The organism is Bacillus seohaeanensis (genome assembly GCF_042684945.1).
GTDB classification, from domain to species: domain Bacteria; phylum Bacillota; class Bacilli; order Bacillales; family Bacillaceae_B; genus Rossellomorea; species Rossellomorea seohaeanensis.
The window spans coordinates 1-57671 of sequence record NZ_JBHUMF010000034.1; the positions used below are offsets into that span (position 1 = coordinate 1).

General features: G+C 38.2%; 49 protein-coding genes and 1 riboswitch (1 of these 50 running past the window's edge). Of the genes, 41 read left to right on the plus strand and 8 right to left on the minus strand.

The window, feature by feature from the left end:
- Window positions 1-196 precede the first annotated feature (196 nt).
- Window positions 197-1210, plus strand: coding sequence for a S66 family peptidase (locus tag ACFSUL_RS20110; RefSeq protein WP_377937969.1), 1014 nt, complete (start codon window positions 197-199; stop codon window positions 1208-1210).
- 204 nt (window positions 1211-1414) lie between these two features.
- Here the strand turns inward: ACFSUL_RS20110 and ACFSUL_RS20115 are convergent, their stop codons facing one another.
- On the minus strand, window positions 1415-1612 hold the full coding sequence (locus ACFSUL_RS20115; protein ID WP_377937971.1) for a YozQ family protein: 198 nt from the start codon (window positions 1610-1612) through the stop codon (window positions 1415-1417).
- A gap of 16 nt (window positions 1613-1628) precedes the next feature.
- Window positions 1629-2384 carry a TraR/DksA C4-type zinc finger protein gene (locus ACFSUL_RS20120; RefSeq protein ID WP_377937973.1) on the minus strand — a complete coding sequence of 252 codons (756 nt, stop codon included), beginning with the start codon at window positions 2382-2384 and terminating at the stop codon, window positions 1629-1631.
- 362 nt (window positions 2385-2746) lie between these two features.
- On the opposite strand from ACFSUL_RS20120, the gene ACFSUL_RS20125 reads away from it, so the two are divergent.
- The 14 genes from ACFSUL_RS20125 to purD all read left to right on the plus strand — a co-directional run bounded on the left by ACFSUL_RS20125 (window position 2747) and on the right by purD (window position 16877).
- Window positions 2747-3277, plus strand: coding sequence for a DUF2179 domain-containing protein (locus ACFSUL_RS20125; RefSeq protein WP_377938094.1), 531 nt, complete (start codon window positions 2747-2749; stop codon window positions 3275-3277).
- Window positions 3274-3474 (plus strand): NETI motif-containing protein, encoded by a 201-nt coding sequence (locus ACFSUL_RS20130; protein ID WP_377937975.1) that lies wholly within the window; start codon window positions 3274-3276, stop codon window positions 3472-3474. Before ACFSUL_RS20125 ends, ACFSUL_RS20130 begins: the two co-directional genes overlap by 4 nt.
- A gap of 87 nt (window positions 3475-3561) precedes the next feature.
- Window positions 3562-3663, plus strand: a riboswitch (purine riboswitch).
- A 159-nt stretch (window positions 3664-3822) separates the two neighbouring features.
- Window positions 3823-4311, plus strand: coding sequence for a 5-(carboxyamino)imidazole ribonucleotide mutase (gene purE, locus ACFSUL_RS20135; RefSeq protein ID WP_071414096.1), 489 nt, complete (start codon window positions 3823-3825; stop codon window positions 4309-4311).
- Window positions 4298-5458, plus strand: coding sequence for a 5-(carboxyamino)imidazole ribonucleotide synthase (gene purK, locus ACFSUL_RS20140; protein WP_071414097.1), 1161 nt, complete (start codon window positions 4298-4300; stop codon window positions 5456-5458). Before purE ends, purK begins: the two co-directional genes overlap by 14 nt.
- Window positions 5455-6747, plus strand: a complete 1293-nt coding sequence (gene purB, locus ACFSUL_RS20145) for an adenylosuccinate lyase (RefSeq protein ID WP_071414098.1) — start codon at window positions 5455-5457, stop codon at window positions 6745-6747. Before purK ends, purB begins: the two co-directional genes overlap by 4 nt.
- A 154-nt stretch (window positions 6748-6901) precedes the next feature.
- The gene (purC, locus tag ACFSUL_RS20150; protein ID WP_071414099.1) at window positions 6902-7627 is read left to right on the plus strand and encodes a phosphoribosylaminoimidazolesuccinocarboxamide synthase; all 726 of its coding nucleotides are present in this window, start codon (window positions 6902-6904) and stop codon (window positions 7625-7627) included.
- Window positions 7615-7869, plus strand: coding sequence for a phosphoribosylformylglycinamidine synthase subunit PurS (gene purS / locus ACFSUL_RS20155; RefSeq protein WP_377937977.1), 255 nt, complete (start codon window positions 7615-7617; stop codon window positions 7867-7869). The genes purC and purS overlap by 13 nt, the downstream gene beginning before the upstream one ends.
- Window positions 7866-8552, plus strand: a complete 687-nt coding sequence (gene purQ, locus ACFSUL_RS20160) for a phosphoribosylformylglycinamidine synthase subunit PurQ (protein ID WP_377937979.1) — start codon at window positions 7866-7868, stop codon at window positions 8550-8552. The genes purS and purQ overlap by 4 nt, the downstream gene beginning before the upstream one ends.
- A complete protein-coding gene (gene purL, locus ACFSUL_RS20165) occupies window positions 8536-10761 on the plus strand; it encodes a phosphoribosylformylglycinamidine synthase subunit PurL (RefSeq protein ID WP_377937981.1) in 2226 nt (741 codons plus the stop codon). The genes purQ and purL overlap by 17 nt, the downstream gene beginning before the upstream one ends.
- Window positions 10746-12167 carry an amidophosphoribosyltransferase gene (purF, locus tag ACFSUL_RS20170; protein ID WP_071414103.1) on the plus strand — a complete coding sequence of 474 codons (1422 nt, stop codon included), beginning with the start codon at window positions 10746-10748 and terminating at the stop codon, window positions 12165-12167. The genes purL and purF overlap by 16 nt, the downstream gene beginning before the upstream one ends.
- Before the next feature lie 11 nt (window positions 12168-12178).
- Window positions 12179-13207 (plus strand): phosphoribosylformylglycinamidine cyclo-ligase, encoded by a 1029-nt coding sequence (purM, locus tag ACFSUL_RS20175; protein WP_377937984.1) that lies wholly within the window; start codon window positions 12179-12181, stop codon window positions 13205-13207.
- 28 nt (window positions 13208-13235) lie between these two features.
- A complete protein-coding gene (purN, locus tag ACFSUL_RS20180) occupies window positions 13236-13820 on the plus strand; it encodes a phosphoribosylglycinamide formyltransferase (protein ID WP_377937986.1) in 585 nt (194 codons plus the stop codon).
- A 117-nt stretch (window positions 13821-13937) separates the two neighbouring features.
- Window positions 13938-15473, plus strand: coding sequence for a bifunctional phosphoribosylaminoimidazolecarboxamide formyltransferase/IMP cyclohydrolase (purH, locus tag ACFSUL_RS20185; RefSeq protein ID WP_377937988.1), 1536 nt, complete (start codon window positions 13938-13940; stop codon window positions 15471-15473).
- A 132-nt stretch (window positions 15474-15605) separates the two neighbouring features.
- Window positions 15606-16877, plus strand: coding sequence for a phosphoribosylamine--glycine ligase (gene purD / locus ACFSUL_RS20190; protein ID WP_377937990.1), 1272 nt, complete (start codon window positions 15606-15608; stop codon window positions 16875-16877).
- Here purD and ACFSUL_RS20195 read toward each other — a convergent pair.
- Together ACFSUL_RS20195 and ACFSUL_RS20200 are read right to left on the minus strand one after the other, a co-directional pair.
- Window positions 16855-16968 (minus strand): EYxxD motif small membrane protein, encoded by a 114-nt coding sequence (locus ACFSUL_RS20195; protein WP_377937992.1) that lies wholly within the window; start codon window positions 16966-16968, stop codon window positions 16855-16857. The genes purD and ACFSUL_RS20195 overlap by 23 nt on opposite strands.
- A gap of 98 nt (window positions 16969-17066) precedes the next feature.
- Complete coding sequence (locus ACFSUL_RS20200; protein ID WP_377937994.1) at window positions 17067-17522, minus strand: YgaP family membrane protein; 456 nt, start codon at window positions 17520-17522, stop codon at window positions 17067-17069.
- Window positions 17523-17749: 227 nt separating this feature from the next.
- Between ACFSUL_RS20200 and ACFSUL_RS20205 the strand changes: the two genes are divergently transcribed.
- From ACFSUL_RS20205 to putP, 8 genes are all read left to right on the plus strand, one after another.
- Window positions 17750-19489, plus strand: a complete 1740-nt coding sequence (locus ACFSUL_RS20205) for an adenine deaminase C-terminal domain-containing protein (RefSeq protein ID WP_377937996.1) — start codon at window positions 17750-17752, stop codon at window positions 19487-19489.
- 173 nt (window positions 19490-19662) lie between these two features.
- Entirely contained in the window at window positions 19663-20691 is a 1029-nt protein-coding gene (locus tag ACFSUL_RS20210; protein ID WP_377937999.1) for a DUF3048 domain-containing protein, read from the plus strand.
- A gap of 29 nt (window positions 20692-20720) precedes the next feature.
- Window positions 20721-21017: a YerC/YecD family TrpR-related protein gene (locus ACFSUL_RS20215; RefSeq protein ID WP_071414110.1), complete on the plus strand. Its 297-nt coding sequence runs from the start codon at window positions 20721-20723 to the stop codon at window positions 21015-21017.
- Window positions 21018-21347: 330 nt separating this feature from the next.
- Window positions 21348-22031 carry a heptaprenylglyceryl phosphate synthase gene (locus tag ACFSUL_RS20220; protein ID WP_377938096.1) on the plus strand — a complete coding sequence of 228 codons (684 nt, stop codon included), beginning with the start codon at window positions 21348-21350 and terminating at the stop codon, window positions 22029-22031.
- A 121-nt stretch (window positions 22032-22152) separates the two neighbouring features.
- Window positions 22153-24390 (plus strand): DNA helicase PcrA, encoded by a 2238-nt coding sequence (gene pcrA, locus ACFSUL_RS20225; RefSeq protein WP_377938002.1) that lies wholly within the window; start codon window positions 22153-22155, stop codon window positions 24388-24390.
- Between the two features lie 71 nt (window positions 24391-24461).
- Window positions 24462-26468, plus strand: a complete 2007-nt coding sequence (gene ligA / locus ACFSUL_RS20230) for an NAD-dependent DNA ligase LigA (protein ID WP_377938004.1) — start codon at window positions 24462-24464, stop codon at window positions 26466-26468.
- Between the two features lie 17 nt (window positions 26469-26485).
- Window positions 26486-27634 carry a CamS family sex pheromone protein gene (locus ACFSUL_RS20235; protein WP_377938006.1) on the plus strand — a complete coding sequence of 383 codons (1149 nt, stop codon included), beginning with the start codon at window positions 26486-26488 and terminating at the stop codon, window positions 27632-27634.
- A 660-nt stretch (window positions 27635-28294) separates the two neighbouring features.
- Complete coding sequence (gene putP, locus ACFSUL_RS20240; RefSeq protein ID WP_377938008.1) at window positions 28295-29803, plus strand: sodium/proline symporter PutP; 1509 nt, start codon at window positions 28295-28297, stop codon at window positions 29801-29803.
- A 57-nt stretch (window positions 29804-29860) separates the two neighbouring features.
- Here the strand turns inward: putP and ACFSUL_RS20245 are convergent, their stop codons facing one another.
- Window positions 29861-30793, minus strand: coding sequence for a VanW family protein (locus ACFSUL_RS20245; RefSeq protein ID WP_377938010.1), 933 nt, complete (start codon window positions 30791-30793; stop codon window positions 29861-29863).
- 137 nt (window positions 30794-30930) lie between these two features.
- On the opposite strand from ACFSUL_RS20245, the gene ACFSUL_RS20250 reads away from it, so the two are divergent.
- From ACFSUL_RS20250 to ACFSUL_RS20300, 11 genes are all read left to right on the plus strand, one after another.
- Window positions 30931-31785: a hypothetical protein gene (locus tag ACFSUL_RS20250; protein WP_377938012.1), complete on the plus strand. Its 855-nt coding sequence runs from the start codon at window positions 30931-30933 to the stop codon at window positions 31783-31785.
- Between the two features lie 307 nt (window positions 31786-32092).
- A complete protein-coding gene (argC, locus tag ACFSUL_RS20255) occupies window positions 32093-33130 on the plus strand; it encodes an N-acetyl-gamma-glutamyl-phosphate reductase (RefSeq protein ID WP_377938014.1) in 1038 nt (345 codons plus the stop codon).
- 55 nt (window positions 33131-33185) lie between these two features.
- Entirely contained in the window at window positions 33186-34415 is a 1230-nt protein-coding gene (gene argJ / locus ACFSUL_RS20260; protein WP_377938016.1) for a bifunctional ornithine acetyltransferase/N-acetylglutamate synthase, read from the plus strand.
- The gene (gene argB / locus ACFSUL_RS20265; protein WP_377938018.1) at window positions 34378-35196 is read left to right on the plus strand and encodes an acetylglutamate kinase; all 819 of its coding nucleotides are present in this window, start codon (window positions 34378-34380) and stop codon (window positions 35194-35196) included. Before argJ ends, argB begins: the two co-directional genes overlap by 38 nt.
- Complete coding sequence (locus tag ACFSUL_RS20270; protein WP_377938020.1) at window positions 35193-36356, plus strand: acetylornithine transaminase; 1164 nt, start codon at window positions 35193-35195, stop codon at window positions 36354-36356. The genes argB and ACFSUL_RS20270 overlap by 4 nt, the downstream gene beginning before the upstream one ends.
- A gap of 227 nt (window positions 36357-36583) precedes the next feature.
- Window positions 36584-37651: a carbamoyl phosphate synthase small subunit gene (locus ACFSUL_RS20275; RefSeq protein WP_377938022.1), complete on the plus strand. Its 1068-nt coding sequence runs from the start codon at window positions 36584-36586 to the stop codon at window positions 37649-37651.
- A complete protein-coding gene (locus ACFSUL_RS20280; RefSeq protein ID WP_377938024.1) occupies window positions 37644-40727 on the plus strand; it encodes a carbamoyl phosphate synthase large subunit in 3084 nt (1027 codons plus the stop codon). Before ACFSUL_RS20275 ends, ACFSUL_RS20280 begins: the two co-directional genes overlap by 8 nt.
- A gap of 2 nt (window positions 40728-40729) precedes the next feature.
- A complete protein-coding gene (gene argF / locus ACFSUL_RS20285) occupies window positions 40730-41683 on the plus strand; it encodes an ornithine carbamoyltransferase (RefSeq protein WP_377938027.1) in 954 nt (317 codons plus the stop codon).
- A 228-nt stretch (window positions 41684-41911) separates the two neighbouring features.
- Complete coding sequence (gene aceB, locus ACFSUL_RS20290) at window positions 41912-43510, plus strand: malate synthase A (protein ID WP_377938029.1); 1599 nt, start codon at window positions 41912-41914, stop codon at window positions 43508-43510.
- A gap of 97 nt (window positions 43511-43607) precedes the next feature.
- Window positions 43608-44897, plus strand: a complete 1290-nt coding sequence (gene aceA, locus ACFSUL_RS20295) for an isocitrate lyase (protein ID WP_377938031.1) — start codon at window positions 43608-43610, stop codon at window positions 44895-44897.
- 179 nt (window positions 44898-45076) lie between these two features.
- Window positions 45077-45247, plus strand: coding sequence for a hypothetical protein (locus tag ACFSUL_RS20300; protein ID WP_377938033.1), 171 nt, complete (start codon window positions 45077-45079; stop codon window positions 45245-45247).
- Window positions 45248-45303: 56 nt separating this feature from the next.
- Here ACFSUL_RS20300 and nagE read toward each other — a convergent pair whose 3' ends face one another.
- A complete protein-coding gene (nagE, locus tag ACFSUL_RS20305; protein ID WP_377938035.1) occupies window positions 45304-47205 on the minus strand; it encodes an N-acetylglucosamine-specific PTS transporter subunit IIBC in 1902 nt (633 codons plus the stop codon).
- A 369-nt stretch (window positions 47206-47574) separates the two neighbouring features.
- Between nagE and nagA the strand changes: the two genes are divergently transcribed.
- The 6 genes from nagA (at window position 47575) to ACFSUL_RS20335 (ending at window position 55117) form a co-directional block, all read left to right on the plus strand.
- On the plus strand, window positions 47575-48768 hold the full coding sequence (nagA, locus tag ACFSUL_RS20310; RefSeq protein WP_377938037.1) for an N-acetylglucosamine-6-phosphate deacetylase: 1194 nt from the start codon (window positions 47575-47577) through the stop codon (window positions 48766-48768).
- 1 nt (window position 48769) lies between these two features.
- Complete coding sequence (gene nagB / locus ACFSUL_RS20315) at window positions 48770-49507, plus strand: glucosamine-6-phosphate deaminase (protein ID WP_377938039.1); 738 nt, start codon at window positions 48770-48772, stop codon at window positions 49505-49507.
- A 160-nt stretch (window positions 49508-49667) separates the two neighbouring features.
- On the plus strand, window positions 49668-50399 hold the full coding sequence (locus ACFSUL_RS20320) for a GntR family transcriptional regulator (protein ID WP_377938041.1): 732 nt from the start codon (window positions 49668-49670) through the stop codon (window positions 50397-50399).
- Window positions 50400-50415: 16 nt separating this feature from the next.
- On the plus strand, window positions 50416-51153 hold the full coding sequence (locus ACFSUL_RS20325; protein WP_377938044.1) for an SIS domain-containing protein: 738 nt from the start codon (window positions 50416-50418) through the stop codon (window positions 51151-51153).
- A gap of 467 nt (window positions 51154-51620) precedes the next feature.
- The gene (locus ACFSUL_RS20330; protein ID WP_377938046.1) at window positions 51621-52988 is read left to right on the plus strand and encodes a sodium-dependent transporter; all 1368 of its coding nucleotides are present in this window, start codon (window positions 51621-51623) and stop codon (window positions 52986-52988) included.
- A gap of 470 nt (window positions 52989-53458) precedes the next feature.
- Window positions 53459-55117, plus strand: a complete 1659-nt coding sequence (locus tag ACFSUL_RS20335) for a methyl-accepting chemotaxis protein (protein WP_377938098.1) — start codon at window positions 53459-53461, stop codon at window positions 55115-55117.
- A gap of 336 nt (window positions 55118-55453) precedes the next feature.
- On the opposite strand, the gene ACFSUL_RS20340 is transcribed toward ACFSUL_RS20335, so the two are convergent.
- Both ACFSUL_RS20340 and ACFSUL_RS20345 read right to left on the minus strand, forming a co-directional pair.
- Window positions 55454-56395: a nucleoside hydrolase gene (locus ACFSUL_RS20340; protein WP_377938048.1), complete on the minus strand. Its 942-nt coding sequence runs from the start codon at window positions 56393-56395 to the stop codon at window positions 55454-55456.
- A 119-nt stretch (window positions 56396-56514) separates the two neighbouring features.
- Window positions 56515-57273: a TrmB family transcriptional regulator gene (locus ACFSUL_RS20345; protein ID WP_377938050.1), complete on the minus strand. Its 759-nt coding sequence runs from the start codon at window positions 57271-57273 to the stop codon at window positions 56515-56517.
- Window positions 57274-57396: 123 nt separating this feature from the next.
- On the opposite strand from ACFSUL_RS20345, the gene ACFSUL_RS20350 reads away from it, so the two are divergent.
- Window positions 57397-57671, plus strand: the 5' end (the start) of a protein-coding gene (locus tag ACFSUL_RS20350; protein ID WP_377938052.1) for an MFS transporter. 892 nt of this gene lie beyond the right edge of the window; 275 of the gene's 1167 nt are visible here — the first part of the coding sequence; its start codon is at window positions 57397-57399; its stop codon lies beyond the right edge, outside the window.

Consider the following 57671-nt stretch of genomic DNA (forward strand, 5'->3'; position numbering starts at 1 on the left):
CGAGAGTAGGACGTTGCCAGGCAAAATGAGAAAAACAGCCCTTAATGGAGCTGTTTTTTTGTTATGGAAAAAATGATACAATGCGACTTATTCCATTAGAGTCGTAGGTTAGTTGAATGATAATTTCAAAAAGTTGTTGTTGAGTTAACGTAAAACTGGTAAAATCATGTAAAGTATTTTTCAGAGGAGGTAAAAAATGATTAAATACCCATTCTTAGAAAAAGGGGCAACCATAGGAGTAACAGCACCTTCATCTGGAGTACAAGTTGAATTACATGATATGTTTAAACTTGCATGTAGCCGCATGGAGAAAAAGGGGTTTAAGGTTATTTGTGGAGATACTGTTTGGACTCAAAACAAGGCCAAATCATCTTCTGCTAAAAAGCGTGCAGATGAGTTTAATGAAATGATGCAAAACGATAAAGTTGATATCATTATTCCTCCTTGGGGTGGAGAGCTTTTGATTGAGATATTAGAATATATTGATTTTGAAAATATGGGTGAAAAGTGGATATTAGGTTATTCAGATACAAGTGCATTGTTACTGGCCATCACTTTAAAAACTGGAATAGCAACTGCTCATGGAACTAATATAGTTGATTTAAGGGGAGACTATTCGGATGATACGACAGCAATGTGGCAGTCTGTCTTATCAACGAATACTGGAGAATCAATTATCCAATATTCTTCAGCAAAATACCAAAAAGAATGGCAGCATAATACCCCTTCCCCTTGTGTGTTTCATCTCACAGAACCAACATATTGGAAAACTACGTCTAATAATAGTGTAAAGGTACAGGGGCGGTTGCTTGGTGGATGTATAGATGTAATAAGGCATTTGATTGGCACACCATTTGGGGATCTACAAGGTTTCCAAAAGCAATTTTTCAATGATGAGCCTGCGCTATGGTATTTTGAAAATTGCGGGTTAACTACAACGGATTTGCGTAGGTCATTAGTACAAATGAAGTTAGCAGGTTGGTTTGAAAAATGTTCAGGTATTATGTTTGGTCGAAGTTCTGCCAATCACCCTGTTGGAAATTATTCGGTTGAGGATGTCTATAAAGAACTTTCTTTTGAACTTCAAATACCAATTATTTATGATATTGATTGTGGGCACGTCCCTCCGCAAATCACATTCATTAATGGAGCTTATGCCGAAGTAAAAGTAGAAGACGGAAAAGGGACCATTTTGCAACATTTTAAGTAGTGAGTCAGACAGATTTTGTATATTATTTCTCTTTAACTACCGGAAGTAAGAGTAGATATTGTTGTTGATGCAACTAGATAAATTAAACAGGGAGCGATTGTTAAGTAAAAGACAATCGCTTTTTTATTAATGTGAAAATGAACTTTTTGAGTAGAAATTAAGCTAAAAAAACAGACTGGTCATTAAGCCAGTCTGTTTCATTTATTATTCTTTAAGAAGTTCAATATCTTCCCCATCAACATTGTCAATTTTTCCATCAATTGTTCCCTCGGTTAGGCTATCACTAGCTTGTTCATGGGTCATTGCTAATCCCAAGGAAAGCTCGTCTGTTTTGTTGTAGTCATCAGATTGATAATACCGTCCTGCGAGGTCGGTTGATTTTGCATTTCGTTTTTTAGCCATGGTAGTAAGTCACTCCTTAGTCATTTTCTGTGTATGGATCATGTTCATATGCAGGGAGATCCCCGAAGGTTGTCATGATTCCTTCATCATCTAGAGAGTTTTCATACTCTTCATGCTGGTTGTTTGGGTAAATAGTTATATTTTTTCCATCGATGTCATTACCGACAAAGTTCTCGTAATCCTCTACATAACCAACATTTTCTTCATAATCTAAATAGGTGTCATTGTAGTCGGCAGGAGGTACAGTAAAGTCAGAAGGAGTCTCTGAGGTTCCCCACTGAGCTACTGTTTGCCAGCTGTCTTCAGCATCAAAACTTACATTTTCGTCTTCTTCGTCTTTGTAGAATTTCCCAAATGGAGGCATAAGGACTCCTTCCTCTATTGGGCGATTATGAGAGACGGTTTGATCTAAGCTATGTTCCTTACAATATAATGTTGTTGGAATGGCTTCTAGCCTTTCCAGTGGTATTTCCTTATGACATTTCAAACATACCCCGTAAGTGCCATTTTCCATTGCTTGTAGAGCTTGCTGAACTTCTTCTAGTTCATAATCTAAATGTTGATGTAAGGCAATATCCTTTTCACGTTCATAAAGGGCTGAACCTTCATCTGCAGGGTGATTATCATAACTTGACAATTCCCCCATTGATTCGTGGTAATGTCCTCTATCTAAATCAAAGTAATCATTTTCTTCTTGTCTTTTATTAATACTCTTTTCAAGATTGATCAGTTTTGAACGGAAGGTAGATAATTGCTGTGAGTTTAAAGCCATAGTTAACAATCCTTCCTTAATAAAGTTTCTTCTCGCTTAGTATGAACCAGAACTAGTGAAAAATGATTGTTAAATCGTCTTTAAAGTGGGGTATTTATCCACTATGGAGTATATTTGGTATTAAATAAAAGTGAAAAGAACAACATACACTATAATTAAATTGATGAAAAATTTATAAGAGGTCCGTCCCTCATTACGGTGGTGTACCAAAGTATCTAGGGGACAGCCTGCAAAATTTGTTGGATTTTTTTTATGGATTTTTAGCAATAAAGTAGTTCGCAAACATAAAAATCTCTAGTAAAATAAAGACTTAATTTCAGTATCAATAAGGAGGATTTTTATTGTTAGATAATAGCTTGGTCATGGTCGCCATTATTTTAATTATTAATATTGTGTACGTTTCCTTTTTTACAATACGGATGATTTTAACGTTAAAAGGGTACCGTTATGTTGCCGCTTTTGTGAGTATGTTTGAAGTGGTTATCTATGTAGTTGGACTAGGCTTGGTGCTTGATAACCTTAATGAAATACAAAATTTAGTTGCGTATGCCGTAGGTTATGGTTTAGGTGTTATTGTTGGTATGAAGATTGAGGAGAAGCTTGCGCTTGGTTATATAACAGTTAATGTTATTACAAAAGAGTATGATAAATCTCTTCCACAGGAACTGCGTGCAAAAGGGTATGGTGTTACAAATTGGGAAGCAAATGGTTTGGAAGGTAGCCGAATGGCGTTGCAGATTCTTACACCTAGAAAGTATGAGATGAAGCTATATGATACGATTAAGGAGCTCGATCCTAAAGCGTTTATTATCGCCTATGAACCAAAAGCGATTCATGGCGGCTTCTGGGTAAAAGCAGTAAGAAATATACGTAAGAGAAAGGTTGAATCATGAGTAAAAAAAAGCAATTATTTGAAGTGGCAGAAAAGGAAACAATTAATCAGTGTCTTGATAGGATGAGCGAGGCCGGTTATATGCCAGTAAGAAGAATGGAAAAGCCGGTTTTTGAGGAGAAAATAGTAAATGGTAAAAAAGAGCATGTACCTGTTAAACAAACAATTGTATTCGAAGGAAGGAAAATAGAATCGTAATACTACGAAACACGAACATTAATTTTCAGACATTTATTATTGTTCGATTTTTACATTGACAGTTACTAGTTTCCGCGTTATGATGGAGTCAATTGAAACGAAACCCCTCATATAATAGTGGGAATATGGCCCACGAGTTTCTACCTGACCACCGTAAACGGTCGGACTATGAGGGAAAGTAGCTGTCGGGATACGACATGTTAGTGGACCCTTGCTATAGAAACGGTCACTTTCAAAAAATACCCGAATTAACTGCTTTCTCTCATAAAGAGAACAGTTAATTCGGGTATTTTTTTATAGATATGGATGAATTTAATAGATCCTAATCACTGTTTAGGAGGTTGACGAATGGAGCCGAACGTGGGAGTTATTATGGGAAGTACATCGGATTGGGAAACAATGAAATATGCTTGTGAAGTGTTGGATGAACTTGGCGTTAATTACGAGAAAAAAGTGGTTTCCGCGCATAGAACTCCAGATTATATGTTTGAGTATGCAGGTACTGCAAGAGAAAGAGGCATAAAGGTAATTATTGCAGGGGCTGGCGGTGCTGCCCATCTTCCAGGTATGGTAGCGGCTAAAACAACATTACCTGTTATAGGAGTCCCCGTTCAATCAAAAGCACTGAATGGACTTGATTCACTATTATCCATAGCTCAAATGCCAGGCGGTGTACCAGTTGCTACAGTAGCGATAGGAAAGGCAGGAGCTACAAATGCAGGGCTGCTTGCTTCTCAAATCTTATCAATAGAGGATTCTAATTTGGCCGGTTTACTTGATAATCGTCGTGAACAATTACGGGAAAAAGTGATGGAAAGCAGTGATGAGCTTGTTTAAAAAAACAATTTTACCAGGGCAAACAATTGGGATAATTGGTGGTGGCCAGTTAGGTAGGATGATGGCAATTTCTGCAAAGCAAGCGGGATTCAGAGTTGCTGTTCTTGATCCTTCCCCTAACTCTCCATGTGCACAAGTGGCGGATGTCATTATTACTGCACAGTATGACCATTATGATGCACTGTATCGATTAGCAGAAGAATGCGCGGTCATTACATATGAATTTGAAAATATTGATTACGAAGCATTAAAGTGGCTCAATGAACGTGCTTATATTCCACAAGGTGCGGAGTTAATAAGAATTACACAGGATCGGATCCAGGAAAAGGCTGCGCTAAGCCTTGCAGGAGTGGAGGTAGCTCCTTATGCAGTAATCAACCAATTCACAGACATCTATGATAATATAGAAAAGCTTGGGCTTCCTGCCGTTTTAAAAACGTCAAGGGGCGGTTACGATGGAAAAGGACAATATGTTATTAAGGAAGAGAAGGATATAGAAGAAGCATGTAAGTTGCTTGAAAGCGGTCCATGTGTTCTTGAAAAATGGATTCCTTTTGAAAAAGAAATATCAGTGATTGTTACGAGGAATGGTAGCGGGGAGCTAACCCATTTTCCTGTAGTTGAAAATATTCATATAGATAACATTTTACACCAGACTATTGCACCGGCAAGGGTTGATGATTCTGTTTTCTCTAAAGCGGTTAGTATGGCAAGAATGATAAGTGAAACATTGGATCTAGTTGGGACATTAGCCATTGAAATGTTTTTAACTAGTGACGGAACTATCTATATAAATGAGTTAGCTCCACGGCCACATAATTCAGGACATTATACGATTGAAGCATGCGACCATTCTCAATTTTCCCATCATATTCGGGCAATCTGTAATTGGCCATTGGAACAACCATCTTTATTAAAGAACGCTGTGATGGTTAACCTATTAGGGGAGCATTTGGAAGAGGCTATAAAAGAAATTCCTTCTAATCCGCAATGGTTCTTCCATCTATACGGAAAGGACGCAGCAAAGCACAAGCGGAAAATGGGACATATTACAGTCCTGACAGATAACTTGGATGATACGTTAGCAAGTTTGGATGATTCAAGTATATGGAAGGAAAAAGAAAAAATCGGAGGTAATGAGGAATGATTGAACGTTATACTCGTCCGGAAATGGGAGCGATTTGGACAGAAGAAAATCGTTTTCAGGCATGGTTAGAAGTAGAAATTTTAGCGTGTGAAGCGTGGGCGGAATTGGGGGACATTCCAAAAGAGGATGTAGCTAAGATCCGTGAAAAAGCTGGATTTGATGTGAATAGAATTAAAGAAATTGAAGAAGAAACACGACATGATGTCGTAGCTTTTACAAGAGCAGTTTCGGAAACATTAGGCGAAGAAAGAAAATGGGTTCATTACGGATTAACTTCCACTGACGTAGTGGATACTGCACTTTCTTATATTATTAAGCAAGCAAATGAAATTTTGCTAAAAGATCTAGAGAATTTTGTTGAGATCTTAAGAAATAAAGCAATTGAACATAAGCACACTGTCATGATGGGAAGAACGCATGGTGTTCATGCAGAGCCGACAACTTTCGGCTTGAAGCTGGCACTTTGGTATGAAGAAATGAAGCGAAACTTAGACCGTTTTAAGGATGCAGCACGCGGAGTAGAGTTCGGAAAAATTTCAGGTGCTGTTGGTACATATGCAAATATTGATCCATTCGTGGAGAAATATGTTTGCGAAAAGCTTGGAATTACACCGGCGCCTGTTTCCACGCAAACATTACAGCGAGATCGCCATGCACATTATATGAGTACAATCGCTTTAATTGCAACGTCGATTGAAAAGTTTGCTGTGGAAATTCGTGGTTTGCAAAAGAGTGAAACACGAGAAGTGGAAGAGTTCTTCGCAAAAGGACAAAAGGGTTCATCTGCAATGCCTCATAAACGTAATCCAATTGGTTCCGAGAATATGACTGGGATGGCACGTGTTATTAGAGGCTATATGATGACTGCTTACGAGAATGTGCCATTATGGCACGAACGCGACATTTCTCACTCTTCAGCAGAACGTGTCATTTTACCTGATGCAACGATTGCATTGAACTATATGTTAAACCGTTTTGGTAACATCGTTAAGAACTTAACGGTATTCCCGGAAAACATGAAACGTAACATGGACCGTACATTAGGTCTAATCTATTCACAACGCGTTTTATTGGCACTAATTGATAAAGGGATGGCACGTGAGGCTGCATATGACACGGTGCAGCCAAAAGCGATGGAAGCGTGGGAAAAACAAGTCCCATTCCGTTCACTGGTAGAAGCAGACGAAACAATCTCGTCCAAACTATCACCGGCGGAAATTGACGACTGCTTCGACTACAACTATCACTTAAAGCACGTAGACACCATTTTCGAACGCTGCGGCTTATAAGTTAGAGGTCCGTCCCTCATCGCGTTAAAGCGTTAGTTCATTCGGGGACGGACCTCCACAATTGGATAGAGAGGGATTTTTGGGGGTCCTTCTCTTTTTTTAATAATTCGTAGACAGAACATTCCTAATTTTATGAATTAAGGGGGCTTTTAGGATGGAGAAGGGGTCCATACTTTATGAGGGAAAGGCAAAGCGAATTTATACAACGGTGGAGGAAGAGGTAGTTTGGGTAGAGTATAAAAACTCTGCAACTGCTTTTAATGGGGAGAAGAAAACGGATATTGAAGGCAAAGGAGCTTTAAATAACAAGATTACGAGTTTACTATTTTCAAAGCTTCAGGAGCAGGGGATTGAAAGTCACTTCATGGAAAAGATTTCGGATCATGAGCAGCTTGTCAAACGGGTAGCTATTATTCCGCTCGAAGTGGTTGTCCGTAATGTAGCGGCAGGTAGTCTTTCAAAGCGAATTGGCTTAGAGGAAGGTACACCTCTAAAGCAGACAATTGTTGAGTTTTACTATAAAAATGATGAGCTTGGAGATCCGCTTTTAACGGATGAACATATCGATTTATTACAGCTCGCCACTCAGGATGAGCGTCAGGAGTTAAAACAAAAAGCTCTTCAAGTGAACGATTTCCTAAAAACGTTATTCGATGATATCGGTGTTCGCTTAATAGATTTCAAGCTGGAATTTGGAAAAGATGCAGAGGGACATATACTTCTTGCTGATGAAATTTCACCAGATACATGCCGGCTATGGGATAAAGAAACGAATCAAAAGCTGGATAAAGATGTGTTCAGAAGAGATTTAGGAAGCTTAACGGATGTTTACCAAATAATATTAGAACGATTGGGAGGAAGTAAACTATGTACAAAGTAAAGGTTTATATCACATTAAGAGAAAGTGTTCTAGATCCACAAGGAAGTGCAGTTAAGCAAGCACTTCACAGCATGAGTTTTAATGAAGTAGAGGATGTCCGTATCGGAAAATATATGGAGCTAACTATTCCATCTACAGTGAAAAATGTGGAAGAGACGGTTGAAGAAATGTGTCATAAACTACTGGCTAACCCAGTTATTGAGGACTACCGTTATGAGATAGAGGAGAGTGTCGCTCAATGAAATTTGCTGTCATAGTATTTCCTGGTTCTAACTGTGATATTGATATGTACCACGCAATTAAGGATGAAATTGGTGAGGAAGTAGACTACGTTTGGCACGATGCTGATAATCTAGAAAACTATGATGCAATTCTTTTGCCTGGGGGATTCTCTTACGGAGATTACCTTCGTTCAGGTTCGATTGCCCGCTTTTCCAATGTAATGAAGGAAGTAATAAAAGTAGCAAATGCAGGTAAGCCTGTTCTTGGTGTATGCAATGGATTCCAAATTTTACTAGAAGCAGGGTTGCTACCAGGTGCAATGAGAAGAAACGAATCCCTTAAATTCGTTTGTAAAACGCTCGGGCTTACTGTTGAAAATAATGAAACACTTTTCACAAATGGTTATGAAAACAAAGAAGTAATCCAAATTCCAGTTGCACATGGAGAAGGAAACTTTTTCTGTGACCAAGACCAACTAGAAAAGCTTCAACAAAACAACCAAATTGTTTTTACGTATGCGAGTGAAAATCCAAATGGCAGTGTTGCTGATATCGCAGGCATAACAAATGAAAAGGGGAATGTACTTGGAATGATGCCGCATCCTGAAAGAGCGATGGACACATTACTAGGCAGTGAAGATGGAAAAAAACTATTTCAATCAATTGTGAAGTACTGGAGGGAAAAACATGTCGTTAATGCTTGAACCGACTGCAGCACAAGTAAAAGAAGAAAAACTTTACCGTGAAATGGGCTTGACGGATGAAGAGTTTAGTATGGTGGAAGACATTCTTGGAAGAACACCGAACTATACAGAAACAGGGTTATTTTCTGTCATGTGGTCAGAGCACTGTAGCTATAAAAACTCTAAGCCAGTCTTAAGTAAGTTTCCCACAAAAGGTGAAAGAGTACTTCAAGGACCAGGTGAAGGAGCGGGAATTGTTGATATTGGAGACGATCAAGCAGTTGTATTCAAAATTGAAAGTCACAATCACCCATCAGCGATTGAGCCTTACCAAGGTGCGGCAACAGGTGTCGGCGGTATTATACGGGATGTTTTTTCGATGGGGGCAAGACCTATTGCACTCCTCAACTCTCTTCGCTTTGGAGAGTTGGATTCTTCTCGTGTTCAGTATCTCTTTAAAGAGGTAGTGGCAGGAATTGCTGGTTACGGGAACTGTATTGGCATTCCGACAGTTGGAGGAGAAGTTCAGTTCGATGCTTGCTATGAGGGGAACCCGTTAGTAAATGCTATGTGTGTCGGTTTAATTGACCATAAGGATATTAAAAAAGGCCAGGCGCATGGAGTAGGAAATACGGTAATGTACGTTGGGGCAAAAACGGGTCGTGACGGAATTCACGGTGCAACCTTTGCTTCGGAGGAACTTGGAGAAGGAGCAGAAGAGAAACGCCCTGCCGTTCAAGTAGGCGATCCATTTATGGAAAAACTTTTAATCGAAGCATGCCTTGAACTTATCCAAAATGATGCATTAGTAGGAATCCAAGATATGGGGGCTGCTGGCTTAACAAGTTCAGCGGCAGAGATGGCGAGTAAGGCAGGTTCCGGTATCGAGATGAACTTAGACCTTGTTCCGCAGCGTGAAACGGGAATGACAGCTTATGAAATGATGCTGTCCGAGTCACAGGAACGCATGTTAATAGTTGTAGAAAAAGGGCGCGAGCAAGAAATTGTTGACCTTTTTTCCAAATATGATTTAGAAGCTGTTTCAATCGGAAAAGTAACAGATGATAAGAAGCTACGCCTGCTTCATAAAGGTGAAGTTGTGTCGGATGTTCCAGTTGACGCATTAGCAGAAGAAGCACCTGTTTATCATAAGCCTTCGAAGGAAGCTGCTTATTATCAAGAGTTTCAAAACATGGAGACACCGACACCAGTGGTCGAGGATTACAAAGAAACACTAGTGAAGTTATTACAGCAGTCAACGATTGCAAGTAAAGAGTGGGTGTATGATCAATACGATTATCAAGTTAGAACATCGACTGTTGTAACGCCTGGTTCTGACGCTGCCGTTGTCCGTATCCGTGGTACAAAAAAAGCTCTTGCTATGACAACAGACTGTAATTCTCGCTATCTTTACCTAGATCCGGAAGTCGGTGGGAAAATTGCTGTTGCAGAAGCTGCGAGAAACATTGTCTGTTCTGGTGGAATTCCATTGGCGATTACTGATTGCTTGAACTTTGGGAATCCAGAAAAACCAGAAATCTTCTGGCAAATTGAAAAAGCTGTGGAAGGGATGAGTGAGGCTTGCCGTGAACTTTCCACGCCGGTTATTGGTGGAAATGTTTCGCTTTATAACGAGTCAATGGGAACAGCAATTTACCCGACGCCAGTAGTTGGAATGGTTGGCCTTATTGAGGATATCGAACATATTACAACGCAGGACTTTAAACAAGCAGGAGATGCGATTTATTTAATTGGTGAAACAAAAAATGAATTTGGTGGTAGTGAACTTCAAAAAATGACAGACGGAAAAATTTCTGGCCAGTCACCTACTATTGATTTGGATGTTGAATTATGTCGCCAAATGCAGTTACTAGAAGCAATCCAAAAAGGTCTTGTTTCGTCAGCACATGATATTGCTGAAGGTGGTCTTGCCGTAGCGTTGGCGGAGTCAACTTTTAGCGGAAACGGTCTTGGTGCTACTGTAAACGTAACGGGAGACGATGTAACAGCAGAGCTTTTCAGTGAAACACAGTCTCGTTTTCTTGTTTCTGTAAAAGAAGAGAATAGGGAAGAATTTGAAAAAATCGTGAAGGATGCAAAGAGAATCGGAGAAGTTCAACACACACCTGAAATTAAAATTACGGACGGTAATGGAGAAGTTATTTTACAAGCCGGCACAGAAGAATTAGAAACAGCTTGGAAAGGAGCCATCCCATGCTTGCTGAAATAAAAGGGCTAAATGAAGAGTGTGGTGTCTTTGGTATTTGGGGGCACCCAAATGCGTCTCAAGTCACGTACTATGGATTACACAGTTTGCAGCATAGAGGCCAGGAAGGTACTGGTATTGTGGTTTCGGATGGAGAGAAATTACAAGGTCTTAAAGGGGAAGGTCTTGTAACGGAAGTTTTCCAAGAGGGTGCTTTAGATGACATGACAGGGAATGCCGCGGTTGGGCATGTCCGTTATGCGACAGCTGGGGGAGGCGGTTATGAAAATGTTCAACCACTGCTCTTCCACTCGCAAAGCGGAAGTCTTGCGTTAGCTCACAATGGTAATTTGGTGAATGCTAATGCATTAAAACATCATCTTGAAAGGCAAGGGAGTATTTTTCAAACAAGTTCCGACACGGAAGTACTAGCACACTTAATTAAGCGTAATGGATTTTCCACATTAAAAGATAGCGTCAAAAATGCTCTAACGATGTTAAAGGGGGCATATGCATTTGTGATTATGACCGAGACGGAAATGATGGTGGCGCTTGATCCACACGGTCTTCGTCCATTATCGCTTGGGAAAATTGGAGATGCCTATTGCGTAGCATCCGAAACATGCGCATTTGATATCGTTGGTGCGGAATATATACGGGACATAGAACCAGGGGAGCTTGTGATCATCAATGATGAGGGATTAACCTCAGAACGGTTTAGTATTTCTAGTGGATGTTCGATGTGTACAATGGAATATGTGTATTTTTCCAGACCGGACAGTAATATTAATGGAATCAATGTCCACTCAGCAAGAAAGCGGATGGGAATCCAATTAGCAAAAGAAGCGCCAATAGAGGCGGATGTCGTCACGGGTGTGCCAGATTCCAGTATTTCAAGTGCAATTGGGTACGCGGAAAGTTCAGGCATCCCATACGAATTGGGCCTGATTAAAAATCGCTACGTCGGTAGGACATTTATTCAGCCATCCCAATCACTTAGAGAACAAGGGGTTAAAATGAAGCTATCGCCTGTAAGGGGGGTAGTGGAAGGAAAACGTGTGGTAATGGTAGACGATTCGATTGTTAGAGGAACGACAAGTAAAAGAATTGTTAACATGCTGAAGGAAGCTGGTGCAAAAGAAGTTCATGTCTGCATAAGCTCACCTCCAATCAAAAATCCGTGTTTCTATGGAATTGATACTTCTTCACGTGAAGAATTAATTGCTTCCTCCCATTCAGTAGAAGAGATGAGAGAAATCATCGGTGCCGACTCTCTAACATTTTTAAGTGTAGAAGGCGTGTTGGATGCTGTTGGAAGAAATGACGCTTCTGAAAATAGGGGCCAATGTTTAGCATGTTTTACAGGTAAATACCCAACAGAGATTTATCCTGATACACTTCATCCTTATGAAAAAGAACTCGTTCGGTAGGAGGAATCGTAATGGCAAACGCATATCGTCAAGCAGGTGTGGATATTGAAGCAGGATATGAATCAGTTAATCGCATAAAAAAACATGTAGGAAGAACAGCTCGTCGTGGTGTACTCGGGCAATTAGGAAGCTTTGGTGGGATGTTTGATCTTTCTTCATTGAATTTAAAAGAACCAGTACTTGTCTCAGGAACGGATGGGGTTGGGACGAAGCTTAAACTTGCCTTTATGGCAAATAAGCATGATACGATAGGAATAGACTGTGTCGCAATGTGTGTAAACGATATTGTTGTCCAAGGAGCAGAACCGCTTTATTTCTTAGATTATCTTGCTTGTGGAAAAGCAGAGCCGGAAAAAATTGAAGCAATTGTAAAAGGCGTTGCGGACGGCTGCGCGCAAGCAGGTTGTGCCTTAATTGGTGGTGAAACAGCTGAAATGCCCGGCATGTATACGGAAGAAGAGTATGATATTGCTGGGTTTAGCGTAGGTGCTTGTGAAAAAAGCGAAATAGTTACCGGAGAGAACATAACAGAAGGAAATATGTTAGTAGGACTAGGTTCTAGTGGTATACACAGTAATGGGTACTCATTAGTCAGAAAAGTCTTTTTTGAAAATCATTCTTTTGGGCTAGATGATACACTGCCTGAAATGGATGGAACATTAGGGGAGACGCTGTTAACGCCAACGAAAATATATGTCCAAGCGGTTTTAGCTGCATTGAAAGAGTTTAAGATTAATGGCATGTCTCATATTACTGGTGGCGGATTTATTGAAAATGTACCAAGAATGCTTCCTGATGGCTTAAAAGCAGAGATCCAAACTGGTTCTTGGACTATTCCAGAGGTTTTTACTGCAATTGAAAAGTACGGTGACATCCCACATGAAGAAATGTATAACATTTTTAATATGGGAATTGGTTTCGTATTGACAGTCAAGAAAGAAGATGCAGAGGAATTAGTAAAGTTTATGAAACAGCATGGAGAAGATGCTTTCGTCATTGGTGAGGTAACTCGAGGTGAAGGCGTTCAATTGGTGAAATAGAAGTTAATTTTCAAACGGGGGCCGGGTTATGAAACAAATAGCCATTTTTGCATCAGGAAGCGGCAGTAATTTTCAAGCATTAGTAGACTCAGTACAAAATGGTAGTTTGCAAGCAAGCGTTAAACTGCTTGTTTGTGACCAACCGAATGCGTTTGTAATGGAGCGTGCGAAGGCAGCTGGAATTCCCATCTTCGCTTTTCGTGCAAAAGATTATAAAGGCAAGGAAGAATTTGAAAAAGAAATCATAGTAGAGCTCCAACGAAGAGAAGTAGACTTTATCGTCCTAGCAGGGTATATGAGGCTGATCGGTCCTACGCTTTTAAGACAATTTCCGAAGCGGATTATTAATATTCATCCTTCGCTCCTTCCTGCTTTTCCAGGAAAAGATGCCATTGGGCAAGCGTTGGAAGGTGGAGTAAAATATACAGGTGTAACGATTCATTTCGTCGATGAAGGGATGGATACCGGTCCTATTATCGAACAAGAGGTTGTCCGGATATCGTCTGGAGAAACACGAGGATCCCTGCAGGATAAAATTCAGCATATTGAACATGAATTATACCCACGTACATTGAATCACTTGTTTTTAACAAATGGTTATCTAATGCAGTAGTAGGAAATGTGCCAGGAACGAAACAGGTATTTCGTTCCTGGCACAAAACAGGTATTTTGTGCCAGGAACAGATTGAGAGGAATGTGCCAGGAACAATCAAGCGAGGAGGAAACAACAATGAAAAAAAGAGCACTAATCAGTGTGTCAGATAAAAGCGGCGTTGTAGAATTTGCGAAAGAGTTAGAAGAACTAGGTTACGAGATTTTATCAACTGGTGGTACAAAGCGTATTTTAAAAGAGAATGGTGTAGAAGTGATAGGTGTTGAGGATGTAACAGGATTCCCTGAAATCCTAGAAGGTCGTGTTAAAACACTTCATCCGAATATTCATGGCGGATTGCTAGCTAAACGTGATGATGAAAATCACCAATTACAATTAGAGGAACAAGGTATTCAAGGAATTGACTTAGTATGTGTCAACCTCTACCCATTTCAACAAACGATTGTGAAACCAAATGTATCGGTAGAAGAGGCGATTGAGAACATTGATATTGGTGGTCCAACAATGCTCCGAGCAGCAGCGAAAAACCATCAATATGTAACAGTTGTTGTCGATGCTCTAGATTATGAGGAAGTGTTGGCACAGCTTAAAGCGAGTGGGGAAGTTTTAGGAGAGAAAAGACGTAAGCTTGCAGCAAAAGTTTTTCGTCACACAGCGGCATATGATGCTTATATTGCTGACTACATGACAAAAATCAGCGGGGAAGAAAATCCAGAACGTTTTACTGTTACGTATGAATTAAAACAGTCTCTTCGTTATGGAGAAAATCCACATCAAAAAGCAGAGTTTTATCGTCAGCCGTTAGGTTCCGAGTTTTCCGTTGCAACAGCTCGTCAGCTTCACGGTAAGGAATTGTCTTACAACAATATTAATGATGCCAATGCAGCGCTTCAAATTATAAAAGAATTTACAGAACCAACTGCTGTTGCTGTAAAACATATGAACCCTTGTGGAGTTGGGGTAGGAGAATCTATTGAAGAAGCATTTTCAAAAGCATATGAAGCCGATTCGACCTCCATCTTTGGCGGAATCGTTGCATTAAATAGAGTAGTAGACGAAGAGACTGCGAAGAAGTTACATAAAATTTTCTTAGAGATTGTCATTGCGCCAGCTTTTACAGAGGAAGCGTTAGAAATTTTAACAAGCAAAAAGAATATTCGTTTATTAACGGTACCGTTTGAAACAGAAGCAGCGATTGAACGCAAACTTTCAACAGTAGAAGGCGGACTGCTTGTACAGGATGATGATACATATTCACTAGAGGATGCAGACTTGCGAGTTGCTACGAAGAGAGAACCAACTGAAGAAGAGTGGGCCGCTCTTAAATTGGGCTGGAAAGTAGTAAAACATGTGAAATCTAATGCAATTGTTGTGACAGACGATAAGATGACACTCGGAGTTGGAGCAGGGCAGATGAACCGTGTTGGTGCAGCAAAAATTGCATTTGAACAAGCAGGAGAAAAAGCAAAAGGATCTGCAATGGCATCAGATGCATTCTTCCCTATGGATGACACAGTCGAGGCAGCCGCAAAAGCAGGGATTACTGCAATCATTCAACCGGGCGGCTCCATCCGTGACGAAGACTCCATCAAAAAAGCTGACGAACACGGCATCACCATGGTCTTCACTGGAATTCGCCACTTCAAACACTAAAAAATAATAGAGGTCCGTCCCTCATCTCTTTAACGTGATGAGGGACGGACCTCGGATTAAGACTCAGCTTGGATTTTGAGACAAAAGCTAAACCTTTACTCAATTTTTCAAATACAGGGGGAATACAATACGATGAGAGTACTCGTTATTGGACGCGGTGGACGTGAGCATGCAATTTGCAAGAAGCTAGCAGATAGTAAGAGTGTATCGAAAGTTTTTTGTGCACCTGGAAATGCTGGAATTGCAGGTGATGCGGAATTAGTTACATACTCCGAGACGGATGTAGATTGTTTAATTCAATTTGCAAAGGAACAAAATATTGCCTATACCGTGGTAGGCCCTGAAAATCCGCTACTTGAAGGAATCGTCAATAAATTTGAGGATGCTGGCTTGAAGGTATTTGGACCAACAAAGGAAGCAGCTATCATTGAAGGAAGCAAAACTTTTGCAAAAGATTTAATGAAGAAATATCAGATTCCAACGGCAGCTTATGAAACTTTTACAGAATTAAAGCCTGCAAAATCTTACGTTGATAAGATGGGTGCTCCTATCGTTATAAAAGCAGATGGGTTAGCTGCAGGGAAAGGTGTAGTCGTAGCCCAAACAAAAGAAGAAGCCTATGATGCTTTAGAAGAAATGTTGTTAAATAAACGGTTTGGTGATGCATCTGCACAGGTTGTTGTGGAAGAATGCTTGGTTGGAGAAGAGTTTTCTTTAATGGCGTTTGTAAATGGGGAAGACGTTTACCCTATGGTCATCGCTCAAGACCATAAGCGGGCATTTGATGGAGATATGGGTCCAAACACGGGTGGAATGGGAGCATATTCTCCTGTTCCACATATAAAGAATAGTGTTATTGAAGAAGCTGTCGAGTCTATTCTTAAGCGAACAGCAAAGGCAATGGTAGAGGAAAACCGTACATTTACAGGAATTCTCTATGCAGGGCTGATGCTCACAGATAAAGGTCCAAAGGTTATCGAGTTTAACGCACGTTTTGGAGATCCAGAAACACAAGTTGTGCTACCAAGGCTGCAATCAGATTTCGGTGAAACGCTGCTGAAATTAATGAATGGTGAGACATTGCAACTTGAGTGGAGTAATAAAGCTGTTTTAGGTGTGGTTATTGCAGCCGAAGGTTACCCAAATCAATATAAAAAGGGAACTCCGATTAAAGGATTATCCACTCTAGATGAAACGGCACTCGTTTTTCATGCTGGTACAAAATTGGATGAAAATAAGCAATTAGTATCAAATGGTGGAAGAGTTTTATTGGTAACTTCGGAATCAGAAAATATAGCAGCAGCTTTTGATAAAGTTTATGAAGAACTTAACAAAGTTTCACTAGATGGCTTTTTCTATCGTGAAGACATTGGTAAGAAGGCTATCGAGCCCGTCTCTTTTTAGATTTTCTAATATAAACGTAAAAAATGGCGATAATGCTGCCGATTAAGGAAATAAGCACATAGGACATGTCTGTAAGGTATTCCCAAAACATATTTATTCCACTCCTTTTATATGATAATGAAGAGGAGCAACTCTTAATGGTTGCTCCGTTTTTAAAGTTAAAGGTCCGTCCCTCACTGATTTACTGTGTTAAAGATCGGATGTGTCTTGTTGTTGCTGATCTTGGTTAGTCTTGCCAGAAAGTGCGGCTTGGACTTCAGCATTTGTGAAATCTTCGGGATTGAAGTCTTGTTGTTTATTACTATCTTTTTCCCTGTTTTTGTTGCTCTCTTTGTTATCCTCTTTATCGCTATTTTGGTTTAATACATTGTTGAGATCAAACATTCCTAGTCCAGCAGAAGGGGAATCTTTTTCATCTGAAGACTTTTTCCCTTTACCACCTAAATTATTATCGAGCAGATCTGTTACTGGGCAGTAGCGCAGGATGCCTTCTCCAACTTTCATTGCAGCAAGCATCGCCATTAGTAAGTAGGAGTCTCTCCAAGGCCGTTTGACTAGTTTTGCGGTCACCCATGTCAAAATAGTCAATCCACATGTAATACGGATTAAAGCGTTAATAATCCCGATGTTCTGTGAAACTTTCATCGTGCTATTTCCTCCTTCTTTTTCTAGTTTTAGTAACTAATATCAGTGTCTTAGGGAGTATTAGCTGTTTACGCTACAATCTTGTATCCCTTAGCACTCAGCTTTTCCTTTTTTCCTTTAAATAAAATTTACATAATTGTTAAAAACCTTTAATGCGTTAAATAGTAAAATATGTTAACATTAATGAAACTAAAACTAATTCCATTCCATTAGAGGAGTGAACCGCCTTGGAACAGCGTTACAGATGGAAAAACAAACAACTGCGAGAACATGTTGATGTTCTTAATGGAAAGTTATCTCCAACGTTACTTTTAAAAAATGCAACATACCTTCATTCCACATTAAAAAAATGGATAGAAGGACATATTTGGGTTTACAAGGATCGAATTGTTTATACAGGTGATTCACTACCAGAAAAAATGGACCACTGCGAGATAGTGGATTGTCAGTCGCAATTTTTAGTTCCAGGCTATATTGAGCCACATGTACACCCTTTTCAGCTTTATAATCCCCAAACTTTCTCAGAGTATGCATCTCAAACAGGAACAACAACATTTATAAATGATAACTTGGTGCCTTTTTTACAATTGAGAAAAAAGAAAGCGTTTTCTTTATTGAGGGAGTTCAGAAAATTGCCTGTTACGATGTATTGGTGGGCTCGGTTTGACTCGCAAACAGAAATGCAAAATGAAGAGGTCGCATTTTCTCACGGGGATGTGAAATCATGGCTGGAGCATGAAGAAGTAGTGCAAGGTGGAGAATTAACAGCTTGGCCTAAATTGCTTGAAGGCGATGATATGATGCTTCACTGGATTCAAGAAGCCAAACGAATGAGAAAAGTTATTGAAGGGCATTTGCCAGGAGCTTCAGAGAAGACACTTGCAAAAATGACTCTTCTTGGCATTGATGGGGATCATGAAGCGATGACTGGCGAAGAAGTGTATAAGCGATTACTTCAAGGTTTGACCGTTACACTGAGACACTCATCAATAAGGCCAGATTTACCTCAGCTACTCCAAGGGTTAAAAGAAAAGGAAATTACGAACTATGATTCGCTATTGTTTACAACAGACGGTTCGACACCAGCATTTCACGAAGAAGGTGTGTTGGACAACTTAATTAAAATGGCGATTGATAGTGGAATACCGGCTATAGAAGCATATAATATGGCTAGTTATAATGTGGCAAAACACTATAGTTTAACCTCTATTCATGGAATGATCGCAACCGGAAAAATAGCTAATATCAATTTTCTGGAAAATAAAGAAAACCCAACTCCTGTTTCGGTTCTCTCAAAAGGAAAATGGGTGAAAAGAAATGCAGAATCCACTCATTACGAGTATGATATTAATTGGGAGGAAGTAGGAATTGCCCCGTTATCTTTAAACTGGGAAGTAGATATGGAAGACCTACAATTCTCAATGCCATTTGGGATTGAAATGGTAAACGATGTCATTACAAAGCCATATTCCATTAACATTGATGCGTCGGTAAATGAGCTATCGTATGATCATGATCAAAGCTTTTTAATGTTGATGGATCGCAATGGCGAATGGCGGATTAGCACAATACTAAAAGGTTTTAGTAAAAATGTGAAAGGATTTGCCTCTTCTTATTCTAATACTGGAGATATTATTTTAATTGGTAAAAGAAAAAAGGATATGATGGTTGCTTTCGATCGAATGAAGGAAATTGGAGGAGGCATCGTTTTAGTGGAAGATGGAGAAGTACTTCATGAAGTGGAGTTGCCACTCGGAGGGCTATTTTCCAAAAAGAAAATGCCAGAACTTATAGAAGAGGAGAAAAAATTAAAACTTCTTTTACAAGAGAGAGGTTATCATTTTTCTGATCCGATTTATACGTTACTATTTTTGCAGTCGACACATCTCCCATATATTCGGGTCACACCAATGGGAATGTATGACGTCATGAAGAAAACGGTACTCTTTCCATCGATAATGCGTTAAAATATGAAAGTACAGCAAAATTTATTTATCCCACATTAACGGGCAGTGAGCCCCCTACTTCAAGGTTTAGAGGAATCAAAAAAGCATAAGTGGGGGGAACTGCCCGTTACTGCCTAATTAGTGCGGGAAAGCCTCACTAGTGGAAGTTTTACTTTATAGGAGTGTCTGATTTTATGCTAAAAAAGGCTATCGTGATAGCACTGAGTACATTTGCGTTGGTTGGATGCAGCTCAGAAGTTGATGATGAAAAAGAGAAAGTAGAACAAGGAACAGTAGAGCCGGGGAATAATGAGCAGGTAGAAGAAGCTGCTTTTCAGTTTCCGTTAACGGGAGAAAGGACCAAACAGGAACCTGAAGTACGTTCTGTTGCCGTAATGGTCAATAATCATCCAAAAGCAAGACCTCAATCTGGTTTGTCTCAAGCGGACATTGTCTATGAAGTGTTAGCTGAGGGGGAAATTACAAGATTCCTTGCTATTTTCCAAAGTGAAAAACCTGAAAAAATTGGTCCTGTTCGTAGTGCCCGTGATTACTATATTGATTTAGCTAAAGGGTACGATAGTCTTTATATTGCTCATGGATACAGCCCAAAAGCAAGAGAAATGCTGCGCGGTGGTAGTATAGATAATTTAAATGGGATTGAATATGATGGAAGTCTTTTTAAGCGTGCTAGCGATCGAGTAGCACCGCATAACTCTTACATTTCGTATACAGATATTGTAAGAGGAGCAGAAGATAAAGAATTTGAGATGAGCACTCCACCGGAAAACTTATCTTTTTTAGAAAAAGAAGAGAAAATTACAGGTGAGATGGTGGAATCTGTTACGGTATCTTACTTTGATAATCCACTTTTTGAAGTTGTATATCAATATAACGAGGAAAAGGGTAAGTATGAACGTTACTCCAATGGTGAACAAACTATTGACTATGAAACAGGTGAACCAGTGCTATTGGAAAATATTTTTATTGCAGAAACGGCTCATAAAGTGGTGGATAGTGCCGGCAGAAGAAATATTGATATTCAATCTGGAGGAGAAGCATATCTCCTACAAGAAGGCAAGATGCAGCAAGTCGAATGGGAAAATGAGGGCGGAAAGATTTTACCGTATAAGGATGGTGAACAAGTTCCGTTTGTAAAAGGCTCTACATGGATTAATATCATTCCTGATAATCCGGGCCTAGATGGATCTGTTTCCTATTAAGCCTAAGAATAAAGAAAAGGAGTTTATCTATGCAAATAAATAAAATAAGAGGAAAAGAACTAGATCAGTTATTTAATGCAGTACTTTCCCTACAAGATAAAGAAGAATGTTATCGCTTTTTTGATGATTTATGTACCATTAATGAAATTCAATCACTTTCACAACGTCTAGAAGTAGCCCGAATGCTTCAAGATGGCAAAACATATCATAAAATTGAGACAGAAACGGGGGCAAGCACTGCAACAATTTCTCGTGTGAAACGTTGTTTGAATTATGGAAACGATGCCTATCAAATGGTATTAGACCGAGTAGATGAAGGAAAATAATTTGGTGGACCGCTCATAACGAGTGGTTCTTTTTTTATGGTGCACGAGGATGGTAATCTTGCTAATTAAAATATATATCTAGTGACTAGCCCTTTAAAGTGTTAGTCATTTTTTATCGGCGAAACGACAAACATTGACTTATTTCAACGTAATCTGCTGTTATATATTTAAAATCCGAGCTCAAATAATACGTTTAATTATGCCTATCTCTTGCAGAAAAAGGCTCGAAATCATTTTTAATATCCTATAGTTTACATTAGAAGAGATAATGCGACTCCTTCTTACAAATGATATAATGTTGAGATGGATGAAAGAATGGAGGAACTATTGATGTATGATGTCCGCGAATGGAGCCATGTGTTTAAATTGGATCCTGCCAAAGATATAAGTGATGAGGATTTAGAGGCTATTTGTGAATCAGGAACAGATGCGATAATCGTAGGGGGAACGGACGGGGTAACACTTGAAAAAGTGCTGGATTTAATGGCCCGCGTTAGACGCTACACTGTTCCTTGTGTATTAGAAGTTTCTAATCTAGAATCGATTACACCAGGCTTTGATTTATACTTTATTCCAATGGTTTTAAACAGCTCGAAAATAGATTGGGTAACAGGTTTGCATCATCAGGCTGTAAAAGAATATGGTGAAATCATGAACTGGGAAGAGATTATTGTAGAGGGCTATTGCATCTTAAATGAAGACTGCAAAGCTGCGAAGCTAACGGAAGCCAACACCTCTATAGTAGAAGAGGACGTTGCGGCTTATGCTATGATGGCAGAGAAAATGTTTCATTTACCGATATTTTATCTTGAATACAGCGGTACGTATGGAGATGTAAAAACGGTTGAAGAAGTTAGTCGCACGTTAGAAGAAACGACATTGTTCTATGGAGGCGGCATTAAAACTGTCGAACAAGCCAAAGAAATGGCTGAAGTAGCAGACGTAATTGTAGTAGGAAATATAATATATGAAAACCTTAAGGAAGCACTTAAAACGGTAAAATCTATAAAATAGAAGTCCGTCCCTCAACGCTTTAGAGCGATAAAATGCGACGGTTTTGCTCGTTTTTTGGATTGTGTTGGTATATAATGTTGTTATAAAATAGAGAACAAATGTTCGTTATGGTGGTGAGAGAATGCAATTTTTGACTGATCGATTATTGAATGGAATGAATCCGCAGCAAAGGGATGCTGTGAAGGCAACGGATGGACCATTATTGATTATGGCTGGTGCAGGATCCGGGAAGACGCGTGTGTTGACACATCGAATTGCCTATCTCATGGTGGAAAAAGGAGTTAACCCGTATAATATTTTGGCGATTACCTTTACGAATAAAGCAGCAAGGGAAATGAAAGACCGTATTGGGAATATTCTTGGCGGTGCAGCTGAGGATATTTGGATTTCAACCTTTCATAGTATGTGCGTCCGCATTTTAAGGCGAGATATTGACAGAATTGGTATTAATCGAAACTTTACGATTTTAGATCCAACAGATCAGAAATCTGTTATTAAAGCAGTTTTAAAAGAGAAGAATATTGACCCAAAAAAATTTGATCCTCGTTCTATCTTAGGAAGTATAAGCTCCGCAAAAAATGAACTGATAACACCAGAAGAATTTTCAAAAACAGCTGGAGGCTACTATGACACGGTTGTATCCGATGTTTATACGGAATATCAAAAGAGATTGCGGAAGAACCAAGCACTCGATTTTGATGATTTAATTATGACGACGATTCAACTTTTTCAACGTGTTCCAGAAGTATTGGAATTTTATCAACGTAAGTTCCAATACATTCATGTAGATGAATACCAAGATACAAATAGAGCGCAATATATGCTTGTCAAATTGCTAGCAGCACGCTTTCACAATCTTTGTGTTGTCGGTGATTCTGATCAATCCATTTACCGGTGGCGTGGAGCTGATATCGCTAATATTCTATCGTTTGAAAAGGATTATCCAAGTGCAACGGTAATTCTTTTAGAACAGAATTATCGTTCTACGCAAAGAATATTAGAAGCAGCTAATAAAGTTATTAATAATAATTCAAATAGAAAAGATAAAAATTTATGGACAGAAAACTTGGAAGGGGAAAAGATCTCTTATTTCCGTGCGGATACAGAACAATCAGAAGCACAGTTCGTTACAGGAAAGATTAAAGAAATGGTCGAGAGCGGCAAACGTAAATACTCCGACTTTGCCATTCTGTATCGTACAAATGCTCAGTCCCGTGTAATGGAGGAAATTTTACTTAAATCGAATATCGAATACTCGATTGTTGGCGGAATAAAGTTCTATGATCGTAAAGAAATAAAAGATATTTTAGCTTACCTTCGACTTATTGCCAATCCGGATGATGATATTAGTTTGCAACGAGTTATTAATGTTCCCAAAAGAGGTGTAGGGTCTACATCTATAGATAAGATTGCTCGATATGCAGCAGATCACGACATATCCATGTTCCGTGCATTGGAAGAAGCAGATTTTATTGGGCTGAGTCCTAAGATTACAAAGGCAGTAATGGAATTTAAAGAAATGGTTAAAGGCTATACAGCAATGCAAGAATACCTGTCTGTAACAGAGCTGGTAGAAGAAATACTAGATAAATCAGGCTACAAAGAGATGTTAAAATCGGAAAAATCTATTGAATCGCAAAGCAGATTAGAAAACTTAGATGAGTTTTTATCTGTTACGAAAAGCTTTGAAGATACAAATGATGATAAGAGTTTAGTGGCGTTCTTAACTGATTTAGCATTAGTTGCAGATATAGACCGTTTAGATGAAGACGACCAACCGAAGGAATCGGTTGTTTTAATGACACTTCATGCTGCCAAAGGGTTAGAGTTTCCTGTCGTGTTCCTTATGGGAATGGAGGAGGGGGTATTCCCTCACAGCCGTTCTCTTATGGAAGAAGAGGAGATGGAGGAAGAACGCCGTCTTGCTTATGTAGGAATAACGAGAGCGGAAGAAGAACTTTTTATGACAAATGCACAAATGAGAACATTATTTGGCCAAACAAAAATGAATCCAGTTTCGCGTTTTATTGGTGAGATTCCAACGGAACTGTTGGATGAAGTGGTACCGGAAAAGAAAACACCGTTTCAGACGAAATCGAAATCCTCCTTTGGGCAGGTATCTCCTTCTGCGAGACGAACAATGCCCCGTAAACCTGTTTCTAGACCTGTTCCAACTTCAACAGGTGGAGAGGCTGCTAATTGGCAAGTAGGAGACAAAGCCCAGCATAAAAAGTGGGGGACGGGAACGGTTGTCAGTGTGAAAGGCTCTGGTGACAATACAGAACTTGACATCGCTTTTCCAAATCCAAATGGAATCAAACGTTTACTGGCTAAATTTGCTCCCATAGAGAAAGTTTAAAGCGAAATTTCAATCAATCCGGGTTTTACTGCCAATTAATGTGGGATAAAGTGAAGGAAAGGGTTGTTTTAATGGAATGGAATTCAGCTGAAAAGCGTGTAAAAGAGCTACAAGATTTATTAAATAAATATAATTATGAATATCATGTATTGGATAAACCATCCGTTACCGATGCTGAGTATGACCAATTGCTGCGTGAACTTATAAAGCTTGAGGAAGAATATCCGAGTTTGAAATCGGCAGACTCACCATCTCAGCGTGTTGGCGGTGCTGTACTGGATTCTTTTGAAAAAGTACAGCATAGAACATCCATGTTAAGTCTAGGAAATGCTTTTAACGAAGAAGACCTGCGAGATTTTGATCGTAAAGTCCGTCAAGCAGTAGGAGAAGAATTTTCATATGTTTGTGAACTGAAAATTGATGGATTAGCTGTTTCACTTCGTTACGAAAATGGATTGTTAGCACAAGGTGCAACCCGCGGAGATGGAACAATAGGAGAGGATATTACGAAGAATCTGAAAACAATTCGTTCTATCCCGTTAAAAATTTCTGAACCTTTATCAATTGAAGTTCGTGGTGAAGCATTTATGCCAAAAGGATCTTTCGGGGCATTAAATAAAGTAAAAGAAGAAAAAGGAGAAGAACCGTTTGCCAATCCGCGAAATGCGGCAGCTGGTTCTCTTCGTCAGCTTGATCCTAAAATTGCGGCGTCCCGAAATTTGGATATTTTCTTATACGCAATTGCTGATGTAGGAGACACAGAGATAGAATCACATAGTGAAGGATTAGACCGTTTAGAAGAGCTTGGCTTTAAAACAAATAAAGAGCGGAAACGCTGTGAAAATATTGAAGAGGTCATTCAATATGTGGAAGAATGGACGACTAGACGTCCTGATCTTTCTTATGATATTGATGGAATTGTTATCAAAGTGGATTCGCTTGATCAACAAGAAGAACTCGGCACGACAGCTAAAAGTCCGCGATGGGCAATTGCTTATAAATTTCCGGCAGAAGAAGTGGTAACGGTTCTAAGAGATATTGAACTAAGTGTTGGGCGGACTGGTGTTGTTACTCCTACGGCGATTTTAGACCCAGTTCGAGTAGCTGGAACAACTGTTCAAAGGGCATCACTCCATAATGAAGATTTAATTAGAGAAAAGGATATTAAAATCGGCGATCATGTTGTGATAAAAAAAGCTGGTGATATCATTCCTGAGGTCGTAAATGTGCTTGAAGATCGACGGACAGGAGAAGAACAAGAGTTTTTGATGCCGAGTCATTGTCCTGAATGTGAAAGTGAACTAGTGCGACTAGAAGGAGAAGTAGCTCTGCGTTGTATTAATCCAAAGTGTCCAGCGCAAATACGAGAAGGTCTTATTCATTTTGTATCAAGAAATGCGATGAATATTGATGGACTCGGTGAAAAGGTCATCAGTCAGTTATTTAGAGAAAAACTCATTGTCGACGTGGCAGATTTGTACAAGTTGAAAAAAGAGCAATTGCTTGAACTGGAGCGGATGGGAGAAAAATCTGTAGATAATTTGCTTGAAGCAATTGAAAAGTCTAAGCAAAATTCATTGGAAAAACTGTTGTTTGGGCTTGGTATACGTCATGTTGGAGCAAAGGCTGCTAAAACATTAGCTCAACAATTTAATACCATTGATAAGCTAGCGAAAGCAACAAAAGAAGAGCTGACAGCTATCAATGAAATTGGAGACAAAATGGCAGACGCAGTCGTTGCGTATTTTGAAAATGAAGAAGTTCAAGAGCTTTTAATAGAGTTGAAACAAGTCGGGGTTAACTTGGAGTACAAAGGACCTAAACTAGTAGCAGTGGATGAAATAGACTCTTATTTTGCAGGGAAAACGGTTGTGCTTACAGGAAAAATGGAGCAACTGGGGCGTAATGAGGCAAAAGAGAAGATTGAAGCCTCTGGAGGAAAAGTAACTGGCAGTGTCAGTAAGAAAACAGATTTAGTTATTGCCGGTGAAGATGCAGGATCGAAATTGACAAAGGCACAACAATTAGAAATTGAAGTTTGGGATGAGGCTAAGCTGTTGGAAGAACTTAACCGATAAGAGGTGTAACTAAAAACATGAGAAAAGGACTTTCGGCTGTACTACTTGCTTTATTGGTGCTGAGTGGATGTGCACCAACGTTTGAAAAGCAAGATCAAGTCGTTCAGGAAGATCAAGATAGTCAATCGAAAAAGGCGATTATACCAAGTTATCAAATATCAGAGGAGTATTACAAAACGCTTCTTCCCTATGAGCCAAGTGCTACTCGCGGTGTTGTAGTAAATAATCTTGAATCACGATATGACTTAAATGAATTTGAAACTGGTTTATTGAGAATGGCTAAAAAAACGTTCTCAACTAAGTCGTACCTATTTAAGGAAGGGCAAATTCTCTCAAAAGAGACAATTGATTCATGGTTACAGCGGAAATATACGAGTGCACAATTAAAAGAAAGAAAACTGAAAGACACAGATAATGTGGGATTAAATCCAGTAGAAGAAAAAGGGCAGAACGAACCGATTTATCTAGCTCATATAATAGAGCATAACTATTTAATAAAAAAAGAAGACGATAAAGTTCAGCTTGGTGGAGTAGCTATTGGACTTGCGCTAAATTCAGTTGAGTATTCGCAAACTTCTACGGGAGCAACATCTGCGGAGCCAATTAGTAATGAAACAATAAAACAACAGGGAGCTGCTATTGCTAGTGAAGTCTTGAAAAGGCTGAGAGAAAGAGAGGAACTTCAAGGGGTTCCGATTACAATAGCTCTTTTTAAGCAAACTTCTAGGGATTCGATTGTGCCGGGAAGTTATTTTGCTTTTACCAATGTGAAGGGAAAGGAAAGTACAATTTCAAATTGGGAAGCAGTAAATGAAAGTCACTTTGTTTTTCCATCTCCTGAAGCTAAAAGTGCTCATTCAAAAGATGTCAATGTATTCGAAGAGTTTGCGACAAAGGTTCAAACATACTTTCCTACTTATACAGGAACGGTAGGAAGGGCATTTTATCAAGACGATAAATTGAAAGAACTGAGGGTAGAGATTCCGCTAACATTTAAAGGGAAAGCAGAGACAATTGGATTTACACAATATCTTTCTACATTTATAACAAAGCAGTTTCCAGCTGATTGGAATGTAGAGGTACTAATTACTGCGTCGTCTAATCCAGAAGCGTTAATCTTAAAAAAGCCTAACAGTAAAGATCCATATGTCCATGTTTATGAATAGAACCTTGGATGAAAAAATAGAATGATATACAAAGAAGTCTCATATAGAGTAGACATTTATCTTAAAAGGGTGACTTAAATCATAAACGATTTAAGTCACCCTTTTATTTTTTGAGATAAACTGTGTGAATATACCTAAAGAGAACGAAATAAAAGATTTACTTCATTTACTTAGCAAATAAGAACTAGTCAAGGTTCTATTGGAGATATTTAACTACAAGTGTGGAATAATCTGTAAAATGGGGGAGAAAAGAATTATAGTAAACGATAGGCTGGATTGAAAAAAATAAGTTAAATTTATGAAGTTTGTCCAACTTAATTTTATTAATTTTCATGAATAGATATAGAGAATAAAGCACCTTATTAAAAATATATACAATATAAATGAATAATTATTCATTGGATAAATGTTTTCGGAATTTTCGGTTTGTTCTAAAGTGAATAGTGTGTTAGTATAAATAACATTGTAAGCTTGATTCACTCTTCACAAGAGGCGAAATTGTCTTTTAGAAAAAAATCTGTGAATAAGTTTACAATGAGTATGCAAGGGTAAAGATTTGCTAGAGTGTTTTATGGTATGGGTCATTTATCACGCAACCAAAGCACTTCTAAGCGCCATATTTTTAAAAATATACTTTGAAAGGGGAATGCTAACTACAATATGGATACTGCTACTTTAGTTACGTTTATTATCTACCTTGTCGGAATGTTAGTGATTGGAATTATTTCTTACAGATTAACTAGTAATTTATCAGACTATGTTCTTGGAGGACGTAGTTTAGGACCGGGTGTTGCGGCACTAAGTGCTGGGGCATCTGACATGAGTTCATGGCTATTATTAGGTTTACCTGGTGCAGCATACGCTTCGGGACTTGGATCTATTTGGCTGGCAATTGGTTTAACCATCGGTGCTTATTTAAACTGGAGGTTTGTTGCTTCAAGATTACGTTCTTATACAGAGGTTGCAAGCGACTCTATTACAGTACCAGATTTTCTTGAAAATCGTTTTAAAGATAAATCTCGTGCTTTACGTGTTATTTCCGCTTTAGTTATTCTAGTCTTCTTTACCTTCTATACTTCATCTGGATTAGTAGGTGGAGCAATTCTTTTCCAAGAATCATTTGATATGAGCTATAACAGTGCTCTTTTAATTGGTGCAATTGTTATCATTTCTTACACTTTCCTTGGAGGATTCCTTGCGGTTAGTTGGACTGACTTTATTCAAGGGATTCTAATGTTCTTAGCTTTAATTGTTGCACCTATCGTGGCACTTACAGAAGTAGGTGGCTGGGGTAGCACAATGGATCAAGTTCGAGAAATTGATCCAACTTATCTAAACGCGTTTACTGGAATGACAGGGCTTGGAATTATTTCTTTACTAGCATGGGGTCTTGGATATTTCGGTCAACCACATATTATTACACGCTTTATGGCATTGAAATCTACAAAAGATGTACCAAAGGCACGCTGGATCGGTATGACTTGGATGATTATCGGTTTAATTGGTGCTGTATTAGTAGGTCTGAGTGGTATTGCTTACTTTGCAGATGCACCATTAATTACTGACGCAGCTGATAACTCGGAGAAAGTATTTATTCTATTCGTGGATGTATTATTTAATCCTTGGGTATCTGGTATTCTATTAGCAGCGATCCTCTCAGCGATTATGAGTACTATTGATTCTCAGTTACTTGTTTCTTCAAGTGCACTTGCAGAAGATTTCTATAAAGCAATTATTCGTAAAAATGCTTCTGATAAGGAGCTAGTATGGGTTGGACGCTTTGGAGTAATTCTTATTGCTGTTATTGCCGTACTTCTGGCAATCCCAGGTAACCCTGCAAACGAAAATGCTTCTAGTATTCTAGATCTTGTAAGTTATGCATGGAGTGGATTCGGTGCAGCATTCGGACCAGTTATTCTGCTTGCACTATTCTGGAAACGTATGAGCCGTAATGGTGCACTAGCAGCTATGATCACAGGTGCTGTAACGGTTGTTGTTTGGAAACAGTTAACAGACTCTGGTGTTATTCCGTTCTCGTTATATGAAATTGTACCTGGTTTCATTTTAGCGTTGATCGCAGCCGTTATTTTCAGTAATGTCGGTCAGGGACCATCAGACGAGATGGAAAAAGAATTCGACGAAGCTGCTGCAAACGATATAACAAAATAATGAAAATAGTAAAACTCCCTTATCGATCGATAAGGGAGTTTTTGTGTATTGCACCTTTTACTCATGGCTATCAACATCAAAGTCTAATTCCGTTTCTTCAAAAGGAAACTTCGATGCTTCGGGAACCTCACGGGGATCATAATTGATAACATCAGAAGAATACACCGAAATCATGACTTGTCCTCCGTATACTTTTGCCCTTAATAGCAATGGTTGGTTGTACTGGTTTTGAAAGGAGAAATCGGGGCCATACCAACTGACAGTAGCATCTCTACCCTTTGGAACATAGCGAACGTTCCGACTGTGAGAAGAACGTTTCAGTATATTTACACCAGCTTTGTCCACCGCATTAAATAATGTTGATGACACTTGGCATATTCCTCCACCAATACCTTCAGATAACTCTCCTTTAATAATGATAGGAGCAGGTAAATACCCTTTTTCTTTTGTTCTTTTACCAACTACTTTGTTAAACGAGAAGGTTTCGCCAGGAAAGATGACATGATTATCAATTGCTTCAATGGCAAGCGAGATATTAGTTGTTCTTTCTTTATTGTTTTTATTGAAATAAGTAGTGTATTGCCCAATGCGCCTTGTGCGAATATTTGCAAGGAGTTCACTGTCAACCCTTGGATGAATGTTTAAAGTGGGTACTATAATACCTTTTTTTATATCACCATAAAAATACTTGTAAAACTGTTTGGTGAATTCCTTTTTATTTAACTGCTGACCTAATTGTCCAGGGATGATTTGTCCATTTTCATCAATACTGGCATTTATCGGAGGGATATAGACTTGATCTTCCAATTGTTCAAGAAGCTGTTCATATTTATGCTTATCAATTAGTGGCTCATCTAAAAAAGGTAGAGCAACATCTTCACGTCTCACGTTAAACATCTCACTATTTTCATCGATGATGAGTAAAGTGGGATGTGAGGAACCAATAAAATTATAAGATAAAAGTAATAAAAGAGCTAAGGGGATTTTCATGAACGCATGCCTCCTAAAGCTAGTATGAGTAGATAAGAACGGTATCATACAAATTAGAAAGAAGATAAAAATTCCCAAAAATTATTAGTAATCGAAAATAGCTCCTTTCAAATAATAAGAAAAAAAGGAGAGTAAAAATGCACAAAGCGAAATTAATAGTAACCGTCTTTGTTATTTTCCTTGTATTAATTTCCCCAGCGGAGATAACGAATGCTAGTGATTTAGCAGATACTGATAATCCAACAAGTTTTTCAGGAGAAATTCTTCCTTGGAGTAAAGCGGATAAGTTAATTCCAAAGGGATCGAAATTTACGGTTATTGATGTAACCACTGGCCACCAATTTAAAGTGCAAAGAAGAGCTGGCAATAAGCATGCCGATGTCCAACCTCTTACAGAAAAAGATACAAAAATGATGAAAAAAATATACAGGGGAAGTTGGAGTTGGAAAAGAAGATCAATTTTGGTTCTTGTAGATGACCAACTACTTGCAGCTTCTATGCATGGAATGCCTCACGGTGCAGGTGCGCTACAAAATGGGTTTCCAGGTCATTTTTGTATTCACTTTTGGGGAAGCACGACACATAAAACTAAACATGCTGATCTCGCTCATAAGCTAATGATATTAAAAGCTGGAGGAAGATTGGAAAGTTACTTACGTGCTCTAGAACCTGAAGAAGTTATTTATGTTTTTGAAACAGCTATCAACAATAGGGATAAAGATATTTTGGACTTAACCGTTACGGAAATGAAAAACAATCATCGGTTTAATAAAGTTTTAAAAGAAATAAGTATCATGAAAATATTAGATGTCAGAACGAGTAAAAATGATAATAATGAGTATATGATTACCGAAATCCCAGTTCGAGCAAAGCTTTATTATAAAGATAATAGTAAAGAAACAAAACAGCTTTTATTTGTACTAGAACGTGAAGGATCTGCGCTTCGTTGGGGAATAGATTCAGACTATCTTCTTTCACAATTAGATGCTTGAGGAATTCAAGCGTCTTTTTTTATTTGGCTGTTTTTGTAAAGTTTGTTGCTTTTTAATGAAAAACTAAGTTTAACTTACTGAGTCAAGTGCCCGTAGCGAAAATCAACGGGCTCAATATATAAGTAAAAACAACAACCTATGAGAAAAGAGCCTTTTATTTTATATTTCAATAAAATCATGTTTTTTATCATTCCTATTTAAAGAAGTATCAAAATTTATTAACTATTTATATTTATACTGTTGATTTTGTTTTTATACAGTCATATAATAAGAACTATCTTAAAAAACTAGGCGCAGGTGATAAGGTTTGAATGTAGGAGTAGTAGGAGCAACAGGATATAGTGGAGTGGAGTTGTATCGTTTGTTAGCAAATCACCCAGAAGTGGAGATGTGTAATGTTTATTCATCTAGCTTGGATAAAGTTGCATATACGGAAATTTTCCCGCATCTTCAAGAAATATCCGGTGAGCAAATAAATGCTATTAATGCAGAAGAAATGAAAAAAGAATTGGATGTTGTTTTTTTAGCGACTCCCTCAGGAATTTCAAAAGAGTTAGTCCCAGAGCTAACTGGTAGTAAAGCGAAGGTGATTGATCTCTCTGGCGATTTACGATTGAAAACGCCAGGCGAGTATGAAAAATGGTACGGTAAAAATCCAGCTTCTGCAGCACTTCTAGATAATGCTGTATATGGATTATCAGAATGGAACCAGCAAGCAATAAAAAAGGCAGATGTTGTTGCAAACCCAGGATGTTATCCGACCGCCAGTTTATTAGGGTTAGCTCCTTTAGTAAACAGCGAAGAGATAAAATCGCAATCGGTCATTATAGATGCTAAGTCAGGTTTATCAGGGGCAGGAAAAAAGGCATCATTAACGAGCAGTTTTGCTGAATCGCAAGAGAATTTCCGAATATATAAAGTACATCAACATCAGCACATTCCAGAAATTGAACAACAATTGCAGTGGTGGAGTGGTAAGAAAGAAAAGATTACTTTTTCTACCCATCTTGTTCCGATGACTAGAGGGATTATGGCGACAATGTATGTGGAACTTTTGAAAGATTGGAATACAGAGAGTTTGCAAGATTACTATCAATCTATATATGAAAGTTCTCCATTCGTTAGAGTGAGGAAAAAAGGTTCTTTTCCTAGTACGAGAGATGTTTATGGATCTAATTATTGTGATATTGCTGTAGAGCTTGATGAACGGACAAATCGAGTCACAATCGTATCTGTCATTGATAATTTACTTAAAGGTGCAGCAGGCCAGGCTGTTCAAAATATGAATTTAATGTTTGGTTTGGAAGAAACAACGGGTCTTACGCAGTTTCCAATTTATCCATAAAGTGGGACCTTATTAACCGTTAAAGCGGGATAACTTTTCAGGGGGAAGAGGAGAAATGAAAACACTTGGTATAGAACATATTGAAAAAGTCGAAAAGGGAACAATTCTTTCCGCAAAAGGGTTTAAAGCAGGTGGTATTCATGCTGGTCTTCGTTACGCTAAAAAGGACTTTGGAATGATTTATAGTGAAAAACCAGCAAGTTGCGGGGCTGTCTATACACAGAGCCATTTCCAAGCACCTCCGCTTAAAGTGACACAGGATAGTATCAGTCAACAACAAATGCTTCAAGCAATTGTTGTTAACAGTGCAGTAGCAAATGCTTGTACAGGAGAACAAGGATTAAAAGATGCCTACACGACAAGGCATTTGATTGCAGATCGCTTCCAAATTCCAGAAGAGTTTATTGCTGTTGCCTCTACCGGAGTAATTGGGGAATGGCTACCAATGGATAAAATTGAAAAAGGCTGTAGCGAGGTTATGGTAGAAAGTAATGAAGACAGTGCTCAATCATTTCAACAAGCTATACTAACTACGGATACGGTGGAAAAGTCAGCTTGTTACCAACTAGAGATTGAGGGAGAAATAATTACTATTGGTGGTGCTGCAAAAGGATCTGGAATGATTCACCCGAATATGGCGACAATGCTTGGATTTATTACAACAGATGCAACGATAGCTTCGGAAAAACTACAAGTAGCTTTGAGTGAAGCTATTAATCAATCATTCAATCAAATTACCGTTGACGGGGAAACGTCTACAAATGATATGGTTCTTGTGATGGCAAACGGAATGGTGGAACACAAGACATTAGATGAGAAGCATCCTGATTGGAAAACCTTCAAAAAAGGACTCCAGCTTGTTTGCGAGGATTTGGCGAAACAAATTGCAAGAGACGGAGAAGGTGCAACAAAGTTGGTAGAAGTAGAAGTAGTGGATGCCTATACGGATGATGAAGCAAGGGTAATAGCCAAAAAGGTTGTTGGTTCTGATCTAGTAAAAACAGCTGTTTATGGGGCAGATGCGAATTGGGGAAGGATTATTGGGGCAATCGGCCATAGCGATGCAACAGTTAATCCAGAAACATGTGATATTTATATTGGAGAAACACTTGTTTTCCATCAAGGAACCCCGCAAGCTTTTTCAGAGGACATTGTTAGTTCGTATATGAAAGGGGAAAAAGTAGAGATCAAAATTGCTCTTCATATCGGCACTGGAGTAGGTAAGGCTTGGGGGTGTGACTTAACTTATGACTATGTCAAAATTAACGCAAGCTACCGAACGTAACAATATAAAGCCAGTTATGGTCATTAAACTTGGTGGGAGTATTCTTTATGAATTATCAGCAACATTTTTTACAAGCCTGAAAGAAATCCAGAAAGATTATGATTGTGTCATTGTCCATGGAGGCGGACCGGAAATATCCAAATTGCTAAATGGACTTGGTATTGAATCGGTATTTGTAGAAGGACAGAGGAAAACAACAGAGGATGTATTATCGGTAGTAGAAATGGTGCTTGGCGGCAAAGTAAATGTGCATTTAACAAGTCAACTTCGGTCTTATGGAATCAGCTCAATCGGATTAACAGGGTACGATGCAGGACTCTTAACAGCTACTCCTATAAATAAAGCAAAATTAGGATTGGTTGGAGAAATAAACAAGGTCAATGTGGAATTAATTCAGCAATTATTTTCTCTTAAGTATCTTCCTGTTATTGCTCCATTAGCCATTTCAAAGGATGGAGAAAAGTTAAACGTAAATGCTGACTTAGGAGCATCTGCTATTGCCAATGCTCTAAAGGCAGAAAAATTGTTGTTTGTGACAGATGTACCGGGAATTTTAAAAGAAGGAACACTTCTTTCAAAAGTAACAAAACAAGAAACAAATGAATTAATGGAAAAGGGAGTTATTTATGGAGGAATGATTCCGAAAGTAAAAGCAGCAACATCATCTTTATCTTCCATATTAAAAGAAGTAGTCATTGTTAGTGGAGAACAACCTATATATCAGAATGGAAATATAAATGGAACTGTCATTACAGTAGAAGAGGATGTGGTCAAATCGTGAGTAGTTTATTCCCTACCTATAGCCGCCTGCCACTTGAGTTAGTGTCAGGAAACGGAACAATAGTAGAAGATCATAACGGAAAGTCTTATCTTGATTTTATATCTGGGATTGCTGTCTGTAATCTTGGTCATGCTCCAGAAGAGGTGAAAAAGGCGATAGAAACACAATTACAATCCATCTGGCATGTATCCAACCTGTTTACCATTTCTAATCAAGAAAAAGCAGCCGAGTTATTGGTAGCAAATAGCTCAGCAGACGCCGTTTTTTTCTGCAATAGCGGCGCTGAAGCAAATGAAGCCGCAATAAAATTGGCAAGAAAGCATACAGGAAAATCAACTATCATTAGTTTCAAGCAATCCTTTCATGGTAGAACTTTTGCGACAATGAGTGCAACTGGTCAAGAAAAGATCCATGGTGGCTTTGGTCCGTTGCTTCCGTCATTTGACTATCTTCCATATAACGATATCGAAGCAGTGGAAGGTATTGGAGGAGAAGACATAGCGGCTATTATCGTCGAAGTCATTCAAGGAGAAGGCGGAGTAAATCCAGGTACGCAATCCTTTTTACAAGCGGTAGAACAAAAGTGTAAACAGCTTGGAGCACTCCTTATCGTTGATGAAGTGCAAACCGGAATAGGTCGAACAGGACTTCCATTTGCTTATCAACATTACTCCATTTCTCCCGATATCATCACAACTGCGAAAGGACTAGGGAGTGGATTTCCCGTAGGAGCTATGCTTGGAAAAGCGGACCTTATCCCATCCTTCTCTGCCGGTGTACACGGCTCGACCTTTGGAGGCAACCCACTGGCGATGGCGGCAGCACAGGCAACGCTAGAAACGATTTTTCAGGAAGAGTTCCTGCAAGAGGTAAAACAAAAAGCAGAAGCCTTTCTTGGTAATATAAAAGAAAAATTAAAAACAGTTCCTTCTGTTAAAGAGGTTAGAGGAAAAGGCTTCTTAATTGGAATTGAGCTAGAAACAGAAGTGAAACACCTACTTGATCAATTAAGAGAAGAAGGGCTGCTTGCATTGTCAGCTGGTCCTCGTGTTATTCGATTATTGCCACCGTTAACTGTCACGGAGGAGGAATTACAAGAGGCAAGTGAGAAGTTATTAAAGGTGTTGGGGGTATCTTCCAATAAAAGTCAGTATGTCTAGAAATCTAAGCAATGTGTCCAGTAAGGTTAGAAAAGTGTCTGGAAACGAAAGAAAAATGTCCAGTAAGTTCACGGAAATGTCCAGAAATTAAAGAAAAGTGTCCAGTTAGTAGTGTGAGGCACAAATCCAAAAACAAAACAGTGCAATTTTATATAAAAATTTTTTTATGTAGGATTGTATAAAAATAATAGTAGATTAATAAAAATTCATCACAAGAAGGTGTAAATATGAAGGGCTTTTTATGTCTCCAAGATGGTAGCAATTTTGAAGGAGAAGCATTTGTCTCTACGATGGAAGCAGTTCAAGGTGAAATTGTCTTTTTTACGGGAATGACAGGGTATCAAGAAGTATTAACAGACCCATCTTATAAAGATCAGATTGTCGTTTTTACGTATCCGTTAATCGGTAATTACGGTATAAATGAGAGTGACTTCGAGAGTGCAAAGCCACAGGTGAGTGGCGTGATTATGCTACAATGTACCGATCATTTTTCTCATTATGCCGCTCAAGTTTCACTTAGAGAGTATTTAGAGAAGTGGCAAATTCCTTATATGACAGGTGTTGATACTAGAGAAGTTGTAAAATCGATTCGTAAAAAGGGTTCTCAAAATGCATGTATTGCTGCTCATAAGCCGGCTACGCCTTCTTCTGCTAGCCTAGTAGGTCAAATTGACAAGGTTGTAGGCAGCAAAGTTGAAATGTATGGTTCTGGAGACACTCATATTGCATTGATTGATTTTGGGGTGAAAAAATCAATTTTATCCAGTTTATTAGATCGGAATTGTCGAGTAACGGTTGTACCGTATGACAAGATCTCCATTTTACATTCTCTTAAGGTGGATGGGATGGTGCTTTCAAATGGTCCTGGTGATCCAAAGGAGATGAAGCGGATTTTATTGATTTTAAAAGAAAAAATCCTACAGCTCCCAACGTTAGGCATTTGTTTAGGTCATCAATTGATTGCCTTAGCACTTGGTGGAAATACGAAGAAGTTATTATTTGGGCATCGCGGTGCCAATCATCCTGTACGTGATGATAAGACGGGGAAGGTTTTCCTAACTTCACAAAATCATAATTATGTCGTGGATGATGCCAGTCTTAAAGAAACGAATTTAATTCCTCGCTTTATTAATGTGAATGATCGTTCCGTAGAAGGAATGAAGCATAATGAAAAACCAATTTTGTCTGTTCAATTCCACCCAGAAGCACATCCTGGACCAGTAGATGCCTCTTGGATTTTTGATGAATTTTTTAACAGTATTAAACAGCTGGGGAGAGAAAAACTGTATGCCTAAAGATTCTACAATACAAAAAATAATAATTATTGGTTCAGGTCCGATTATTATCGGGCAAGCGGCGGAGTTTGATTATTCTGGCACACAAGGGTGTCTTGCCCTGAAGGAAGAAGGGTACGAAACAGTTCTAGTAAATCATAATCCTGCAACAATTATGACGGATACAAATAATGCTGATACGGTTTATTGTGAACCATTAACGGTATCGACATTGACAAAGATTATTGAAAAGGAAAAACCCGATGGTTTGGTAGCGAATCTTGGTGGGCAGACCGCGTTGAATTTAGCGGTTGCATTATCAGAGGCAGGAGTACTTGAAAAGTATGGTGTTAAGTTACTCGGTACATCGGTAGAGTCCATCCAAAAAGGGGAAGATCGTGAACAGTTTCGAACGTTAATGAATCAATTAGATGAACCGATTCCAGAAAGCAAGATTGTGACTGATGTAAAAGGGGCTATTCAATTTTCAGAAAAAATTCCTTTTCCCATTATTGTGAGACCTGCCTATACGTTAGGAGGAAGAGGTGGTGGAATTGCTGAAAATGAGAAGGAATATTTGCAGCTTGTACAAAGTGGATTAAAAGCAAGTCCAATCGGTCAGATTCTTGTAGAGAAAAGTATTGCCGGATACAAAGAAATTGAGTATGAGGTAATGCGTGATAGCAAGGGGAATTGTATCTCCGTCTGTAACATGGAAAACTTCGACCCAGTTGGCGTGCATACGGGAGATTCAATTGTCGTTGCTCCTTCTCAAACCTTGACGGATGAAGAATTCCATCAATTGCGAAAAGCTGCTTTTCATATTATTTCTTCCCTTGAAGTTGTTGGAGGCTGTAATATTCAGTTTGCTTATGACACAGCTAGTAAAAATTACTATGTTATTGAAGTAAACCCACGTGTCAGTCGTTCATCTGCACTTGCATCAAAAGCAACGGGGTATCCAATTGCCAAAATGGCTGCAAAGCTTGCAGTTGGATATTCTTTGGATGAGTTAATCAATCCACTTACAGGCACTACTTATGCGAGCTTTGAGCCAGCCCTTGACTATGTTGTCGTGAAGTTTCCTCGTTGGCCATTCGATAAATTCCCAACGGCGAACAGGGTGTTAGGAACGAAAATGAAGGCAACGGGTGAAGTTATGGCAATTGAACGGACACTTGAGGCAGCTTTTCAAAAAGCAGTACAATCTCTTGAACTAGATACAATTGGTTTACGTTTGAAGGAGACGAAAGATTATACAGAAAAGCAATTGAAAGAGTGTATTCAGCATCCAACAGATTTAAGGTTTTTTGCTTTATTCGAGCTTATGAAGCGTGGTGCTTCTATTGATAAACTTCACCAGGAGACAGAGATAGATTTATTCTTTTTATCTATCTTAAAAAATATAATTACTCTCGAGGAACAGCTGAATTTAAATGGGAAAAATGCTTTAACAAAAGAGCAGATTTTAAAGGCGAAACGATTTGGATTTGATGATAAAACTATTTCTTTTTTAACAGGTGTAGAAGAAAAAGAAATTGTAGATTTACGGAGTCACTTTGGATTGAGCCCAAGTTACAAAATGGTTGACACTTGTGCTGCCGAGTTTGAAGCAGCAACGAATTATGCATATTCCACCTATTTTGGAAGTAATGAGATACAGCCGTTGGCAGGGGAGAAAAAGGCACTCATTGTCGGGGCAGGGCCGATAAGGATTGGCCAAGGTGTTGAGTTTGATTATAGTGCTGTGAAAGCAATCAAAACACTGCAGCGATTGGGTTGGAAGGCGGTAATGGTGAATAATAACCCGGAGACTGTTAGTACGGATTATGAAACAGCGGACAGATTATATTTTGAACCACTGACAAAAGAAAATATTTTATCTATTATTCAGCATGAAGAGATTGATGCAGTCCTTGTACAATTTGGTGGTCAAACAGCTATTAATCTTGCAGAGTCTCTTGAAGAGGCAGGGGTAAAATTACTTGGCACATCTTCTGGTATTTTAGATAAATTAGAGGATCGAGAGTTATTTTATGCATTGCTGGATGAACTACAAATCTCTCATGTGAAGGGGGATATTTGTCATAGCAAAGCGGAAGCAGTGAAAGTAGCAAGTGATTTGCAGTATCCGCTTCTTTGTCGCCCCTCATATGTTATTGGTGGGACGGGGATGGTGAAAGTTACTAACGCCAATGAACTTCATCAATTTTTACAAGAAGCAGATGAATCCTTCTTTCCAATTCTACTAGATGAATACATGGTTGGAAAAGAAGCAGAAGTGGATCTTGTCGCGGATGGCAATAAAGCATGGATTCCTGGTGTGATGGAACATATCGAAAGAGCAGGAGTCCACTCTGGAGATAGTATGGCAATTTTTCCTTCTACCTACTTATCAGATAAAGTGACTACCAAGATAGAACAGTATGCAAATAAAATTGTCTCTGCATTGGGCTATAAAGGGATTATGAATATTCAATTTCTGATTGTAGACAATCGAGTACTCGTACTGGAAGTTAATCCGAGAGCAAGCCGTACCATTCCTATTATCAGTAAAGTTAAGGGTATTTCTTTAATCGACTTAGCAACAGAAATACTATGTGATGAATCGAAGACGGTAAATCATTTTGATCAAACGTTTGAACAAGAAATAGTAGCAGTGAAATTTCCGGTGTTCTCCACCCATGCCCACCCAGAAATAGATCTATTGTTGGGAGCAAATATGAAATCGACTGGCGAAGGAATGTGTGTTGGTAAAACAGTAGAAGAAGCATTATATAAGGTATTTGAGGTACTCCATCATAGTATTGATAATGGTGGGACAGTAATGGTTGACTCCATTGATTCGTCACTGACAAGTTTTGATACGAGTAACTCTTCCGATTTTGAAGCGTGGATCGAGGCGGAGAATGCAAGTTTGTTTTATAGTGACGTAAACACAGAAGAAGGGAAACAAAGAAGAATCAAGGCTCTAGAACAAGGAGTTACGGTTATAACAGAAAAAGAAACATTGTTCGCTTTCTCTAAAAGCAGAGCAATAAAAGGAGCAGAGCCTGTTTCATTAACAACATCTACTAAATTTGAAGGAGTGAGGTAAGAATGAATAACCAAAGTGCTGCAGTTAAATCATATAATTTTTCCTTGAAAGACAGAAATTTACTAACATGGCTCGATTACTCGCAAGAAGAAGTGAAAGAATTATTATCGCTTGCAAAGTGGTTAAAGAAAAATCCTACTTCCGATATTTTAAAAGGGAAAACGTTAGGAATGATTTTCGAAAAGTCTTCAACGAGAACTCGTGTCTCTTTTGAAGCTGGGATGTTGCAACTTGGTGGGCATGCTATTTACCTGAACTCTCGCGATATTCAAATTGGAAGAGGAGAATCGATTGCGGACACAGCTAAAGTGCTGTCTTCTTATATAGATGCCATTATGATTCGGACATTTGAACATGAAAAAATTCAAGAGCTTTCTGAGCATGCAAGTGTACCTGTTATTAACGGACTATGTGACATGTATCATCCTTGTCAGGCACTTGCCGATGTGCTTACAATTTTTGAACTAAAGGGCATGGTAAAAGGGTTAAAAGTAGTGTATATCGGTGACGGGAACAATGTAGCACACTCCTTCATGATTTTATGCGCCATGATGGGGATGGAGGTAGTAGTATCCTGTCCTAAAGGCTATGAACCAAATGAGGAAGTTGTAAAGAAATCGAAGGCTATTGCTGATAAATATGGTGGTTCTGTTGTAGTCGAACACGATCCAGTGCAAGCAGTAAAAGGTGCAGACATTGTGTATACGGATGTCTGGGCGAGCATGGGGCAAGAGGAAGAAGCAAAAGAGCGAATGAAGGTGTTCATGCCTTATCAAGTAAATGATGAGCTATTACAGTACGCTTCTAAAAAAGTGAAGTTCTTGCACTGCCTACCGGCTCATCGTGAAGAAGAAGTAACAGCCTCTGTCATTGACGGACCGGATTCCGTCGTCTTTCAACAAGCTGAAAATAGACTACATGTTCAAAAGGCAATCCTGCAATCAGTACTCGTTTAGAAACATTCAAAACATTTAGAGGTCCGTCCCTCGTTGCTTTAAAGCAATGAGGGACGGACCTTCTTTTTTGCTTTTTAAAATTTGTCGAACAAAAATTTTAAAAAGGGTGTTCCGTTTTAAAGTAAACTGTTATATAATACAAACATATCAAAATATTCTGTAATATAACATAATACATTGAAGAGACATCATGAATATTATTTTGAGGAAAAGGAGTGGTGGTATTAGATGTCCACACAAACAGTGGGAATAAAGGTAAGAGGAGCAATGAAGCCCGGATTTGAAGAGGTTTTGACACCGAAAGCATTGCAATTTTTGGAACAGTTGGAAAGACGCTTCGGTGAAAAGAGAAAACAGCTGTTACAAAACAGAGAGAAAAAGCAACAAAGCATTAATGAAGGAAAACTACCTGACTTTCTTCCAGAGACAGAATCTATTCGACAAAGTGATTGGAAAATCAGTCCGATTCCAAAGGATCTTCGTGACCGCCGAGTAGAAATTACTGGTCCTGTTGATAGAAAAATGGTCATTAATGCATTGAATTCTGGAGCAAAATGTTTTATGGCTTGTTTTGAAGATGCGACCTCTCCAACCTGGAGTAATGTGATAGAAGGTCAGGTAAACTTACGAGATGCTGTTTACCGAAAGATTTCATTCACCAACAACAATGGAAAGAAATATGAATTAAAAGATGACCCGGCTGTATTAATTGTTCGGCCTAGGGGATTACATTTAGAGGAAAAAAATATTTTATTAGATGGAAAACCTATTACAGCTAGTTTAGTAGACTTTGGATTATTCTTATTTCATAATGCTAACCGGTTAGTACAAAATGGCTCAGGTCCATACTTTTACTTACCTAAGCTAGAAAGCTGTTTTGAAGCTAGGTGGTGGAATGATGTATTTATATTTGCTCAAAAATACATTGGAATTCCAAGAGGTACAGTAAAAGCGACGGTATTAATCGAAACTATTTCCGCTGCTTTTGAAATGGATGAAATATTGTATGAATTAAAAGAGCATTCAGCAGGGTTAAACTGCGGACGCTGGGATTATATTTTCAGCTACATTAAAAAGCTGCGGGAAATAGATGAGGTGATCTTACCAGACCGTTCCAGTGTAACAATGACTGTTCCATTTATGCGAGCATACTCCTTACTGACAATTAAAACATGTCATAAGAGAGGAGCCCCAGCAATTGGAGGAATGGCAGCTCAAATACCGGTAAAGAATGATGAGAAAAAGAATGAAGAAGCTTTTGCGAAGGTGAAGGCAGATAAAGAAAGAGAAGCTCGTGACGGCCATGATGGTACATGGGTAGCTCATCCTGGGCTTGTACCTGTGGCAATGGAAGTATTTAATAATGAAATGCCGGAAGAAAACCAAATAGATAAAAAGCAGTTAGAAGACTTGGAAGTAACAGCAGAACAATTACTAGAAGTTCCAAAGGGGAAAATTACGGAAGAAGGATTACGTCAAAATATTACAGTCGGGATTCAATATATTTCATCGTGGTTAAGCGGTCAAGGAGCGGCGCCAATCAACAATCTAATGGAGGATGTCGCAACAGCAGAAATTTCTAGAGCTCAAGTATGGCAATGGATCCGTCACCCAGAAGGGATATTAGATGATGGAAGAAACGTAAATCTACCACTCTATGAAACAATTAAACAAGAAGAACTAACAAAACTACAACAACAACTAGGCGATTCAGTCTACCACGAAAGACGATTCAACGAAGCAGCTCAACTATTCGATCAACTCATCCAAGACAACAACTTTACAGAATTCCTTACACACCCAGGCTACAGAATACTAGAAAACTAATAACGAGAAAATTACTTTAATGCGTTAATACGTTCGGGGACAGACCTTTGGTATGCAAACTAATAATAAAAATTATTTATAAAAGGAGAGATTGATAATGACAAAAAATAATGAGCGCGTGCAAAAATTACAAGAAAATTGGGATATGGATGAACGTTGGAATGGAGTAGAACGCACGTATTCGGCAGAAGATGTGATCCGTTTAAGAGGATCCATTGATATTGAGCATACATTAGCAAGACGCGGCGCAGAAAAGCTTTGGAACCATCTTCATACAGAAGATTATATTAATGCACTGGGCGCTTTGACTGGGAATCAAGCGGTGCAGCAAGTAAGAGCTGGGTTGAAAGCTATTTACCTTAGTGGTTGGCAAGTTGCGGCAGACGCCAATCTATCAGGCCATATGTATCCTGACCAAAGCTTGTATCCTGCGAACTCAGTTCCGTCTGTTGTTAAGCGAATCAATCAAGCACTGCAGCGGGCAGATCAAGTGCATCACGTAGAAGGAGATGAATCTATCGACTTTTTCGTACCGATTGTTGCTGATGCAGAAGCAGGATTTGGTGGGCAACTGAACGTATTCGAACTGATGAAAGGAATGATTGAAGCTGGTGCATCAGCAGTTCATTTTGAGGACCAATTGTCTTCAGAGAAGAAATGTGGCCACCTTGGAGGAAAAGTGCTGCTTCCAACGCAAACAGCAGTCCGTAATTTAATATCTGCTAGGCTTGCAGCAGATGTAATGGGAACACCAACACTAATCGTTGCCCGCACGGATGCGAATGCAGCAGATCTTATCACAAGTGATGTTGACCCATACGATGCGCCATTCATTACAGGAGATAGAACACCAGAAGGATTCTTCCGTACAGCAGCAGGGATCGATCAAGCAATTTCCCGAGGTCTTGCTTATGCGCCATATGCGGATTTAGTTTGGTGTGAAACATCAGAGCCGAACCTAGAGGAAGCACGCAAATTTGCTGAAGCAATTCATGAAAAATATCCTGGAAAACTACTAGCATATAACTGCTCACCATCATTTAACTGGAAAAAGAAACTGGATGATGAAACAATTGCGAAGTTCCAAAAGGAGCTCGGTAAAATGGGCTATAAATTCCAATTCGTTACACTTGCAGGTTTCCATGCACTAAACCATAGCATGTTTGAGTTAGCAAGAGGGTATAAAGATCGCGGTATGGCTGCCTATTCTGAACTGCAGCAAGCAGAGTTTGACAGTGAACAATACGGATACTCCGCTACAAGACATCAACGAGAAGTAGGAACAGGCTATTTTGATGAAGTTTCAATGGTTATCTCAGGAGGAACGTCTTCAACAACTGCATTAAAAGGATCAACCGAAGCGGAGCAATTTTCAAAGAGTCATTAAAAGGTGTACAGTTCATATGACTTAGCGTTTTTACATTCATCCAAGCAATTATCTAGAAATTTAAACAAACGTTTGGATGTACCTCCCTAGAGGAGGAAGGAATCTTACGGTAGTATTAAATTTTAACAAAATGGTGTTAGGTTGATAAATTCACACTTAAGGTTGATAACGTCACATTTATGATAGATAAGTTCACAATTGCAATAGATAAGTTCACAATTGCAATAGATAAATTCACAATTACAGTTGAAAAAGACAAAATTGCAAGGGATAACGGTTTGAACAACTCTTGGCAACACAGGGATGGTCTATTGTTTATTGAACAAACGTTTGATCAAAATCCAAAATAAAAAGTAGTGTCTAAGCGGTAAATAATCCGCCAAAGACACTACTTTTTTAGTTACTATTAGTCAATCGACAATACACCACTATCTCCTTGCTTTACACTTCCTTGTTTCTTCACGTTTAACTTAGTTAAGTTTGTAAAAATAATTGGTGTAATGGAAGAAGTAGCCGATTTTTGAATAAAATCGAGATCAAATTTCAAAATTTCTTGTCCTTTTGTAATTTGATCGCCTTCTTTAACTAAAACAGTAAAACCTTCTCCGTTTAGTTGAACGGTATCTAGACCAACGTGAATAAGTATTTCATAACCTTGTTTTGACCTGATTCCTATTGCATGCTTCGTTGGGAAGACATTAATGATTTCGCCATTAACAGGGGAAACAACAGAACCTTTTGATGGAACAACGGCGAGGCCATCACCCATCATCTTTTGTGAAAATACTTGGTCTTTCACTTCGGTGATTGGAATAATTTTTCCTTCGATTGGCATCACGAAGTCTTGGTCATGTAATTGTGTTAGTCCCTCTACTTCAGAAGGAGATGCTGTTTCGGAAGCATCCTGTGTATTTACAACTTGCCCATCTAATCGCTTCATTGCATCGGCAACAAATTCTACATCCGTACCAACAATAATTTGAAGGTTTGTTTTATTTAATTTCATAACACCTTTTGCACCATGAGCTTTTAAAGCGGTATCTTTTACTTTTTCCATATCTTTTACATTTAAACGAAGGCGTGTTGCACAGTTGTCAATGACAGAAATGTTTTCTTTTCCACCAATATCATTGATAAAGTAATTTGCCATTTGTTCGTATTTATCGTTTCCGACTGCAGTAGAGGATGCCTGGTCTTCTTCCTCTACTTCATCTTCACGACCAGGTGTTTTCAGGTTAAAGGCTTTAATTAATACATAGAAAACGACGAAATAAATGACTGCATAGATTAAACCAATAACTAATAATAATAAAGGTTTTTCTGCGATATTAAAGTTTAGCAAATAGTCAATTCCACCTGCTGAGAATGTAAAGCCATCTCGAATGCCAAGTGATGTTGTAAGCCACATAGAAACCCCAGTTAAAATCGCATGAACACCGTATAATAATGGAGCGATGAACATGAATGAAAACTCAATTGGTTCTGTAATACCAGTAAGGAAAGAAGTTAAAGCTAGTCCGATAAACATACCGGAAACCGCTTTTCTTTTTTCAGGTTTTGCAGCAGCAATAATAGCGAATGCAGCTGCAGGAAGTCCAAACATCATAACAGGGAAGAATCCAGTCATATATGGACCAGCAGTTGGGTCTCCAGCAAAGAATCGAGCGATATCTCCTGAAACAATTTCCCCGGTTCTTCCAGCAAACTCACCAAATTCAAACCAGAATAAACTATTTAATACGTGATGAAGTCCTAAAGGAATTAATAAACGGTTTAAGAATCCGAATAGACCAGAACCAATGGCGCCTAAATCAATAATCCAATTACCAACACCATCAATGGCAGCCTGAACCGGTGGCCAAGCAAATCCAGCGATTCCTGCTAAAATTACCATCGCAACCGATGTCACAATGGGAACAAATCTTCTACCACTAAAGAATCCTAACCATTCGGGAAGTTTTACATCATGAAAGCGGTTATATAAAAGTCCTGCGACGATACCAGCAATAATTCCACCGAGCACACCCATATTAATATTTTCATCTAAAGCTTGTGTACCATTTGTTAATACTAAATAACCAATCGCACCAGCTAAAGCGGCAGCTCCGTTATTATCTTTGGCAAACCCCATTGCAACTCCAATTGCAAAAATTAATGCTAAGTTAGCAAATATTGCATCTCCTGCATTTGCGATAAACGGAATATCAAGTAAATCAGGTTGCCCAAAGCGAAGTAAAAGCCCTGCGGCAGGTAATACCGCGATTGGAAGCATTAATGACTTACCAATTCGTTGTAAAAAACCTAACATAGTGTTCTCTCCTTTTATAAAAAATGTTATGAATGCGTTTTCTAAACATGCATATCATAACATCATATCATTATAGATGTCTATACCATTATGAGATTTCTATTTAGAGATTATTTAGATGGGTTTTTATTATATATACATAAATAGGGGATTTTTCAAAAATATTGTTAAGGAAATTGGTATAGACAACTATAATTTGGTGATGCTAAGATAGAACGGAAGACATAAGTGTAAAAGTTAAATACTTCTTATCCAAATAACACAATTAATTATAGACGAGTGTTTTATCCCGTATTAATGGCAGTAAACCTCTTAGTGATTGAAGTTTCACTTTATAAATTCCTACTGACTTGAAAGGATGGAAAGATAATGAATTCACATGATAAACCTATTTTGCTTAAGGGCATACAAATATATTCTGAAAAAGTGAAATTAGAGAATGGATATATAAAGATGAAAGATCAAAAAATAGTTGAGTTTGGACCACTAGAGGAATTAGACCAAGAGGATTCATTTGAAATCGTTGAAATTCCCTCAAATTATAAGGCGATTCCTGGATTCATTGATGTCCATATCCACGGAGTGGGTGGTGCTGATGTAATGGACGCTACAAAGGAAGCATTAGATACAATGACAAATACGCTTCCTGGAGAAGGGACAACCAGTTTTTTAGCAACTACGATGACCCAGAGCAGTACGGAAATTGAAAAAGCGCTTACGAATGCTGGTGATTATATTAAGGAGCAGCAAGCACGAGGAAAAGCTGAAATACTTGGTATCCACCTTGAAGGTCCATTTGTGAACGCAAAACGAGCAGGAGCACAGCCGTTAGACCATATTATTGATCCAAACCTCGAGATTTTTAAAAGGTGGCACTCTTTATCAAAGGAAAATATAAAACTTGTTACGGTGGCACCTGAACAACCAGGTGGATTGGAATTGGTTCGTTATTTAAAAGAAAATGAGATCATTGCCTCGATTGGCCATTCTGATGCAACGTATGAAGAAGTGAGTGGGGCAATTGAAGCAGGAGTCAACCATGTCACACATTTATTTAATCAAATGCGAGGTTTACATCATCGCGAACCAGGTGTTGTCGGTGCGGCATTTTTACATGATGAATTAAAAACAGAAATAATTGCTGATGGAGTTCATGTGCGACCAGAAATGGTGAAGCTTGCTTATCAACAAAAAGGAAACGAAGGGGTCATTTTAATTACGGACTCCATGCGTGCTAAGTGCTTGAAAAATGGCCAATATGATCTCGGTGGTCAAGATGTAACAGTGGAGGATGGAAAAGCTGTCCTTAGTGATGGGACACTTGCTGGAAGCATATTGAAATTAGGAAACGCAGTGAAAAATATTTTAGCTTATACGGGGTGTTCACTCGAGGACGCTATTGAAATGGCATCGGTTAACCCAGCAAAACAGTTAAAAATATTCGATAAGAAGGGAAGCATCGCAAAAGGAAAAGATGCTGACATCGTAATACTAGATGAAAATTTAGATGTTTTTATGACAATTTGTCGAGGAACGCTAGCCTATACTAAGGAGGAAAACTAAAATGAAAATTATAGATGTGAAAGATTACCAAGAAATGAGTAAAAAAGCTGCTGAGTATATTATTGAAAAGGTTCGTCATTCAAAAAATCTAAACCTTGGACTTGCAACAGGTGGAACGCCAGTTGGAACGTATACTAATTTAATTGAAGATCACAAACAAAATCACACTTCTTACCAAGGAGTAAAAACGTTTAATTTAGATGAGTACGTTGGACTTTCAGGAGACAATCATAATAGCTATCGTTTCTATATGAATGACCAATTATTTAACCACATTGATATTGAAAAGTCGAACACCCATATTCCCCGTGGGGACGCTAAGGATATGCAAAAAGAATGCGAAGACTATGAAAATCTATTAGCAGAGCATGGTGGAATTGATTTACAAATTCTTGGAATTGGAAGTAATGGTCATATTGGATTTAATGAACCTGGAACTTCATTTGATTCGAATACTCATATTGTCGACTTAGCCCCATCCACAAGAGAAGCAAATGCAAGATATTTCGATAGCCTAGAAGAGGTACCAACAAGAGCAGTCACAATGGGGATTGCTACGATTATGAAAAGTAAAGAGATTCTTCTTCTTATTTCAGGTGAAAACAAAAAAGAAGCCTTATCTAACCTGCTCCATGGTGAAGTTGATGAACGTTTTCCTGCTTCTGTATTGAGAAATCATCCATGTGTTACAATTATTGCAGATGAAGCCGCAATCGCAGATGAAAAGGTTCGCAGCTAAGAGAGGAATAGTTTCTTTTGTGTTCTTATGCAGTTGGTTTTCACATCGTTGAAGCTGATTTTCGTACAAATAAATGGTGTCGATAGTATACTTTAGAGTTGTTTTCGTAAAGAGCCTATTTTTAAAAGTAGTTTAAATAGAAAGGGTGCAGGTCAAGAGAATGATTAAAAAGAATTCCCCCATTCCTATTTATTATCAACTTGGAGAAATTATTAAAGATTTAATTGAAAAGGGCGAGTTAAAACCTGGAGATTCTCTTCCTGCAGAGAGAGAGTACGCGGAAAAATTTCAAATTAGTCGAATGACAGTTAGGCAGGCGTTCACTCAGTTAGTAAACGATGGATATTTACATCGAATACAAGGAAAAGGGACGTTTGTTGCAGAAAGAAGTGAAAAAATCGAACAGACTCTTCGGGGATTAACGAGCTTCACGGAAGACATGAAAGTAAGGGGATTGAAGCCGGAAAGTCGATTAATTAACTTTGAAATTATTCCAGCAACAAAGCTAATTGCCGACCAGCTTGGAATCCAAGAGTATGGGCCAGTATATGAAATTAAGCGAATCCGCTTAGCGGATGATGAGCCAATGGCATTAGAAACTAATTACATTTCCGCTAATTTTATTAAAGGATTAACAGAGCAAATTGTTAACCAGTCCTTATATTCCTACATTGAAGACCAACTAAACTTGAGAATTGATCATGCTTCTCAGGTTATTGAATCGTCTATCGCTAATCAACTTGAAGCAGACTACTTAAAAATTCAATCAGGGGCACCAGTTATGCTAATTCAACGAAATACGTTTTTAAAAGATGGGACTCCTGTTGAATTTGTTAAGTCATCGTACAGAGCGGATCGTTATAAGTTTATGATTCAGATGAATCGACAATAGAAGGGGGGATCCTAACATGTTTGAACAATATTTTCATAAGCTTAAGGAATTATTAAGTACTGTTGAAGAGGCTGAAAAAGAAAACCTCACAAAAGCTGCAGAAAGAATTGCAGAGTGTATTCAAAAGGATGGAATTGTTCACGTGTTTGGTTGTGGTCACTCCCACATATTAGGGGAGGAACTATTTTACCGAGCAGGTGGACTCGTTCCAATTAGTCCTATACTAATAGAAGATTTGATGCTACATAAGGGAGCGGTACGTTCTTCACAATTAGAAAAGAAGAATGATTTTGCCGAGCAGTTTATGTCTGAAGCTAGGATTCAACCTGAAGATGTGGTAATAGTTGCTTCAACATCGGGCAGAAACCCTGTTCCAATTGATGTTGCAGAGATTGCTAAAAAGCAAGGTGCTTTTGTTATTAGCATCACTTCACCACGCTATGCCAAAACACAGGTCTCTCGACATAAAAGCGGGAAATATCTATATAATTCTGTGGATCTTTCAATTGATAATCACATTGAAGTCGGGGACACCCTTATGCAACAAGAGTCCCTCGATGTTTCCTTTGGTACTGGATCCACTGTCATCGGTGCGGCAATTGTCAATGGGATAATGGTGGAAGCTATTAAAGTAATGGTTGAAAATAACTTTAATCCACCAATTTTAAAAAGTGGAAATGTCGATGGAGCGGAAGAACATAATAAAAAACTAGTCGAGAAATATAAAAATAGAATTCCAATGCTAGAGCGGTGAATTTATATTTTGCATCACTGTGTTTGAGATAAAAAGGGGCATCTCCCATAAATGCTTAACGCTTATGGGAGATGCCCCTTTTTTTTACATCGCTAGAATTTTACTGGGTTATTCTTACCGTATATGGATTAATTAGTACTATGTGAATAAATTCCCTTAATTTTTTACTTGCTAGAATATTTAGCATTTAATAAAATCTGTTAAACTTAGTAGATAGATTCTGATAGTAAGACATATATCCGATTGAATGTGGTGCTGTCGGAGTAAATAAAAAGGAAGTTATGCTCTATAGTTTTACTCCATATTAACGGGAAGTAGTCCCTACCTCGAGGATTTGAGAGAGTCGAAGAAGAGTAGGTGGAGGATGAGAGTTCATCCTTAATTGAATTTTGACTTTATCCCTAAGTGGAATTGAGAGATAATAATTATTAGTTTAAAAAAATGCATATATAGAAAGGATTTCATTAATGTCAAAACATGAACAGTGGACATCAAAGCTAGGATTCATTTTAGCAGCTGCAGGCTCTGCAATTGGTTTAGGGGCTATATGGAAGTTTCCGTACGTTGCAGGAACTGGTGGTGGGGGAGCCTTTTTCCTTATCTTTTTATTATTTACCTTGTTATTAGGGTATCCACTATTACTAGGTGAATTCCTAATAGGTCGGAACACGCAAAGTGATGCCATTACAGCTTATAAAAAACTAGCCCCCAATTCTTTATGGCATATAACAGGTAGAATTGGCGTTATTGCTTGTTTTTTAGTTTTATCCTTTTACAGTGTTGTTGGAGGATGGATTATCCTTTATTTATTTAAAGCACTTACAGGTAGTCTTCAAGGACTGTCTCAATCACAATTTAATCAGTTATTTGGAGATATTATTGCTGAACCATTTTCTACATTAATTGCACAATTCATATTTATGTTACTAACGATTATCGTTGTAGCAAAAGGAGTACAAAAGGGGATTGAAAAGGCAAGTAAATTTATGATGCCGGCATTATTTGTGCTCTTCATCGTTTTAGTATTCCGTTCTCTAAGTTTAGACGGCGCAATGGAGGGAGTTAAGTTTCTTCTTGTACCGGATTTTTCAAATATTACTTCTGAAAGTATTTTATTTGCTTTAGGTCAGGCATTTTTTGCTCTCTCCTTAGGGGTTTCGGTGATGGTTACGTATAGTTCATATCTTCCTAAAACACAAAATCTTCCTAAATCTGCTTTATCAATTGTGATGATGAATATTGTCATCTCATTATTAGCAGGACTAGCAATATTCCCTGGAGTCTTCACTTTTGGGCTAGAAGTAAATGCTGGACCGACATTAATATTTGCTGTTTTACCGGCAGTGTTTAATCAGATGCCGTTTGGAATTATTTTCTTTATTGCTTTCCTACTATTATTCTTATTTGCTGCTTTAACTTCTGCTTTTTCAATGATTGAAATTATTGTAGCAACAACGGCTAAGAACGATAGCACGAAACGGAAAAAGCATACATGGATAATCGGGATATTTATTTTCATTGTAGGAATTCCATCTTGTTTATCTTATGGGCTTATGGCGGATTTCCATCTTTTTGATAAAATCTTTTTCGACTTAATCGATTTTACTGTAAGTAATGTATTAATGCCTATCGGTGCGTTAGCTATATCAATTTTTGTTTCATTAAAAGTTCCAAAGTCAGTTTTGTTCGAGGAATTAAAACAAGGTTCGAATGTTAGTAAACTATTCTTCTACGCATGGTTTTATTTATTAAAATACTTAACACCTATTGCTATTATTATTGTCTTCTTAGATGTGTTAGGTGTACTCGATTGGTTTGCAGGATTTTTTAGTTAAATAAACTAACATAGTGATAAAAAGGTTCAAGGCATAGTTTTTTTGATAGAGAGCGAAAGGTTGTCCTTAAAGGAGAGTTTACCCTTTAAGGGCAACCTTTTTGCATTAAGTTATCAATGTTGTAAATTGCAGAAAAAACGCGAATTATGTATAATGGTTTAGTCAAAAGGTCTTGTTACCTTCGAATTACAAAACTGGTTTATTAGTTAATTTGGTAGATTTTAGGTCAAAAAGACTGGGTTTGAAAGCATGCAACACTTATTAAGGAAGCTCTTTTTACTATCTTCGTAATCTGTTTCGTATTCACTTATATATTACGTCGATAGAAAAGGGGTTTTTTTGTTCCAAAAAGGAGCGGTGAAGTTTATAGATAAATAAAAGCAAAAAATATGAAGATACACACTACTATAAGGAGATGAGATAAGTTGACAAGGTTACTACGAAACATAAAAATTGGCTGGAAGTTTGCGATGGCATTGACGATTACAAGTATTCTTTTTATTGTTTCCGCAGTTTTTATTTTTACACAAATGGAGGATGTTAAAGAGGATATTGCTACTCTTGAAAGAAGAGGCGATCGAGCGGTTAAAACGACAGAGATGGCATCGTTATTTCGGTCAAAAGATACTCGAATTGCGGATTATATAAATACCCCTAATGAGAAATATATTGAAGAATTTCAAGAGAGAAGAGAGAGTTTTAATGTACTTCAAGAAGAGTTGAAAGCAAAAATGGATTCTGCGGAGGAAGAAGAACTTTTTAATGTGATCGCAAGTAACGATGAGCAGATAAATGATCTTTTTTTAAATGAAATTATTCCAGCTGTAAGTAGTGGAGATACATCTGAAGCACTTTCTAGTAGACAAGAAGCACAATCCTTAAGAAGTGAGACTGTTAACAGACTCACCGAACTAAGAGGCTTAATTAATGAACAAAGACAATCAGCTATACAACAAGCAAAAGATAGTTTAATGGAATCTGTTCGTTTCTTGGTAATCTCTATTATAATTTCAGTAATAATAGGTACCATTATTTTAGTTGTTGTAAGTCGAGTAGTTAGAGTGAATTTAAACAAAGTAATAGAAATGGCGAAGGAAGTTTCAGAAGGTAATTTAAAGGTAGAAGAAAGTAAATATGAAGGAAAAGATGAAATTGGTCAACTTAGCTTGGCAATGAATAATATGCTAGCAAGTTTACGTGAAATGGTTGGAAAAATCACATCCGTATCAGAGACTGTAACAAGCCAAAGTGAAGAATTAACCCAGTCTGCGAGTGAGGTAAAAGAAGGGAGTACTCAAGTAGCTGCAACGATGCAAGAGTTATCTTCAGGGGCTGAATCACAAGCGGATGACTCGACAAAACTATCTGAAAGCATGACAAGCTTTGTGGAGAAAATAAAAGAAGCAAATACTAATGGGGAAGATATAAGCAAAGCATCTAATGAGGTATTAGGATTAACAGAGCAGGGTAGTCAATTAATGAAATCTTCCATAAGTCAAATGAACACGATTGATAGTATTGTGAAAGAAGCGGTTGAAAAGGTAAAAGGTCTCGATAATCAATCGAAGGAAATATCAAAGTTAGTAGGAGTTATCCAAGCAATTGCTGATCAAACAAACTTACTGGCATTGAATGCTGCAATTGAAGCGGCTAGAGCAGGCGAACATGGAAAAGGATTCGCAGTTGTAGCCGATGAAGTTCGTAAATTAGCAGAACAAGTTTCTCTTTCTATTTCTGATATAACAGGTATTGTAGAAGGAATTCAACAGGAATCTGATGCAGTCGCTGTTTCCCTTGAATCAGGCTATAAGGAAGTTGGAAAAGGAACACAGCAAATACATGAAACAGGAGAAACGTTTGATAGTATAAATAATTCAATATCCGAAATGGCAAAACGAAGTCAACTTGTTTCAAACAACTTGAGTGAAATTGTAAAAGGTAGCGCAAGTATGAGTAATTCCATTGAAAACATTGCATCTGTCTCAGAGGAGTCGGCAGCAGGAATTGAACAAACCTCTGCATCTATTCAACAAACAAGCAGTTCTATGGAAGAAATAGCTGGAAATGCAGATGATTTAGCAAAACTTGCGGAAGAATTGAATGAATTAGTTCGTAGATTTAGAGTCTAAGAGATTAGGAATCTGTAACTGAATAAATGTCAAAACGCAAAAACGCTAGGGGCCAATTCCCCTAGTGTTTTTGTATTCAATGAGTAGAGGACACGTACCTTGATGTAAAAGGCTACTCTTTAGCTAGGTTTACTAGACACAATTCAGGATTTATCGGACAAATTTTCAAGTTTACCGGACACTTTTCCGAATTTACTAGACAAACACAGGAACTAACTGGACAAATTCAGTAATTCACTAGACAAACTAACATAAAATTCCAGAAATAAATGTTCATGTCTAGAAGTATCGAGTTACTCGACGATTGATATACATAAAAAATACCAACGGATTACATTACTCCGTTGGTATTTTCGTGCTCATTACTCTAATAAAATCCTCTAAAAATAAGGGATAATCCAATTCTAAATAAATTCTAACATTTTTGTCCGTATCCTCGGGTTTAACCCTTAAGTCTGCGATAGAGACACCCTTCGTCTTTCCTGTTTGTTGGATTTGAACATCTCGATAAATAAAACGCCCCATGTCAGGGTTCGCTAATAGTGAAAGGGTAACTACGTCGTGAAGTGGTGCTCCAACAAGGCCGGGAATTAATTTCTTGTAGGCATTGATATAATAATCCATGACCTCATCTAAAATATCTATTAGTGGATTTTGGGTGGATTCCTGAATTGTAGCTACATGTTGTTTCGTAACAATTGAATTATTGGAGACGTTTAAAGGAATGACTGTAATATTTTTTAAACTATCAAATACTAAGCTGCTTGCAACAGGATCTCCATAAAAGTTCGCCTCTGCATAAGGTGTTACGTTTCCGGGTACCAAAAACGCTCCACCCATAATATAAAATTCTTTTACCTTTTCGGACAAATCATCACTTAAAATTACTGCTGTAGCAAGAGATGTGTTTCTTCCAACGTCAACAATGGTTAGCCCAGGATTTTGATCAATTATGTTAAATATTTCTGTGAAATTTAAAAGCTCACCTGCTATATTCTCTGGAGGGACAATTGGGCCGAGCCCTTCTGGTCCATGAATTTCAGGATAAAAAGTAGGAATTTCTCCAGAAAAAGGCCTTGTAGTACCTCCAATAATAGGTATATCAGTTTTATTAGCAAGCTCGAGTAAATAGGCGACATTTTCTGTTGCCTGTTTTTTATCCACATTTCCGTAACTTGAGACAATTCCTACTACTTCTATTTCTGGATTTAACAGAGCGTAGATAATGGCAATGGAATCATCAATTCCCGGGTCTGCAAATAATAAAATTTTTTTCATTGTAAAATCTCCTAAGGGTTTGTTATACCAACTTATGAGCGAATGATCTGTTTGGTAATTTGTACACTAGGGGATTAGATATATAATTTTAACCACAATAATCGAAAACGTCTTCCAGATTAGTACCTCAAGTTTAATAAAACATCTCTAATGTTTTTATCTTTCATAATCGTATCTCTATATTTTTGTGTTATCTCCGTTAGTGCAACATCATGATAGAAAAATTCGGTAAAAAACTTCACCAATGGACGAGATTGTGTGCGAATAGCTTGCCAGTTTGCTTCTTCTATTCCGGCAAATAACATTTCTTGATCATCGACAATCATAATTCTACTTCTTTCTAGATTAGCGTGTTGCTCATCAGGAATTAACGTCGAAACAGAAGGGATTTTAGTAGAAAGTTCCCCAATTACATGAATATTTATATGGATGCCCGCGTCATATTTTTCTTCTAAAATCGGAAGGTATTGGAGAAGGTCATCTGCCCAACCAGAAAGGAAAATAGAATGCTCCGCTTTTTGTAATAATTCCTTTAAGAGTGATTGAATCGATTGGTTATCCTTTAGTGTCCAAACACGGTCATCGGAAGGAGCTTTTTTTATCGGAGCTTTTTTTAACTGCTCCAAATTGTTTTCAAAATCTGCTTTCAGTTTTTTAATAGTAGACTCAATCGGTAGAGCCGTATAAAGGCGTTTTTTTTCAATGGTAGTTTCCAGAATCATCCCTTTTTCAGATAAACGATGGAGTACTTCATAAACTTTGGAACGAGGAACTCCAGAAAGCTTCACGATACCCGTTGCATCTAAAGGGTGATCTACTGTTATGAGTGACTGGTATACTTGGCTTTCGTATTGGGTAAAACCGAATTGTTGAAGCATGTTTTTTAACTCCTTGCGTAAGTTTTCGTTGTTACCATCATAGCATAGGAAAACTTTTTATAGAATTCTTATACATAACATGTTACCATTGCAGTGGTAACATTACAGAAAGGGCGTTATGTGATGGATAAACGTGTTTATTTATTAACTATTGTTTCGTTTGTTGTTGGAATGGTGGAGTTAATTATAGGTGGAATTTTGGACTTAGTTGCAAAAGATTTAGGAGTGAGTATTGGAAAAGCTGGTTTACTCATAACGGTATTTTCACTTGTGTTCGCCATTTCGGCACCAATTTTATTAACCGTAACGGCGAGGATCGAGAGAAAGCGATTAACATTACTTGCACTTATTATATTTTTACTTGGAAATGGATTGGCTGTCCTTAGTCCGTCTTATAG

What these genes read in the sequence shown, in the direction of transcription:
- ACFSUL_RS20110 (WP_377937969.1), top strand. Translation starts at nt 197, where the DNA reads ATGATTAAATACCCATTCTTAGAAAAAGGGGCAACCATAGGAGTAACA.
- ACFSUL_RS20115 (WP_377937971.1), bottom strand. Translation starts at nt 1,612, where the DNA reads ATGGCTAAAAAACGAAATGCAAAATCAACCGACCTCGCAGGACGGTAT.
- ACFSUL_RS20120 (WP_377937973.1), bottom strand. Translation starts at nt 2,384, where the DNA reads ATGGCTTTAAACTCACAGCAATTATCTACCTTCCGTTCAAAACTGATC.
- ACFSUL_RS20125 (WP_377938094.1), top strand. Translation starts at nt 2,747, where the DNA reads ATGGTCGCCATTATTTTAATTATTAATATTGTGTACGTTTCCTTTTTT.
- ACFSUL_RS20130 (WP_377937975.1), top strand. Translation starts at nt 3,274, where the DNA reads ATGAGTAAAAAAAAGCAATTATTTGAAGTGGCAGAAAAGGAAACAATT.
- purE (WP_071414096.1), top strand. Translation starts at nt 3,823, where the DNA reads ATGGAGCCGAACGTGGGAGTTATTATGGGAAGTACATCGGATTGGGAA.
- purK (WP_071414097.1), top strand. Translation starts at nt 4,298, where the DNA reads ATGAGCTTGTTTAAAAAAACAATTTTACCAGGGCAAACAATTGGGATA.
- purB (WP_071414098.1), top strand. Translation starts at nt 5,455, where the DNA reads ATGATTGAACGTTATACTCGTCCGGAAATGGGAGCGATTTGGACAGAA.
- purC (WP_071414099.1), top strand. Translation starts at nt 6,902, where the DNA reads ATGGAGAAGGGGTCCATACTTTATGAGGGAAAGGCAAAGCGAATTTAT.
- purS (WP_377937977.1), top strand. Translation starts at nt 7,615, where the DNA reads ATGTACAAAGTAAAGGTTTATATCACATTAAGAGAAAGTGTTCTAGAT.
- purQ (WP_377937979.1), top strand. Translation starts at nt 7,866, where the DNA reads ATGAAATTTGCTGTCATAGTATTTCCTGGTTCTAACTGTGATATTGAT.
- purL (WP_377937981.1), top strand. Translation starts at nt 8,536, where the DNA reads ATGTCGTTAATGCTTGAACCGACTGCAGCACAAGTAAAAGAAGAAAAA.
- purF (WP_071414103.1), top strand. Translation starts at nt 10,746, where the DNA reads ATGCTTGCTGAAATAAAAGGGCTAAATGAAGAGTGTGGTGTCTTTGGT.
- purM (WP_377937984.1), top strand. Translation starts at nt 12,179, where the DNA reads ATGGCAAACGCATATCGTCAAGCAGGTGTGGATATTGAAGCAGGATAT.
- purN (WP_377937986.1), top strand. Translation starts at nt 13,236, where the DNA reads ATGAAACAAATAGCCATTTTTGCATCAGGAAGCGGCAGTAATTTTCAA.
- purH (WP_377937988.1), top strand. Translation starts at nt 13,938, where the DNA reads ATGAAAAAAAGAGCACTAATCAGTGTGTCAGATAAAAGCGGCGTTGTA.
- purD (WP_377937990.1), top strand. Translation starts at nt 15,606, where the DNA reads ATGAGAGTACTCGTTATTGGACGCGGTGGACGTGAGCATGCAATTTGC.
- ACFSUL_RS20195 (WP_377937992.1), bottom strand. Translation starts at nt 16,968, where the DNA reads ATGTTTTGGGAATACCTTACAGACATGTCCTATGTGCTTATTTCCTTA.
- ACFSUL_RS20200 (WP_377937994.1), bottom strand. Translation starts at nt 17,522, where the DNA reads ATGAAAGTTTCACAGAACATCGGGATTATTAACGCTTTAATCCGTATT.
- ACFSUL_RS20210 (WP_377937999.1), top strand. Translation starts at nt 19,663, where the DNA reads ATGCTAAAAAAGGCTATCGTGATAGCACTGAGTACATTTGCGTTGGTT.
- ACFSUL_RS20215 (WP_071414110.1), top strand. Translation starts at nt 20,721, where the DNA reads ATGCAAATAAATAAAATAAGAGGAAAAGAACTAGATCAGTTATTTAAT.
- ACFSUL_RS20220 (WP_377938096.1), top strand. Translation starts at nt 21,348, where the DNA reads ATGTATGATGTCCGCGAATGGAGCCATGTGTTTAAATTGGATCCTGCC.
- pcrA (WP_377938002.1), top strand. Translation starts at nt 22,153, where the DNA reads ATGCAATTTTTGACTGATCGATTATTGAATGGAATGAATCCGCAGCAA.
- ligA (WP_377938004.1), top strand. Translation starts at nt 24,462, where the DNA reads ATGGAATGGAATTCAGCTGAAAAGCGTGTAAAAGAGCTACAAGATTTA.
- ACFSUL_RS20235 (WP_377938006.1), top strand. Translation starts at nt 26,486, where the DNA reads ATGAGAAAAGGACTTTCGGCTGTACTACTTGCTTTATTGGTGCTGAGT.
- putP (WP_377938008.1), top strand. Translation starts at nt 28,295, where the DNA reads ATGGATACTGCTACTTTAGTTACGTTTATTATCTACCTTGTCGGAATG.
- ACFSUL_RS20245 (WP_377938010.1), bottom strand. Translation starts at nt 30,793, where the DNA reads ATGAAAATCCCCTTAGCTCTTTTATTACTTTTATCTTATAATTTTATT.
- ACFSUL_RS20250 (WP_377938012.1), top strand. Translation starts at nt 30,931, where the DNA reads ATGCACAAAGCGAAATTAATAGTAACCGTCTTTGTTATTTTCCTTGTA.
- argJ (WP_377938016.1), top strand. Translation starts at nt 33,186, where the DNA reads ATGAAAACACTTGGTATAGAACATATTGAAAAAGTCGAAAAGGGAACA.
- argB (WP_377938018.1), top strand. Translation starts at nt 34,378, where the DNA reads ATGACTATGTCAAAATTAACGCAAGCTACCGAACGTAACAATATAAAG.
- ACFSUL_RS20275 (WP_377938022.1), top strand. Translation starts at nt 36,584, where the DNA reads ATGAAGGGCTTTTTATGTCTCCAAGATGGTAGCAATTTTGAAGGAGAA.
- ACFSUL_RS20280 (WP_377938024.1), top strand. Translation starts at nt 37,644, where the DNA reads ATGCCTAAAGATTCTACAATACAAAAAATAATAATTATTGGTTCAGGT.
- argF (WP_377938027.1), top strand. Translation starts at nt 40,730, where the DNA reads ATGAATAACCAAAGTGCTGCAGTTAAATCATATAATTTTTCCTTGAAA.
- aceB (WP_377938029.1), top strand. Translation starts at nt 41,912, where the DNA reads ATGTCCACACAAACAGTGGGAATAAAGGTAAGAGGAGCAATGAAGCCC.
- aceA (WP_377938031.1), top strand. Translation starts at nt 43,608, where the DNA reads ATGACAAAAAATAATGAGCGCGTGCAAAAATTACAAGAAAATTGGGAT.
- ACFSUL_RS20300 (WP_377938033.1), top strand. Translation starts at nt 45,077, where the DNA reads ATGATAGATAAGTTCACAATTGCAATAGATAAGTTCACAATTGCAATA.
- nagE (WP_377938035.1), bottom strand. Translation starts at nt 47,205, where the DNA reads ATGTTAGGTTTTTTACAACGAATTGGTAAGTCATTAATGCTTCCAATC.
- nagA (WP_377938037.1), top strand. Translation starts at nt 47,575, where the DNA reads ATGAATTCACATGATAAACCTATTTTGCTTAAGGGCATACAAATATAT.
- nagB (WP_377938039.1), top strand. Translation starts at nt 48,770, where the DNA reads ATGAAAATTATAGATGTGAAAGATTACCAAGAAATGAGTAAAAAAGCT.
- ACFSUL_RS20320 (WP_377938041.1), top strand. Translation starts at nt 49,668, where the DNA reads ATGATTAAAAAGAATTCCCCCATTCCTATTTATTATCAACTTGGAGAA.
- ACFSUL_RS20325 (WP_377938044.1), top strand. Translation starts at nt 50,416, where the DNA reads ATGTTTGAACAATATTTTCATAAGCTTAAGGAATTATTAAGTACTGTT.
- ACFSUL_RS20330 (WP_377938046.1), top strand. Translation starts at nt 51,621, where the DNA reads ATGTCAAAACATGAACAGTGGACATCAAAGCTAGGATTCATTTTAGCA.
- ACFSUL_RS20335 (WP_377938098.1), top strand. Translation starts at nt 53,459, where the DNA reads ATGGCATTGACGATTACAAGTATTCTTTTTATTGTTTCCGCAGTTTTT.
- ACFSUL_RS20340 (WP_377938048.1), bottom strand. Translation starts at nt 56,395, where the DNA reads ATGAAAAAAATTTTATTATTTGCAGACCCGGGAATTGATGATTCCATT.
- ACFSUL_RS20345 (WP_377938050.1), bottom strand. Translation starts at nt 57,273, where the DNA reads ATGCTTCAACAATTCGGTTTTACCCAATACGAAAGCCAAGTATACCAG.